Here is a 57671-nt window from a genome sequence, read left to right on the forward strand (position 1 = left end):
CTCCTTTTAAAACCATTTTAATTGCTTTAACTTTAAATTCATTTGAGTATTTAGTCATAAAAAAACTGCACCTCCAAAAGTTGTTTTTTGTCCAACTTTTGGGGTGCAGTTCATTTAAGTAGTAAGTCTTTTTATTTTTATAAATCGAGATTTCTAACTAGATTTGCATGTTCTTCGATAAAACGACGACGAGGTTCTACTTTATCACCCATTAAGATAGTAAATATAGAATCTGCTTCTTCTGCTTCACGAAGATGTACTTGCAATACTGTACGTTTTTCAGGGTCCATAGTTGTTTCCCACAACTGTTCTGGGTTCATTTCCCCTAAACCTTTATAACGTTGTACAGTGATACCATCTCTGCCGATTTCATCTAATTTTTGCGCTAATTCTTCATCGCTATAAGTGTACCAATGACTCTTACCTTTTCTTATCTGATAAAGTGGTGGCTGCGCAATATATACATGACCATTTTCAATTAATGGTCTCATATAACGATAGAAGAAAGTCAACAACAATGTACGAATATGGGCACCATCGACATCAGCATCTGTCATGATGATAATTTTTCCATAACGACGTTTTGTAATATCAAATTCAGAACCAATACCACTGCCAAATGCAGTAATCATAGTACGAATTTCTTCATTGTTAAGGATTTTATCTAAACGTGCTTTTTCTACATTTAAAATTTTCCCACGAAGTGGTAATATAGCTTGGAAACGACGGTCACGACCTTGTTTTGCACTACCGCCCGCACTATCACCTTCGACAAGATAAATTTCTGCTTGTTCTGGGTCTTTTACAGAGCAATCAGCTAATTTACCAGGAAGAGAGCTAACTTCTAAGGCATTTTTACGTCTAGTTAATTCACGAGCTTTACGCGCAGCTTCTCTAGCACGAGATGCCATGATGGATTTTTCAATGATTTTTTTAGAAATGACAGGATTTTCTTCAAAGTATTCAGATAAGCCTTCACTAACAATAGAATCTACAATTCCACGAACTTCAGAATTACCTAATTTTGTTTTTGTCTGTCCTTCAAACTGTGGTTCACGAAGTTTAATGCTAATTACACAAGTTAAACCTTCGCGAATATCTTCACCCACTAAGTTATCTTCGTTATTTTTGATAATACCTTGTCTGCGTGCAAAATCATTAGCAGCACGAGTCAACGCACTTTTAAAACCAGCTAAATGAGTACCGCCTTCTTCAGTATTGATATTGTTAACAAAGCTATAAATATTTTCACTATAGCTTGTATTATACTGAAGTGCGATTTCTACAACAGTAGTATCTTTTGTACCATTGAAATATACAGGCTCTGGATTGATTACTTCTTTATTACGATTTAAATGTTCTACAAAGGAACTAATACCGCCTTCAAAATAGAAAGTTTCTTGACGAACTTCTTCAGGACGTTCATCAGTCAAAATAATAGTAATACCTCTATTTAAGAAGGATAATTCACGTAAACGATGTCTTAAAGTATCATAATCATAAACAGTTTCATCAAAAATTTCTGCATCTGGTACAAAATGAACTAATGTACCTGTTTCATCAGTTTGACCTACTACTTTTAATGGTTCTTTAGTTACACCTTTTTCAAAAGTAATTTCGTGAATTTTGCCATCACGTTTTACTTTTACTTCCATATTTGTGCTAAGTGCATTAACTACAGATACACCTACACCATGTAAACCACCGGATACTTTATATCCAGAACCACCAAATTTACCACCAGCATGAAGTACAGTAAGAACTACTTCTACAGCTGGTTTTCCACTTTCGTGCATATCTACAGGAATACCACGACCGTTATCTGTTACTGTAATGCTATTATCTTTATGAATTGTTACTTCTATATGAGTACAATATCCTGCTAAAGCTTCATCAATACTGTTATCTACAACTTCATATACTAAATGATGTAATCCACGAGCTGATGTACTACCAATATACATACCTGGGCGTTTACGTACTGCTTCTAAACCTTCCAAAATTTGGATTTGATTTGCACCATAATCGCCTTCTACAGCAGTTACTTCTGCACTTTCTTCATCTAAATGAATTTTTACCGTTTCTTCTGTATTTGTATCTATTTCATTTTGCATTTTTTCATTAAAATCAGCCATTTTCGTCCTCCTTTTCATTATTATATTTTATCATTTATACATGTAGTAAGCAAATATCTCGTCTTGATATTCCTGCCTTCGCAATGTTTTTATCAAATTAAAAACTCCTTGCAGAACAAAAAACAGTCGTTACGGATAAAAATAATTTTTTCTTCTCACATTTATCATTTCAGAAAAAAACTTTATTTTTATGTGTTTTTATAGATGACAAATGTATTTTTATATGATATTATATATCACTATATTGCACTTGTATTTTTATTTTAGTTTAGGAGGACTTATTCAATGGACTTTTATTCTCTAATTCAAACAATCGATACTTTTATCTGGGGACCGCCCCTAATTATACTGCTGGTCGGTACCGGTATCTTCTTAACATGTCGATTGCGTCTCATTCAAGTATTCAAATTACCGCTTGCTATGAAGTTAATATTAACGGCTAAAAATAAAGGTTCGGGAGATATCAGCAGTTTCAAGGCATTATGTCTTGCCATGTCGGCAACTATCGGTACAGGTAATATCGTCGGTGTTGCTACGGCTATAGCAGTCGGCGGCCCCGGTGCAATATTCTGGATGTGGGTTTCAGCCTTTTTCGGTATGGCTACCAAATATGCCGAAGGCTTGCTTGCCATAAAGTTCCGTTCCAAAGATGAAATCGGTCAAGTTGCTGGCGGTCCTATGTACTACATCGAACTCGGTCTTGGTAAAAAATTCCGTCCGCTTGCTATTTTATTTGCTGTTTTTACTATCCTCGTTGCCTTTTTCGGTATTGGTACATTCGCTCAGGTAAATGCTATTGTTGACAGTATGAAAATTTCCTTCGGTGTACCTATATACATAACCGACATTATCCTTACTCTTTTGGTAGGTATCATTATCTTCGGCGGACTGAAAAGTATTGCCCGCGCTGCTACGGCAATCGTTCCATTCATGGCTGTATTGTATTTTGTCACCTGCTTCAGTATCCTCATTCTCCACATTACGGAAATTCCTGCTGCCATCATGCTGATTATCGACAGCGCCTTCAACGGTCATGCCGCACTTGGAGGTTTTGCCGGTTCTACGATGATGATGGCTATGCAAAACGGTATCGCCCGCGGCGTATTCTGCAATGAATCCGGCCTCGGTTCAGCTCCAATTGCCGCTGCCGCCGCAAAAACAAACTGGCCGGCGGAACAGGGTCTTATTTCCATGACTGGTACATTTATTGACACACTATTCATCTGCACCATGACAGGTACGACTCTCATCCTTACAGGCGAGTGGGCAGGAACTCATGCCGGTGCAGCTATGACGAATGCCGCTTTCAGCTATGACTACGGCTCTATCGGCGGTATCATTTTGACTGTTTCCCTTATTTTATTCGCCTTTACTACAATTCTTGGCTGGAATTATTACGGTGAACGCGCCTGCCAGTATCTGTTCGGCATTAAAGGCATTGTACCGTATCGTATTATTTTCACCATTCTTGTTGCTTCCGGTGCTTATCTGGAACTTCAGTCCATCTGGGTTCTTGCCGACATCGTAAACGGCCTGATGGCTATTCCAAACTTAATTGCTATCATCGCTCTTTCCGGTGTGATTTCCCTTGAAACTAAAAAATACTTTGAACATCTAAAAGAAAATAAATAGATTTTTTCATAAAAAAAGCAGTGATATAAACTAGGTAATACTAGTTACATCACTGCTTTTATTTTATTTAAATTTAGATACAAAAAAACGTCGCTATAATAGCGACGTAAACTTTCAAATGGCAGGGGTAGCTGGACTCGAACCAACGCATGCGGGATTCAGAAACCCGTGCCTTACCAACTTGGCGATACCCCTATATCTTATTGACTTATAATATTATAAAAGCCAATAAGCCTTTTGTCAACCATAAATAATATTTTTATGATAAAAATTAACAAATACGTGGAATTTGTTCACCTTGTGGCATATCTACAATACGTATACCACCTATAGCTGTGCGAAGTCCAACCTCGCCAATAGCTTTATCAATGACTTTGCCAATCACTTTAGCATTTTTACCATATTCAAATTTATGCATTGTAGCTAATACATTTTCTGTATCTTCTTGGTCTACAAAAGCTACTAATTTACCTTCATTTGCCAAATAAAGTGGGTCAAATCCTAAAATATCGCAAAAACCTTGTACTTCTTCACGCACTGGAATACTATCTTCTTCTAATAAAATTCCCACTTGAGCTTGCTGTGCTATTTCATTTAAAACAGCTGCTACACCACCACGAGTTGGATCACGAAGTACAGCGATATTTGGCGCTACTGTGAGCATTTCTTTCACCATATGATTAAGCGGTGCACAATCTGTTTTTATCACGTTTGGCAATTCTAAATTATGACGAGATGCCATAATTGTTGCTGAATGGTCTCCTAAATAACCACTGACAATGATATTTTGACCTGCTTTTGCTTTCAATGGAGATATTTCCACACCTTCTATGCGTTCTCCCACACCAGCAGTATTGATAAAAATACCATCAGCACAGCCTTTATTCACTACTTTAGTATCACCTGTAACGATATAAACGCCAGCTTCATCAGCAGCTTTACGCATAGTATTTACTATTTCTTGTAAATCTTTTAACGGAAAACCTTCCTCAATTATCATGCCAACAGAAATATATTTAGCAATAGCTCCTGTCATAGCTAAATCATTTACAGTACCACAAACAGCCAATTTACCAATATTACCGCCAGCAAAAAACAAAGGTTTCACTACATATGAGTCTGTAGTAAATGCTATTTTATTTGTACTTAAATCTAATTTAGCACCATCGTGCATTTCCCTTAATATAGGATTATCAAATGCTGGCAATAAAATTTTTTCCATAAGCTCATGACCTGCTTGACCACCACTGCCATGTGCCATAGTAATTACGTCATTTGCACCAAAATTACCTACCAATATTATCACCACCAAAATTTTTAAACTTATTCAAAATGAAATACTCTCGAACCATATTTATACCAAGCAGCACAAGTTCCTTCAACAGAAACCATACATGAACCTACTGCATGATTTGGTGTACATACCTTGCCAAAAAGAGGACAATCTGTAGGTTTTACTAAACCACGAAGCACTTCACCACAACGACAACCAGCAGGTTCTTTGGATATTTCCTTATTCACTGGTATCATCTTCAAAGCATCAAATTCACTGAAAGCATCTGTTAAATCCAATCCTGAATTTTCGATTACACCCAAGCCACGCCAATTAGCAGGTGCTTTTTTATATACTAAATCCATGATTTTTTGCGCTTGCATATTACCTAATGTTTTTACCACACGCTTATATTGATTTTCGATTTTAAAATCTTTTGCATGAATTTGTTTTGCAATCATATAAATAGCCTGCAAAATATCAAGTGGCTCAAAACCTGCTACAACTGCTGGCAAATGATATTTTTGAGCAATAAATGTAAAAGGCTCTTCACCTGTGATTACACAAACATGACCTGGAAGTAAAAAGCCATCTATTTTTATTTTTTCATCACAAAGCAACGCTTCAATTGCTGGCGGAGTCAATTTATGTGCTGTTAATACAAAAAAGTTTTTTATATTTTGCTGTTTTGCTGCAAGTATTGTAGCTGCTGCTGTAGGAGAAGTTGTTTCAAAACCAACAGCAAGAAAAATAACTTTTTTATCAGGATTATCTTTTGCTATTTGCAAACTATCCATAGGAGAGTAAATAATTCTTATATCTCTACCTTCTGCTTTTACCTGATTTAAACTAGATGATGTACCTGGCACCTTTAACATATCGCCAAAAGTAGTGATAATAACATCTTCTTGACGAGCATATGCAATCGCTGTATCTAAATAATCATTTGGTGTAACGCATACAGGGCAACCTGGACCACTTACTAGCTCTACTTTTTCTGGCAATAATTGGCGAATTCCTGCACGGAAAATAGATACTGTATGTGTACCACATACTTCCATAATACGCACTGGTCTATCTATTAATCTATCTATTTCTTTAAGCAAGAATGCTGCTATCTGTTTCGTTTCGTTCACTTGCTGGCTCATTAGTTCCAAGCACCTCTTTCAATAATTCAGTAGTGATTTTCGCTTCTTCTTCATCAATTACTTGAATGGCAAAACCAGCATGCATCAAAATATAATCTCCTTCATTAGCCTCTGGTAATAACATCAAGCTAATATCACGGCGAATACCTTCTACTTCTACAGTCGCCACCATGTCTTTTTTTTCAATAACTTTTGCAGGTACCGCTAAACACATAAAAACCCTTCCTATCTATTTCACTATTTCAATATCATTTTCTTGTAAATAACGAGTCAAAGCCACTGCCATTTGACCTAAAGCTATACCGCCATCATTAGACGGTACTTTTTCATTGATGTAAATATCATATCTATTTTGTAATTCTTTGTAGATTAAATCCAATAAGGTGATATTTTGACATACACCTCCACTTAATACTACTTTATTTAAATTACTTTCCTTGCCCAATAAATCTATCATTTCACAAATAGCTTTTGCCATAGTCAAATGGAAAGATTTCGCTATATATGCTACAGAATATTTCTGTTTTAAATCATATAAAAGCTGATACATAGGCATAAAATCTATGATATATTGACCTAATTCTTTATTTATCGTAAATGGCAAAACTTCGCCATCGCTATCATAAGCTATTTTTTCCAATTCAATAGCTGCTTGTCCTTCATAATTTATCTGATAACAAATACCTAGCAAACTAGCTACAGTATCAAAAATTCTGCCAGCACTAGAAGTAAGTGGAGCATTAAATCCTTTTTGTGTAGCTTTTATCAATAATTGCCAATTCACCTTTAATAATTCAGGATATTTGCCCTTGATATCTTCACCATACAGATTATACGCTATCCATAAACCCAATCGCCATGGCTCTTTTACCGCTTTAGCTCCAGATGGCAATGGCATATATTGAAAATGTCCTCTGCGTTCATATCTAGATAAATTGGCTATAAAAAATTCTCCGCCCCAAATACAACCATCATCGCCAAAACCTGTACCATCTAGGCTAACACCAATTACATCACCTTTCAAATCATGCTCTGCCATGACTGAGGCAATATGTGCATGATGATGTTGTACCTGTATTAATGGTAAATCATTATCTTGAGCATAGCTTTTAGCAAATTTTGTCGAAAAATACTCTGGATGCATATCACAAGCAATAAGCTTTGGTTTGATAGTAAATAGACGCTTAAATAAATCAATACTATTTTTATAAGCGTTATTGACTGCCATATTTTCTAAATCACCTATATGCTGACTCAAAAAAGCCTTTTGCCCTTTCGTCATACAAAAAGTATTTTTTAATTCTGGGCCACAGGCTAACACAGGAATATCACTTATCAAATCGCCTTTTAATAATACTGGAGAAGGAGCATATCCTCTACTTCTGCGTATTAACATCTGTTTATCATTAAACACTCGCACTACAGAATCATCTACACGCGTTTGAATAATTCTATTATGTGAAAGTATATAATCCGCTATTGTTGATAAATGTGATTTAGCTTCTTCATCTTGATAAACAATCGGCTCATCACTTAAATTAGCACTTGTCATTACAAATACATCATCATCATTTAATAATAAATAATGAATTGGTGCATATGCTATCATCACACCTAAATAAGCATTATGAGGTGCTACCTTTGAAGCTAAGTTATAAGCTTTTGCTTTATGCAATAAAACAATCGGTGCTTGCATAGAAGTCAATAATTCTTCTTCTTTATCATTAACTTCACAGATTTTTTTTACTATATCAAGATTAGTAGCCATCACTGCAAAAGGTTTATCCTCGCGAATTTTTCGCTGTCGCAAATTAGCTACAGCTTCTTCATTAAAAGCATCACAGACTAAATGATATCCGCCTATTCCCTTTACTGCGACAATAGCACCTTTTTTGATTAATTCATGTGCTTTTTTTATACTTTCATTAGCTATATATACTTTATCAGCTACTAATTTATACTGTGGTCCGCAAATATCACAAGCATTTGGTTGAGCATGAAATCGTCTATCTAATGGATTAGTATATTCATCTTCGCAATTTTTACACATAGGAAATACTTTCATCGTAGTATTTTGGCGGTCATAAGGAATGTCTTGCACTATGGAAAAACGTGGCCCACAATTTGTGCAATTCGTAAAAGCATATTGATATCTTCTATTGTTTTTATCTTTTATTTCTCGTTTACAATCTTCGCAAATAGCTAAATCTGGAGAAATCAAAGTTTCCTTTGTCAAACCTTGTGGGCTTTTTTGAATTATAAACTCTTTATCATCACAAATTACATCAATCTCATGATAGCTGATGTTTGTTATATATGATGCTTTAGGCGCTTTTGTCTTTATACATTGACAAAAATTTTCTATATCTATATCTCGTCCCTGAATTTCTAGCAAAACGCCTTCTACATCATTTAATACATAACCGCTATAACAAGACTGTATAGCTAAGCCATATATAAACGGTCTAAAACCTACACCTTGTACAATACCTTCTACACGTATCTGATATCTTTTTATTTCTGATACTCTGCTACCCATTTATCAACTAGCTCCTTAGCCTTTTGAGCTACTTCTGGTACTTTTTCAGCTATTTTTTCTGTCATATCCAATCCCATAGAAACAACCTCTGGTTTTACACCCATTACAACAACTTCTTCAATAGGATTATCAGTTAATTTCAAAACAGCTAACATATCATTAACGCCTAAATCATGTACAGATATTTTATCTTTAAAATATGCATTTAATTCATCACCTGTAAAACTATGAAAACTACCTATAGGCGCATCAATGTTCATCGCATCAATCAATAATAATTTCTTAGTACCTGCAATATATGGCATTAAATCCATACCTAAAGTACCACCATCAATAATTTGTACAAAATCAGGATAGTCAGTGATTTTCTGCAAATATTCTGCACATCTAACACCAAAACCTTCATCTTGCATGATGATATTGCCAATACCTACAACTGAAATATCTGCCATAATTATTCTCCTAATTTTAACTGTTCTTGTTTTTTCTTAAATTCACTGCGGATAAAATCACACCATTTATCTACACCTACATCTTTAGAAGCAGCAGTTTCCATGATTTCAAGCTGTGGATGAATACATTTTAAATCATGTTTAGCAGCTTCCATATCAAAATTAGTAAATGGTAAAATATCAACTTTATTTAAAATAGCAACTTTAGACTCTTTGAAAATAATCGGATATTTTAATGGTTTATCATCGCCTTCAGTAATACTTAAAACGGTAACCTTCATATCTTCACCAACGACAAATTCTGCTGGACAAACGAGATTACCCACATTTTCAATGATTACAACATCCAATTTATCAAGGTCTAAATCACCAAGTACTTCTTCTACCATTGGCGCATCTAAATGACAACCACCATTTGTATTAATCTGGATTACTGGCACATTATGCTGTGCTATTCTATCTGCATCTTTATCGGTAAATAAATCACCTTCAATTACAGCTAAACGTAAATCATCTTTTAAGTGAGCGATAGTTCGTTCTAATAAAGTTGTTTTACCTGAACCAGGAGAACCCAATAAATTAATAGCTAAAATACCATGTTTATCAAATAAAGATTTATTCTTGCCAGCAATTTCATCATTTCTGCCAAGAATATCTTGCATTACAGGAATATCCATTCAATCCGCCTCCAATGATTCTACTCGAAGCTCTCGTCCCGATATAGTTTCCATGCGCAAAGAACCACAATGAGGACAAGTAAAGTTATATCTTTCTATTTTAGTTTCCTTACCACATTCTAAACATCTTGCTACAAGTGGTATTCTCTTTAAAATCAATTTTGCTCCCTCAGCTTTCGTGTCTTTAGCTATAGAAGTAAAACAAAATTCTAAAGACTCATCTACAACACCTGTCATTTCACCAACTAAAACAGAAATTTCTGTTACTTTTTTCGCTTCATTTTTATCTGCATAAGAAAGCACAATATCTAAAATGCCTTCTGCTAATGCCATTTCATGCATAATCTAAAATAATAAAACAGTCGGGTAAAAACCCGACTGTTTGTATCTCCTTATAACAGAGCAGTTAACCCACGCTGAGTAAACTCAGCAGTCAACTGTGTTAGCGGTGTTTTAGCAGGATTATAATTAATCGTTGTTTCACCGTTATGCGCATGAATATGAACGTTATATACTCCAGGTAATCCTAATAAACTTTCTTTAAGTTCTTTAGCATTTTCCTTTGTATATCCTTCAACTTTAAATCTTAATTTATTACCTTTTCCACCAAAAAGGCAACCACAAGTAAGACACATGAAAATTACATCTCCTTAATCTTCTGCAATATGTCCTTTTTTATCTTTGAGGTCATCAATATCAGATGGAATATGTGCTAAAGTTTTTGTACCAGAGAACATACTAGCAGCTTCGCCTTCACGTTCCATTAAGTCTGCTCTGAATACCATATATACATGACCCATAGCAAAGAACATAATGAACCAAGCAAAATAATGATGAACCCAATGGAAAATCATTTCACCATACATACCGATTGACCAACCAAAAATAGAAGCTGGTACACCTGTGGAGTTAGGCATATAGTACATAGCAAAACCTGTTACGATTTCTACTAAAACCATAACATATAATGCTAAATATGAGCCACGAGCCAAAGGATTACGTAAATATGGTTTATGAGAATATTTTAATAGGCTGTAGTGAAGTGCTACTTCTACAGTTTCTTCCATGTATTTAGTAGTCCAGAATTTAGGTAACAAACGGTCACCACGATTGATAATCCAGCCATAAATACGCAAAGTAAATGAAGCTGTAAAAATAAAGCCTAATAAGAAGTGAATATTACGGATTAAATCTACAGATAAACGCCAATCTGCAAAAGTTGGTTCATGACCTGGGCCACCAGAAATAGGGTCCATAATCAACAATCCTGTAATAAATAATCCAGCAATACACCAAACCATAATCCAATGAAATATTCTTAAAAATGGACTAAAAATATAATATTTCTTTAATTGTCCCTTTGGATGAACTAACTTAGCCATTTAAACCACCCCTAATATAAGGGTCAGTATTAACTGTACTTATTGTTCTTCCCTTCGCATCATATAAGTGAGTAGCACAAGCTATACATGGGTCAAAAGAACGTATAGCTTTGACAATTTCTAATGGTTTTTCTGGAATTTTAACAGCAGTATCCATCATAGCGCGTTCAAAAGCACCTTGACCTGCCACTTCATCACGAGGGCAAGCATTCCATGTAGTTGGTACTACTGCTTGATAGTTGCTACATTTTTTATCTTTAATTGCAACCCAATGGCTAAGTGCACCACGAGGAGCTTCATAAAGACCCACACCTTTTACTTCTTCAGTTGGCCATGTAGATGGATCCCATTTAGTAGTATTAGCTGTATCTGTATCACCATTAGCAATATTTTTAATGAGTTTTCCGAAGAAATATTTATTCATGCAAGCATTAAGCTGTGCATCTAAACCACGAGTAATTGTACGTCCAAGTGTAGATGGTAACCATACTTCTGGTGCTACATTTAATAATTTAGAAATAGCATCTACTTGATCTACCATCATCTTTTCTGCCCAATTTGGTTGGAGAAGATTTTGTTTAACTTTTGTATAAATAATAATATAACGAGCAAGAGGTCCAACTTCTGCCATTTTGCCACGCCATAATGGTGTTTTAATCCAGGAATATTTGCCTTTTTCATTAAGCTGTTCCCAATGACTCTTATTACCGTTTTTATCACCAGTGTATTCAGCTTCAGATTTACCATCCCATGGATGAAGAGCATCGCCATCTTTATACCATGCATGAGTTGTAGTTTCTGTTAATACTTCTGGATCTTTTAAGTCATCAGCTGTAACTTCAGTAACTTTTGCATTCATAACGCCAGCACCAAAGTTTTCAACTACAGCATTGCAGTGAATCATGATTTGATTGAACCAATCTCCACCATTAGCTGTACCTGCAAATGGTTCTTCTGGGAAGGAGCCAAATCCTAATACACGTTCTTTAGCAAGACCAGCACCGCCAGTGATTAAACCTTTCTGAGCATAAATATGACCAATAGCTAATAAGTCAGGTAAATAGAAATTATTTACTAAATCCATGCTTAAATTGATGGAAGTATCTACAGCAGCTAAACGTTGGCTATTAACAGGAGCATTCATTTCGTCCATGGAAATAGCGCATGGCATACCACCAACAACATAATGAGGATGTGGATTTTTACCACCAAAAATAACATGAGGAATAACTACTTCACGTTGTTTATCGAGCATATTTAAATAATGAGCGATAGCCATTAAATGTACTTCTGGAGGAAGAATTTGATAATCTGGATGATCCCACCAGTTTGCAGCAAAAATACCAAGCTGTCCACCGCTAACTAAAGCTTGAACTTTATCTTTAATTGCTTGGAAATATGCTGGTGTTGCTTTTGGGAAATCTTTTGGATATGCAGAAAAATCATATTCCATTGGACCATTAAATGGTAATTTATAATTTGCAAGCACTGCATTTTGTAAATTAGCAGTTGCTGTTGGGTCTGCTTTTAATGCTTCAAGTGGGCTAACCCAATCTAATGCATGTAAATGATAAAAATGTACTAAATGGTCATGAACAGTAAGTGTTGCTGCCATTATATTACGAATATAGTTTGCATTTTTAGGAATTTTAATGCCGAGTGCATCTTCTACTGCACGAACACAGCCCAAAGAATGAGAACTAGTACATACGCCACAAATACGTTGAATATATGCCCATAAATCGCGAGGGTCACGATTTTTAGCAATTACTTCAAGACCTCTCCAAGCTGTTCCGCTAGAAATAGCATCTGTTACTTTATTGCCTTCCACTTCAATTTCTACACGTAAATGTCCTTCAATACGTGTTATTGGGTCTACTACTATATGTGCCATTATTTATCAACCGTCCTTTCTTTCAGAGCTTTTTTTAGCTTCAGCTACATCTCTTTTCTTTTTCTGAATAGCAGATGTAGCTGCATGTCCTGCGATACCGACAGCCATAGCACCAAGTGCAATACCACCAACTGTATCAATATTACCAAGACCTAGGCTACTAATACCTGGAACATCTGGTATACGTTCATATAATGGATCTTCATCCCAGAAGTTTTTGTTTGTACAACCGATACAACTTGCCCCAGATTGTACAGGATAAGATAAACCATTCCACCAACGAAGATTACCACAAGAGCTATAAGTTTCAGGTCCACGGCAACCTAATTTATATAAGCACCAACCTGCTTTAGCACCTTTATCATTGAAATCTTCAGCAAAAAGACCAGCATCAAAGAATGGACGACGATAGCAAGTATCATGCAAACGATTGCCAAAGAACTGTTTTGGACGTCCTTCATTATCTACAGGTGGTAATTTACCAAACATAGCATAATGAGCGATAACACCAGTCATTACTTCTGGAATTGGTGGGCAACCTGGTACATTGATAATAGGTTTATCACCAATAATATTAGGTACGCCAGTAGATTGTGTAGGATTTGGTCTAGCAGCTTGAATACCGCCCCATGCAGAGCAAGAACCATAGTTAATAATTGCAGCACAATGAGCTGCTGCTTCTTTTAACTGATTAATGAAAGCATGACCACCTACCATACAATAGCCAGAATCTGCAAGAACAGGTACTGCTCCTTCTACAGCCAAAATATATTGACCATCATATGCTTTAATAATTTCTTGAAGATGTTCTTCAAATGGTTGTCCGCTGGCAGCTGCTAAAGTATCGTCATACTCTAAAGCAATCATATTTAACACTACGTCAGATGCCATTGGTGCTCCAGAACGAATGAAGGCTTCACTACAGCCTGTACATTCATGACCATGAAGCCATACCACAACTGGTAATCTTTTTTCTGCTGCTTCTACAACTTCAGATAACATACTTGGAGCTATGCCAAGCATAGCAGCCATTGCTGTACAAGCTTTGATGAAGGAACGACGACTCATTCCTTTTTTTTGGTACATGTCCCAAATAGAATTATACTTTTCCACAGTACCCCTCCTAAATAAATTAAATACTAGACCCACTCATTTTTCCTGACTAAGGTATGAATGAAAAATATCATATTAGACCCAATATTTATATAAAATAATAAGAATATTATTTATTCCCTAATTAGATTTTTATAATATATGTAAATGCAAAAAACACATAATTTGTAGCTATATTTTTATATATTATTTTTATTATTTTATTAAATTATATAAAGTTTTCTTATACCTTGTATTATAGTTCTCTAGTTATTATATCGTCAAGCATTTTAAAAAGTTACAAATTATTTATGTAATTATACATTTAATATATTATTTAATGATTTTTCTTTACTCTCAATCTTCCACCTACAATATCACTAACAGGATTAATAGTTACAAATGCACCTTCATCTATATCTAAAACCATATTTTTTAATTTATCTATCTCTAATCTAGTTACTACACAATATAAAATTTTTCGTTTTTCTTTTGTATAACCACCTTCTCCATGAAGCACAGTTACACCTTTATCCATTTCCAACATCAAACGATTTAAAATATCCGTATGTTGTGAAGTAACTATCATTACAGAATAAGTTTCCTCTAAACCTTTTAAAACTACATCAATCATTTTAGCGATAACAAAATAAGCTACTAATGAATACATAGCTTTATCCCAGCCAAAAACTAAACTTGCACTACTTAAAATAAATAGATTTATAAACATGACAATTTCGCCAACAGAAAAAACTGTTTTCTTATCTGTCAAAATCGCCACAATTTCCGTTCCATCTAAAGAGCCACCATTGCGAATTATAAGACCCACACCTGTTCCTGTAATAATACCGCCAAAAACTGCTGCCAAAAAATAATCATTAGTTACAGGCAATACAGGTAAAAATACACTAGACCAAAATGACAATGATATTACAGCAAAAGTAGTCGCTATAGCAAAAGCTTTACCTATATGTTTATATCCTAAATATAAAAAAGGTAAGTTTATCAAAATTAAAAATGCACCGAAAGGAAGTCCTGTTATAGCACTGAGCATAATAGAAATACCTACTACGCCACCATCAATTATATTATTAGGAATTAAAAATATTTCTAACCCTATTGCTGTGATTATCGAACCAATAAAAATATAAATATATTTCTTCACGTACTGGCTCAATTTACTTTTTTTAGTATTCAATATGTAACCTCCTTTTTTATTTTAATCATATCATATTTATATATATATTCTCTATGAAAAAATACTTATGACAGAGATAATTATAATTTAATTGACCGATTTTGATTTATTTTAGCAGATTTCACCCATTTTATGATTGACTTTGAATGAGTTTGAGTGATATAATAATCTTGAAATGAGGTGAGCTTATGTTAACACAAGATCGTCATTGTGCTATTTTAAATTTACTAAAAACTAAATCTAGCGTTACTTTATTAGAATTAACTACTTTATTAAATACATCTGAATCTACTATTCGTCGTGATTTGACAGCACTTGATAAAGCTGGAAAGCTCCGTAAAGTCTATGGCGGAGCAACTAGCATTGATTTTTATACTGCTGATGAAAAAGACATTCACACTAAACATGATTTACAAATTACAGAAAAGAACTTAATCGCCAAAAAAGCTGCTAGTTTAGTAAAACCTCATGATTTAATTTATATTGATGCTGGTACTACTACAGAATTAATCATCGACCATTTAACTGAAAAAAAAGCAACCTATATAACAAATGGCATTATTCATGCTCAAAAATTAACTGATAAAGGTTTTAATGCTTTCATCATTGGTGGTCAATTAAAAAAATCTACTGGAGCTATTATCGGCACAACATCTATCGAAAATCTTCAACCTTATAATTTTACTAAAGGCTTCTTTGGCACAAATGGTATTAGCCTTCAGGCAGGGTTTTCTACTCCTGATAGTGTTGAAGCTTGTGTGAAAAAAACTGCTTTAAAACACTGTCAAGAAGCTTATGTCTTGGCTGACTCCACTAAATTTGACCAAATAACACCTATAACTTTTGCTAACTTAGAAGATGCCATCATCATCACTGACATCTTAAAAGATAAAAAATATCTTGATTATACAAATATCATGGAGGTGTTGTAAATGATTTATACTGTAACATTTAATCCTGCTATCGATTACATTGTTCGCATGCCAGAATTTATTGCTGGAGCTACTAACCGTGTAAATTATGAACAAGTTTTAGGTGGCGGAAAAGGTATAAACGTTTCTATCGTATTGAAAAATCTTGGTATTGATAGTACAGCTTTAGGCTTTATTTCCGGTTTCACTGGAAAAGAAATCATTCGCCAGCTTCATAGCTTTGGTTGTAAAAGTGATTTCATTGAATTACCAAATGGCTTTTCTCGTATAAATGTAAAAATTAAAACAAATGACGAAGAAACTGAAGTCAATGGTCAAGGCCCTGATATTCCAGCAAATGCTATTGAAGAATTATTTGCTAAATTAGATAAATTAACTGCTGGTGATACTTTAGTTTTAGCTGGTAGTATTCCTAAAACTTTGCCAGATGATATCTATGAAAAAATCATGGCTCGTTTAGAAAATCGCAACATCAATATCGTTGTTGATGCTACTAAAAATCTCTTACTTAATGTTTTAAAATATCGTCCATTCTTAATTAAACCTAACAACCATGAATTAGCTGAAATGTTTAATGTTACTTTAACTTGCAATGATGACATCATCACTTATGCTAAAAAACTCCAAGATATGGGAGCTAAAAATGTATTAGTTTCTATGGGTAAAGATGGTGCTATCTTAGTAGCTGAAGATGGTTCCATAACATATAGCCCTGTTCCTAAAGGAAAATTAGTAAACTCCATCGGTGCTGGAGATTCCATGGTTGCTGGTTTCTTAACAGGCTATATTGAAACAAATAGCTATGAAAAAGCTTTCTATATGGGAGTTGCTACTGGTTCTGCTTCTGCTTTCTCTGAAAATTTAGCAACTCGCAGTGAAGTTGAAGCTTTATTAAAAACTTTAAATAACTAACTTCATAAAAGTTAATAATATTAAGGAGATATATTAAATGAAAATTACCGACTTATTAAAACCAGTTAGTATTCAATTAAATGTTGCTCCGCCAAAATCCAAAACTGAAGCTATTGAAATCTTAGCTGATTTAATGGAAAAAAGCGGTAACCTCAATAACAAAGAAGAATACTTAAAAGCCGTAATAGCTCGTGAAGAATCTGGTTCCACTGGATTAGGCGATGGTATCGCTACACCACATGCAAAAAGCGCTGCTGTAAAAGAAGCTGGTCTTGCTGCTATGGTTATTCCTGATGGTATGGACTTTGAAGCTTTAGATGGCAATCCATCTCGCTTATTCTTCATGATTGCAGCTCCAGATACTGCAAGTGATTTACATGTAGAATTATTAAGTAAACTCGCTATGATGGTAATGGATCCTGATTTTAAAGAATCCTTAATCGCTGCAAAATCTGTAGATGAATTCTTAAAATTAATCAATGATAAAGAAAATCCACCAACTGAAGAAGAAACTAAAGCAGAAACTGCACCTGCCAAAGAAGAAACTTCTACTGGTTATGATGTATTAGCTGTTACAGCTTGCCCTACTGGTATCGCTCATACTTATATGGCAGCTGAATCCTTAGAACAACATGCTAAACGCAAAAATATTTCCATCAAAGTTGAAACAAATGGCGCTGGCGGTAGAAAAAATGTATTAACTGATGAAGATATCGCTAATGCAAAATGTATTATCGTTGCTGCTGATAAAAATGTACCAATGGCTCGTTTCAATGGTAAACACGTTATCATTACTAAAGTAGCTAATGGTATCAATAAAGCTGATGAACTTTTAGATAAAGCAATGGTTCAAGATGCTCCTATATATAAAGGTTCTGGCGATGATGACAGTGCTTCCACTGCTTCTAGTGAAAATGAAAGTATCGGCCGTCAACTTTATAAACACTTAATGAATGGTGTTTCTCATATGCTTCCATTCGTTGTTGGCGGTGGTATCTTAATCGCTATTGCATTCTTAGTCGATGTTTATGATCCAGCTAATCCTTCTAATTTCGGTTCTAATACTCCACTTGCTGCCTTCTTCAAAAATGTCGGCGGTGTTTCTTTCGGATTTATGCTTCCTGTACTTGCTGGATTTATCGGTATGAGTATTGCTGACCGCCCAGGTCTTGTTGCTGGTTTCGTTGGTGGTGCTATGGCAAACACTGGTGGTTCTGGTTTCTTGGGTGCTTTAATCGCAGGTTTTGCTGCTGGTTATATCATTTTAGGTCTTAGAAAAGTTTGCAAAGTATTACCTGAATCTCTCGAAGGTATCAAAACTATCTTAATCTATCCTTTATTTGGTGTATTATTGATGGGTATTGCTATTACCTTCATTATCAACCCTCCTGTAAGTGCTATTAATACATGGCTTGTTGAAACATTAAAAGGTATGGATCCTAGTAGCCGTATTTTAATCGGTATTATCGTTGGCGGTATGATGTCCATCGATATGGGTGGCCCATTCAACAAAGCAGCATATGTAACAGGTACTGCTCTTTTAGCTGATGGTGAATTTGGTATTATGGCTTCTGTTATGGCAGGTGGTATGGTTCCTCCAATTGCTATTGCTCTTTGTACTACATTCTTTGGCAATCGCTTCACTGAAGCTGAAAGAAAATCTGGTATCACAAACTATGTAATGGGATTATCTTTCATCACTGAAGGTGCAATTCCATTTGCTGCTGCTGACCCTGCTCGTGTAATTCCATCTTGTGTTATCGGGTCTGCTGTGGCTGGTGCTTTGTCTATGGCTTTTGAATGTACTCTTCGTGCTCCTCACGGTGGTATTTTCGTTGTTCCAACAATCGGAAATCCTCTCATGTACTTATTAGCTATAGCTATAGGTGCTGTCGTTTCTATGATTCTCTTAGCTATTTTAAAAAAACCATTAAATAAATAATAATAATAAAATCAATGCAGATTAATTTCTGCATTGATTTTTTATTGACCAAAGCTAACAAATAAGGCTCTAATACTTGCAAAACAGTGTAAACTTTTATAAAATAATATTAGGAAATATACCATAATATAATTTACTTTTAGTCATTTTATTCAGATATATAAATCCCTATTTCTAGCTATAATTAAATTTAAAACTATATTAAATTTTATATTAGTAGGCAGATATCGTTATATTCCAATTTACAATATATTGCTTATTTAGCTAATATATATATACATTAGTAGTATTATTTATATTTTTATATAGCTAAAATTTATTATAATATTATTTTTATTTATAGTCATTAGGAGGTATTTACTATATTGGAAACTCGCACTAATCAAAAGGAAAAACTTCACATTATAGCAATAAAGGGTAAATTAGATATATCTACTGCACAACAAGCAAAAATTGAAATTTTAGATAAAATGACTTCTGGTGACAATATTATAATTGATATGTCTGATTGTAATTACATTTCTAATTATGGTCTATATTTACTTTCTAATATTGCCAACAAAGCTAAATTATTAAATATAAAAGCAATCTTTGTTTCCATAATTGATAAAATATCAGAAATATTTGATTTAACAGGTTTAACAGATACAATTGAACTCGCTCCTTCAATTGATGATGCTATAAAAAAATATGCTCTGATACATTAATGAGGTGTTATCATGCAATTAGATATTCTGCCTACTGATACGTTCAAACAATTTAAAATTAGACGCGGATTTTTCCGCTTAAACGGCTCCTCTATTGTTCCTGGAGGAGTTAATTTTTGCATATATTCAGCTGGTGCTACAAGTTGTGAATTAGTATTATTCAAAGACAGAGCACCTAAACCTTTTGCGATAATTCCATATCCTGAAAATTATCGTGTTGGCAATGTTTTTGCCATGATTGTACTTGATTTAGATTATGAAAATATAGAATATGGTTTTCGCATTGATGGAAAATATGATAAAACCACTGGCGATATTTACGACCGTCATAAAATCATCTTAGACCCTTATGCTAAAATGATTTCAGGACGTAATGAATGGGGTGTATTACCTGACAAAAATAATATATTTCAATATCGCTCTAAAGTAGTAATTAGTGATTTTGAACTTGATTCTGATTTACCACAAAAAGCAGACCATAGTGATTTAATCATTTATGAAGCACATTTGCGAGGTTTTACTCGTCATAAATCTTCAAAAGTAAAACATCCTGGAACTTATGCTGGATTTATCGAAAAAATCCCTTATCTCAAAGAATTGGGTATCAATGCTGTTGAATTTTTACCAATCTTTGAATTTGATGAAAACGAAGATGTCATTAACGATACTATTCGTTATGATAGTAAAGGTAATCGCCTTTTAAATTACTGGGGATATAATCCAATATCTTTTTTTGCGCCTAAAGCAGGCTATGCTGCTAGTGGAAAATACTCCATGCAAAATTATGAATTTAAAAATCTAATTAAAGAATTACATAAAAATAATATAAAAGTTATTCTTGATGTTGTTTTTAATCATACAGCAGAAGGCGATGAACGTGGCCCATATATATCCTTTAAGGGTATTGATAATAAAGCCTATTATATTCTAGGGCCAAATGGTGAATATTATAATTTCAGTGGTTGTGGTAATACTTTAAATTGTAACAATCCAATTGTTCGCCAAATGATTTTAAACTGTCTACGCCATTGGACAGCTGAATATCATATTGATGGCTTCCGTTTTGACTTAGCTTCCATCTTAGGACGCAATCAAGATGGTTCTCCTATGAGTAACCCTCCACTTTTAGAATTATTGACCTTCGACCCATTGCTCAATAATACTATTTTAATTGCTGAAGCATGGGACGCTGGTGGATTATATCAAGTAGGTACATTCCCTGCTTATGGTAAATGGTCTGAATGGAATGGTCATTATCGTGATGATGTTCGCCATTTCCTCAAAGGTGATTTAGGTTTTGCTCAAGCTATAGTAAATCGTATCACTGGTTCTGAAGATATTTACAATCCTTCTAATCGAGGTAATTATGCTTCCATCAACTTCATTACTTGTCATGATGGCTTCACATTGTGGGATTTATTCTCTTACAATGAAAAACACAATGAAGAAAATGGTTGGAATAATACAGATGGTGCTAATGATAATATCAGTTGGAACTGTGGTGTTGAAGGCGAAACAACAAACCCTGAAATTTTGACTTTGCGTAGAAAAATGGTGCGCAATGCTGCAACAATCTTATTCTGTAGCATTGGTATTCCTATGCTTTTAGCTGGTGATGAGTTCTGTAATTCTCAATTTGGCAATAATAATGCTTACTGCCAAGATAATGAAACTTCATGGTTGAATTGGAACCAATTACAAGAAAATCATGACATGTTCTTATTCTTCAAACAGCTAATTGCGTTTAGAAAAGAACATCCTCTTTTCCGCCGTGCTTCTGAGGGTACACCTAAAAATTATCCTGCTGTAAGCTTACATGGTATTAATCCATGGCAGTTTGACTCTTCTCATGGCAATCGTGTTGTCTGTATTATGTTGACAGGCAAAACAGAAGATGGTCGTGATGATTTTATCTATATCGCTATCAATGCTCACTGGGAAAATCATCGCATTAATTTACCATCACTTCCACATGATACGCCTTGGCAGTTAATTATCAATACAGAATTTGATGATAAAGCATTTATCAAACCACAAAATAGACCTAAAATTTACCAACAAAATACATTAAATGCTAGGTCTGTATCTGTATATAATGCTATAATATAGTTATTATATATTTGAGGAGGGATTTTTATGTCTCAAAAATTTTATATTTGTTCACACTGCGGTAATATCATTGCTTTTGTAAAAGATAAAGGCGTGCCTGTTATCTGCTGTGGTGAAAAAATGAAAGAAATTATTCCTGGTACTACTGATGCTGCTGTAGAAAAACACGTTCCTGTGATTTCTCAAGAAGGAAATATTGTTACTGTTTCTGTAGGCTCTGTTGAACATCCTATGATTCCTGAACATTATATTGAATGGATATCACTTGAAACAAATAAAGGCAATCAACGTAAGGTACTACAACCTAATACTCCTCCAACAGCTCAATTTGCTCTTTTAGATGGTGAAGAAGTAATTACAGCTTATGCTTATTGCAATCTTCACAGCCTTTGGAAAGCTTAATATAAAAAACAAAGCCACTCATTATTTATCACTATAATGAGTGGCTATTTTTATTTTTTATATCCAGTTTCAAAATCGACAATATTTTTTAATTCTTTGCCATCTATCAAAGCTTGCAAATTACCTTTAGCGATATTCACTATATTATCTAAGGTCTTTGCCAAATGATATTGACCTGCTGTATGTGGTGTAATATGCAGATTTTTTGTCTGCCATAAAGCACTTGTTTGTGGTAATGGCTCTATATGCGTTACATCAATAGCAGCACCTGCTAAATGATTTGAATTTAAAGCTTCTATTAAATCATCTTCAACTACAGCACTTCCACGACCTGCATTAATAAAGAAGGCACCTTTTTTCATCAAAGCGAATTTTTCTTTATCAAAAATCTGATAAGTCGCTTTCGTTCCTGGCAATACAGTAGCTACTATATCAACTTTAGGTAAATACTCATTTAATTTATCTAGACTAACTAATTCATCCACATAGTCTGGTTTTTCACCAAGGCGACGCTTAATACCGATTACTTTTGCACCTAGGGCTTTTACTCGTTTAGCAAAACAACTTCCTATATCACCTAAACCCACAACTAAGATAGTAGACTCAAAAATAGAAGTTACTTCGCCTTCATCTTTCCATAGAGATTGTTTTTGATTATCGTGATAACTATATAATTTTTTCTGCATAGCCATCAATACAGCAAGCATATATTCAGATAAAGCTAAACCATATGCCCCTGTAGCATTAGTCAATATAGTCTGCATTGGCAAAATATCTTTTTCACAGTATCCATCAGTACCTGCGCTATTTAATTGCAACCATCTTAAATTTTTAGCATCTTTCAATAGACTCGGCTTAACATTGCCAATAATTGCCTCCACATTTTCCACTAGTTCTTTGCCTGGATTGCGTTCATAAATAAATTCTACTTGAGGAAAATTTTGAGCCATTAATACTTTATGCTTATCTTTAAATGGCATCACTACTAAAACTTTCATCTATATCACCTCTATATTTTAATAAAAACCTTCAAAAAATACTCTAACTAATTTTTCTAAAGATTTTTGGTCATCTTTCCCCATAGTTTCTCGTGCTGAATGCATAGCTAAAATAGGAATACCTACATCTAATGTTCTCATAGTCAATAAAGCGGAAGCCATCGAGCCTATAGTTGACCCACCTGGAATATCTGAATTATTTACATACATCTGATAATTTATTTTATATTTTTCACATAAAGCTCTTACGATAGCAATAGCTTCAGCATCTCCTGCATACGATTGACTAGCTGCCATTTTTATAGCCAAACCTTTATTTAATATTGGTTTATTAGTCAAATCATTTTTTTCTACATAATTAGGGTGCATAGCATGAGCTACATCTATAGATAACATAAAGCTCTTTGCTAAATCTGCCAAAAATGCCTGTCTAGTATAGCCAAATGCCATATAAATGCGTTCAATTACATTTGCCAAAACATTAGAAGCTCCGCCTTGTTTTGTTCTACTGCCCACTTCTTCATTATCAAATAAAACGGCTATATCTAAACCTACCTTACGCTTGTCAGCGATAATTCCTTCGATACAAGCTTTAACAGAAGTTATATTATCTAGTCTAGGTGCTGTTACTAATTCACTTGCAAAACCTAAATAATATGGAGTTTCTACTTGATATACAGTTAAATCATAGCTCAAAATCTCCTCTTGAGCGCAAGATAATTCTTCCGCTAACAATTTAATTAATTTACTATTATCATTTGCTAATTCATCTTCACTATTATTTTCAGTTTGCATAAAAGCTAAAGGCAACATTTCTTTTTGTTTACTTATACTTTTACCTGAATTAATACTTCTATCCATGTGAATAGCAAGATTAGGAATAATCATCAATGGTCGTTTAAAATCTACAAATCTCGCATCTGGCTGATAACAATCTTGACCTTTCAAAACGACTTTTCCCGCTATGGATAATGGTCTATCAAACCATGTATTTAAAATCATACCACCATAAATTTCTACATTTAATTTGCCATAATCATTTTGCATAATATCAGCACTAGGTTTTATCTTTAAACAAGGAAAATCTGTATGGCTGACAGCAATTTTCATACCTTCACGCAAATTTTGATGTGGAATAAATGCAATCAATGTTGAATCATATATCTTCGTAAAATATTTTTTATCTGCTTTTAACTGCCAATCTTCACTAAAATCGACTTCTTCAAAGCCATTTTTTATCAAATATGATTGTGCATTTAAAACTGTATGAAATGATGATGTTGAATTGTTAATAAAATTAAATAATGAACCTGTGTAACTCATAAAATCAATCCTCAAAAAATTTAATAAAAATTCTATCAAATTTATTATACTAATATAAATTTATAACATTCAATAACTATTTATAAAAATAAAAAAGAGTATGGCTTACACCATACTCTTTTAATAATCCTATCTATATCAAATTATTTACCGAAGTAACGTTTTAAGAGGCCATTGAAGCCACAACCATGACGAGCTTCGTCTTTAGCCATTTCATGAACTGTATCATGAACTGCATCTAAGCCAAGTTCTTTAGCTAAAGTAGCAAGTTCTTTTTTACCAGCGCATGCACCATGTTCAGCAGCAACACGGAGTTCAAGATTTTTCTTAGTGCTGTCAGTTACAACTTCACCGAGAAGTTCAGCAAATTTTGCAGCATGTTCTGCTTCTTCAAAAGCATAACGTTTGTAAGCATCAGCGATTTCAGGATAACCTTCACGTTCAGCAACACGGCTCATAGCGAGGTACATACCAACTTCTGTGCATTCGCCAGTGAAGTTCTGCTGTAAACCTTCGATAATGCGAGGGTCAGCACCTTTTGCTACGCCTACACGATGTTCGTCAGCGAATACTAATTCACCGGATTGTTCTACAAATTTATCTGCTGGTGCTTTACAAATTGGGCACTGTTCTGGTGCGCTTTCACCTTCATATACATAACCACAAATACTGCAAACCCATTTTTTCATTATAAATTCCTCCAATACTTAGATATATACACATTAAATAAATTGATAATTTCTAATTCCTTATCAATATTGTTTGTTCCTTATGTGTATATTATATGATTATACTAACAATAAATCAAACGCTAAAAATTCCATATTATCTCCTTTTTTCTCCTATTTTCTTTTATATTCTTCATTATTCTATGTTTTACTAAATAAAATTAATTTTTTATAGCTTTTTTTTACTTTTTAATAATTATTATCATTTAGTTATATACTTAAAAAAATACATTAAATAAACTGTAGATATACTTATTTTATGATACAATTAATATACAAAGAATTTAAAATATGAGGATATTCACTCCAGGGAGGTTTTTTTGTTGATAGGTATTATAGTTACAGGACATGGTAACTTTGCATCTGGCCTTGCTTCATCTATTGAAGTTATTGCTGGCAAACAAGATAAATTTGAAGCGATTGATTTTCCTATCGGTTCTACAAATACAGAATTAGCTAAACAATTACAAGAAGCTGTTGAACGTTTAAATTGTTCTGATATTATTTTCTGCACAGATATAGCAGGCGGTACACCTTTTAATCAAAGTGTTATTTTATCTACACATTTACCAAATAGTAAGGTTATCAGTGGAACTAATGTTCCTGTTTTATTAGAAGCACTCTTTAGCAGAGCTAATCAAACAGCTTTAAGTTTATCTGAAATTTTAGTTGATAGTCATCAGTCCAGAATTCAAGTATTCCAATCTCGTTCTCAGAATAAAAAAAATCGAGGAAGTGTTCTTAATGACTAAAATTGCTATTAAGGCTCAAAAAATTTTCACTGCTGATTTTATTGAAAGCAACAAATATCTAGTCATTGAAGATAATAAATTTGCTGGATTTTTCTCTAAAGAAAACGTTGAAAAAGAAAATATTCCTGTAAAAGAATATAATGATGCATTCATTATTCCAGGTCTTATTGATACTCATATCCATGGTGCTGTAGGTCATGACACTATGGACTCCACTCCAGAGGCTTTAAAAAGCATTGGGGATTATCTTTTAACTCAAGGTACTACTACATGGATGCCAACTACAGTAACAGCTCCACTTGAAGATATCAATAAAGCTATTGCCAATGTAGCTGAATGTAAAGATACATTAAATAGTGCTCGTATTCTTGGTATGTTCATTGAAGGACCTTATATCACAAGCAAACACAAAGGAGCTCACCCTGAAGAACATATTCGCCCATTAAATAAAGAAGAAATCGAAAAAATGGCTGAATATAACACTGTAAAATCCATTATCATTGCACCTGAAAAAGAAGATGCACCAAAATTCACTAAATGGATAACACAAGATTTAAAAATCAAAGTTTCCTTAGGTCATAGCAGTGCAAATTACGAAGAAGCTTGTGCTTGTTTTGATATGGGTGCTGATGCTGGTGTTCATACTTACTGTGCTATGGAACAACTCCATCATCGCAATCCTAATTTATTAGGTGCTATCATGACTCGCAATGATGTATATGCCGAACTCATTGCTGATGGTATTCATGTTTCTTTACCAGCTATGAAAATTCTCTTACAGAATAAACCAAAAGATAAAGCTTTACTCGTAAGTGATGCAATTCAAGGCACTGGCTTAAAAGATGGTCGCTATATGCTTGGCACTTTACCATTTAATGTAAAAGATGGAATTGCTCGCATTGATAGTGGTAATCTCGCTGGCAGTACAACAACTCTTTTAAAAGAAGTTCGTCGCCTCATCTTAGAATTACATGAAAATCCTATTCATGCTGTTAATATGGCATCATTAAATCCAGCAAAACGCTTCGGTGTTGATGATGAACTTGGCAGCATTGCCGTTGGTAAAAAAGCCGACTTCCTTATCATAACTCCTGATTATGAACTCAAAGAAACTTGGCTCGATGGAAAATGTGTATTTAAAGCTTAATAATTGATAAAAAACACTTTCTAATTTTTATTTAGAAAGTGTTTTTAGTTTTTGCAGTAATATAGTTTTTATATTATAATTAAGAATTAAGGTTTATCAATTATTAAACTATCTCTTAATGAAAGGATTTTTTTATGAAAAATACTAAGCTACGACCCTTAACTGAAAGTAGCCTATTGACTGCTATAACAGTAATCATTGCTATGGCAGGAATTTATATACCTTTTATTATTTTATTTTGGACTTTACCTATTACAATTATTACAGCCAAACATAATCTTAAATATGGTATATTTAGTGCTTTAATTGCTAGTATTTTATTATGTGTATTTTTAACACCTGTTACTGCCATACCACTTGTCCTAGGTTCAGTGCCTCTAGCTTTAACTTTAGGTTTTGGCTATAATCATTGTTGGTCTGCTGTAAAGATTTTTGCTACATCTTTTGTAGCTTCAATCATTGGTGTATGTCTATTTTTAATATGTACCTTCTATCTCACAGGTATAAATTTATTTGTAGACCAATTAGATGCTTTTAAAACAGCTATGCTTGATACAAATGAAATGTTTAATTCTATGGGCATAACTTCCGAAGCTATGATTGATGCACAAAGACAAACTCAGCATTTAATAGAAACTCTTGCGCTTGTCTTACCTATGATTTTTATTTTAAATGCTGTAATAAAATTAGTGATTAATTATATTGCTAGTTCTTTTTTATTAAAACGCTTGGGAACTACAAATATTAATTCTTTGCCACCATTTAGATTATGGCGTTTCCCTAAAGTTTTCATATATATATATGCCTTTTCTTTAATCGGCATGTATTGGGGCGATACTCGCAGTATTACTCTACTTTATCAAATTGCTCTAAACACTTATTTATGTGCTAATGTCTTAGGTTTAGTACAAGGTTTATCTGTCATAAGATTTTTTTATAAATTAAAAAATTGGCCAACTGCTGTTTGGATTTTCATTATCATTATGTTATGTCTAAACATGATAATTGCTCAAATCATTGCTCTTGCTGGCTTCTTTGATATGATTTTTGATTATCGAAAGAAATTCAAAAATAGCAATGATGTTTAGGAGGTAATTTTATGCCTAATAAATTATCCACTTGGATTGATATATGTGTTACTTTAATAGTTTCTTTGATATTATTAGTCATATTATTTCAATACAATTGGTATATATTTAGTGGCGGTATTGTTTTATGGATATGTTTATTCTTTTATCTAAAAGAACGCAGTATTGAACGACGCAAAAATCTAAAAGCTTACTATGAAAATGTCATTAAAAATGTAAATGAATTATCTAATTATGCTTTGGAACAATTACCTCAAGTAATCATGGTTATCAATAAAGATTTACGTTTAGAATGGTATAATCATGAATTAGAACGCTGGCTCAAGCAACCACCTGAAATAGGTTCTTTTATAACTGATATTTGGCCAAACATTCCTATCGATAATATTTGGAACCGCAATGGTCAATATATCTTTTCTCAAGATAATAAATTCTACATGGTAATCTATCGACCAGTAAATACTGATGACGATAGCCATTTAATGACTTTATATATCTATGATATTTCAGAATATGAACGTTTTAAATTAGATACAGCTATGCGTACTATGGTATTTGGCTATATCCAAATAGATAATTATGATGACGTTATGCAAGGGTTAAGTGAAGCTCAACGTACATCTATCTTATTTGAAGTCAATAGTCTTTTAGATAAATGGTCTCATTCTCTAGGTGGATTACTTCGTCGTATCTCTGATGATATGTATGTAATCATCTTAGAACGCCATGCTCTTGATTTAGCTGTCAGTGAAAAATTCGATATCTTAGACAAAGTTCGCAATCTTCATGGCGATAACAAATTCCCTGTTACTTTGAGTATCGGTTTAATCCAAAGCAGACCAAAAACTTCTATGGAAGAATTAGGTGCTCTTGCTCAATCTCACCTTGACTTAGTATTAGGTAGAGGTGGAGACCAGGTAGCTGTTGACTTAGATGGTAAAGTTCAATTCTTTGGTGGAAAATCCAAAGCTGTAGAAAAACATACCCGTGTAAAAGCTCGCGTTGTCGCTCATGCTGTTTTTGAACGCATGGAAGCTGCTGATGTTGTGTTTGTTATGGGACATCACAATGAAGATTTTGATAGTTTAGGCTCTGCCATAGGTGTATCGCGTATGGCTCGTCAAATGGGAAAACCTGTTTATATCATTTTAAGTGATATGAATGAAGGCATAGATAAATTAATCAGTCTTTGCAAAACTGATAAAGACTTTGAAAATCTCTTTATCACGCAAAAAGAAGCGCTAGCAATGACTGCTTTAAATCCTGTATTATTCGTAGTCGATACACATATACCTCATCTTGTGGCTAGTCCTGATTTATTGCAATCAATAAATCATGTCATTGTAATCGACCATCATCGTCGTTCTGAAAATGTAATCAAAAATGCATTATTAATCTATATTGAGCCATATTCTTCTTCTACAAGTGAATTGGTAACTGAATTATTGATGTATTTCAATGAAAATATCAAGTTATCACGTTTAGAAGCTACTGCTCTTTATTCTGGTATAGTTGTCGATACGAAAAACTTCCGTGTCAATACTGGTGTTCGTACATTTGATGCTGTATCGCATTTACGTCGTTGTGGTGCTGACCCTGAAGTAGTTCATTATTTATTCCGCACAGATTATGAAACTAATCTTGCTGAATGTACTGCTATTGCTAATTCTATTTTCTATCCAGAAGGTTTAGTTGTAGCAGTTTGCCCTGATAATGCCAATAGTATTCAAGCTATATCAGGAAAAATCGCTGATGATTTATTGGGAATTGAAAATGTACGCGTGAGTATTGTATTTTTCCGCTTAAAAGATAATGTCATTGGTGTAAGCGCTCGTTCCACTGGTGAAATCAATGTCCAAGTCATCATGGAACAATTTGGTGGTGGCGGTCATCAAAATGTGGCTGGCTCTCAAGTAAAAAATAGACCTTTAAAAGAATTAAAACAAGATGTAGTAAATACTACATTGTCATATATGAAAGAGGCTGATAAGAATGAAAGTAATAATGTTGCAAGATCTTAAAAAAGTTGGTAAAAAAGGCGATATCGTAGAAGTTGCTGAAGGATATGGTAGAAATTTCCTCATCGCTAAAAAATATGCAGTAGAAGCAACTAAACAAAATATAAATGTAGCTCAAGCTCAGAAAAAATCTGCTGAACGCAAAAAACAACAAGCTAGTGATGAAGCTCGTTTAATGGCTTCGCAATTATCCCAAGTAGAAATCACTATTCCTGTTCGCGTTGGCGAAGGCAGTCGTTTATTCGGCTCTGTTACAAGTAAAGATGTTGCTTTAACACTTAAAGAAAAACACAATATTGATATTGATAAACGCAAAATCGATATAAAAAATATAACTTGTCTCGGTGATTACACTGCAACAATCAAAGTTCACCCTGAAATAACAAGTACAATCACTGTACACGTTGTAGAAAAATAAGAGGCAATTATGAGTATATTTTCTCGTTTTTTCAAATCTAAAAAAAAATCTCGAACAACTAAGGCTGCTGTAAAATTACAGCAGCCTAATATTTCTACTACAAAAGTTGAAAATTCTCCTAAAGAAATCGTAGTTGAACCTATAGACCATGATATTGATGCTCTTTATGATATCTTAGTCGATATCGAAGGTGCTGACCGTCTTGTATTAAAAGCGAGTAAATTAGAAGCTTTAACGCTAATTCGCTCGAATAACCGCAATCAACGTATCTTAGGTCTACAAAAAATAGTTTATGAAAATCCTACTTTAGATAAATTGCCTAAAGATAATGAAATTCCTACACTTTTAAAAGAAATGATGGATTATCTAGCCAATATTATGGCACGTCGTTCTTTTGAAGATGAATTAGAAAAACGCATATCTGCGAAGATGGAAGAAAATCATCAAGATTATATTTTCGATATAAAAAAACAAATCCTTAAAGAAGAAAGTTCTCTTAAAGAGTCTTCTCAATCATTAGCAAAACTAAAACAGCTAGAAGATAAAAATAAAATTCATCTAACAAAATCCATCATGGAATTGTTACGACCAGAAAATTTATCTGAAATTATAGGACAAGAAAGAGCTATTAAAGCTTTAAAAGCAAAATTAAGCTCACCTTATCCTCAACATCTAATACTTTATGGCCCTCCTGGCGTAGGGAAAACAACTGCTGCAAGGCTTGTACTTCAAGAAGCATGTACTCAGCCACATACACCATTTAATGCTGATGCACCTTTTGTGGAAACAGACGGCACTACACTTCGCTATGACCCTAGAGGTATAGCCAACCCTCTACTCGGTTCTGTTCATGACCCTATTTATCAAGGAGCTCGTAGAGATTTAGCCGACAGCGGTATTCCTGAACCAAAACCAGGGCTTGTTACAGATGCTCACGGTGGTATTTTATTCATTGATGAAATCGGGGAACTTGATGATACTTTACAAAATGAATTATTAAAAGTCCTTGAAGATAAGCGCGCTTATTTTGACTCTGCTTATTTTGAGCCAAACGACCCTAATGTACCAGAATATATCAAAAAATTATTCACTGAAGGTGCGCCTGCTGATTTCGTTTTAATTGGAGCTACCACTCGCGATAGCTATTATTTAAATCCAGCTCTTCGTTCTCGTTGTGCTGAAATCTATTTTGAACCGCTGACTCCAAAGCATATTGAAACTATAGTTTTAAATGCTGCTCATAAACTAAATGCTAAATTAGATGATGAAGTAGCCCAGATTATCAGTGAATATACAATTGAAGGACGTAAAGCTATCAATATCTTAGCTGATGCTTACAGTAATGCTCTCGTTCGCCAAGAAAATGATATGAATAATATATTAATCACTAAAGAAGATATCTATACTGTAGCTCAAGTAAGTCGCTTAACACCATTTATCACTAAAAAAGCTTCTGACACTAGTGAGATTGGTAAAATTTTTGGCTTAGGCGTTGCTGGTTTCATTGGTTCTGTTATCGAAATTGAAGCTATCGCTTTTAAAGCTCATGAAAAAGGTAAAGGTATCTTGCGTTTTAATCAAACAGCTGGCTCTATGGCTCAAGACTCTGTCTTCAATGCTGCTGCTGTTGTGCGCAAACTCACAAATGAAGATATCCATGATTATGATATTCACATCAATATAATCGGTGGCGGTAATATTGATGGGCCATCTGCTGGAACAGCGATTTTAATAGCTTTGATTTCTGCTATTACCCAAAAACCAATTCGTCAGGATATCGCCATTACTGGTGAAATCTCTATTCAAGGATTAGTTCGTCCTGTAGGTGGTGTCTTTGAAAAAGCTTATGGTGCTAGCCAAGCTGGCATCAAGACCTTGATTATTCCTGAAGAAAATGCTAAAGATATCCCTCCTGATTTACATGGCTTAAAAGTACATCCTGTTAAAACAGCACAAGAAGCTTTAGCATTCGCTTTTGATAAAATTTAAGAGGTGATTATTTTTGATAGATAGAGTACCTCCCCAAAATATAGAAGCTGAGCAAGCTGTTTTAGGTGCTATGCTCATTTCTAAAGAAGCTATTGCTGAATCTGCTCAAATTTTAAATCCACAGGATTTTTATCGCGAGGCTCATCGCATTGTTTTTGAAGCAATGCTTGATTTATCCAATCGCAATCAGGCAGTCGATAATTTAACTGTCATTGAACAATTAAATAAAACAAATCAATTAGAAAAAGTTGGCGGTATTGCCTTTGTTACTGCACTTGCCAATACTGTACCTACAGCTGCAAATGTAGTTTTTTATGCTAAGATAGTCAAAGAAAAGGCTCTCATGCGTCATCTCATCAATACAGCTACAGCCATTGCTGCTATGGGTTATGAAGGTGCTGATGATGCTGATAGCATCATGGATAAAGCCGAAAAAATGATTTTAGAAATCGCTTCCAATCGCAAAACTGGCGATTTCACACCTATTAATCAAATTGTCATTGATACTTTTAGCAAAATTGAAAATCTATATGAATCAAAAGGTGGTCTAACAGGTTTATCCACTGGCTTTAAAGACTTAGATAAACTCACCGCAGGGCTTCAACCTTCTGATTTAATCTTAGTAGCTGCCAGACCTAGTATGGGGAAAACAGCCTTTACTTTAAATATAGCTTCTCATGTTGCTTTAAAAGAAAATAAACCTGTAGCCTTTTTCTCTCTTGAAATGTCCAAAGAACAATTAATGCAACGTATGCTCTGTGCAGAAGGGCTTGTCGAGTCTCAACGATTACGCGTTGGTGATTTAGATGAACAAGATTGGCAAAAATTAATTGCCGCTGCTGATAAATTTTCTAAAGCACCACTTTATATTGATGATACTCCTGGTATCAGCATCATGGAACTTCGCTCCAAAGCTCGCCGACTTCAACAAGAAAAAGGTTTAAGCTTAGTATTAATCGACTATTTGCAATTAATGCAAGGTAGAGCAAATAAAAATGGCGATAATCGACAACAAGAAATCTCTGAGATATCTCGTTCTTTAAAATCTCTAGCTCGTGAACTCAATGTTCCTGTAATTGCACTTTCTCAGCTTTCTCGTAGCGTAGAGTCAAGACAGATAAAAAAACCAATGCTCAGTGACCTTCGTGAATCTGGTTCACTAGAACAAGATGCCGATATCGTTATGTTTTTATACCGTGAAGATTATTACAATGCTGAAACAGAAAATAAAAATATAACTGATGTCATTGTCGCAAAACATCGTAATGGTCCTGTTGATACTGTTCAATTATTCTTCCATAAGGAATTTACAAAATTTGCAGATTTACTTCGTACTCAAGATAATATTTAACAAAACAAGCTATATTAATCGTAAAATTAATATAGCTTTTTATTATGCACATATGTATCGTAAACTTATAATCCCCATTTTCATTGACACTAAAGTACATAAAATGCTATTATATGAAGGTAAAAGCTACATATAGATTTTACAAATAAAACTCAAATCCTTGACATAGTGTCTATTTGAGTTCTTTTTGCTGTTATCAGTAGAAAATTTATGCTGGTTTTAAATATGAGGAGGAAATTTTTAAATGATTGAACGCTATACCAATCCTGAAATGGGAAGAATTTGGACTCTCCAACACGAATTTGAAGTAATGCTAGAAGTTGAAATTACAGCTTGTGAAGCTATGGCAGAACTTGGTCAAATTCCTGTAGAAGCTGCTAAAAATATTCGTGAAAAAGCACAGTTTAACTTAGAACGCGTTAAAGAAATTGAAAAAGTTACTAATCATGATATTATCGCATTTTTAACTAACGTTGCTGAATACGTTGGTGAAGATTCTAAATATATCCATAAAGGATTAACTTCCAGCGACGTAAAAGATACAGCACTCGGCATTATGATGAAAAAATCCGCTGAGCTTATTTTAGAAGACCTCAAAAATTTACGTGATGTTTTAAAACGTCAAGCTAAAAAATATAAACACACTGTTTGTATTGGTCGTACTCATGGTATCCATGCAGAACCAATGACTCTCGGTTTAAAATTTGCTTTATGGTATGATGAAGTTTGCCGTGATATCGAACGTGTTGAACACGCTAAAAAAATCGTTGCTGTTGGTAAACTTTCTGGTGCTGTAGGTACTTATTCCAATATTGACCCTCGTATTGAAGAAATCACTTGCAAAAAACTTGGCATTGAACCTGTAAAACTTGCAACACAAGTTATTCAGCGTGATCGCCATGCAGAATATATGACTACTCTTGCTATTGTAGCTAGCACATTTGAAAAAATCGCTACAGAATTACGTAACCTTCAACGTACAGATATCCGTGAAGTTGAAGAATATTTCCAACCAGGTCAAAAAGGTTCTTCTGCTATGCCTCATAAACGTAATCCAATCACTGGTGAACGTATCTCCGGTATGGCTCGCCTTGTTCGTGGTAACGCTATTGCAGCTATGGAAGATATCACTCTTTGGCATGAACGCGATATTTCCCATTCTTCCGTTGAACGCGTAATTTTACCAGACAGCACTATCAACGTTGATTACTGCTGCCGTAAATTAACAAACCTTTTAGATAAACTTCTCGTTTATCCAGAAGCTATGATGGAAAATCTTAACAAAACCGGCGGTCTTATCTTCAGCCAACGCATCATGCTCGCTGTTGTAAGCAAAGGCGTACTTCGTGAAGATGCTTACAAATGGGTTCAAAGAAATGCTATGGCTAGATGGCTCAAAGGCGAAGATTTCCGCACAAATGTAGAAAAAGACCCAGATATCACAAAATATCTCACTAAAGAAGAAATCGACAACTGCTTCGATTATCAATGGTTCTTACGCAATGTAGACATGATTATGGCTCGTTTCGGTATTGAATAAGCAGTTAATATTAAACTTGAGTAATAGAGAGGAAGTTTTCTTATGTCAACAGTTGTTGTAACTGGTACCCAATGGGGTGATGAAGGTAAAGGTAAAATCGTAGACTATTTAGCAGAAAAAGCTGATATAGTTGTACGTTATCAAGGTGGTAGTAATGCAGGTCATACTGTTACAGTAGACGGCAAAGAATTTAAACAAAGACTCATGCCATCTGGTATGCTCTATGATAATAAAATTTGTGTGATTGCAAATGGTGTAGCTTTTGACCCTGAAGTAATCCTTCAAGAAATGGAAGCTCTAAAAAAAGATGGTTACTCTGTTGACGGATTACGTATCTCTAATCGTGCTCACGTTGTAATGCCTTACCATCGTCTTATGGACGGTCTTGAAGAAGAAAACAAAGGCGAATTAAAAATCGGTACTACTAAACGTGGTATTGGCCCATGCTATATGGACCGCGATAACCGTATTGGTATCCGCGTTTGTGATTTAATTGATGAAGAAACATTCAGCGAAAAATTAAAAACAGCTCTTGAAACTAAAAATCGTGAGCTTGTAAAACTCTATGGTAAAGAACCATTAAACTATGAAGATATTCGCACTGAATATCTCGGTTACGCTGAAAAACTCAGAAAACATGTAATTGATACTTCCGCATTCTTAAATAGAGAAATCAATGCTGGTAAAAAAGTAATGTTTGAAGGCGCTCAAGCTACTATGCTTGATATCGACCATGGTACTTATCCATATGTTACTGCTTCTCATCCAACAGCTGGTGGCGTAAGCTCCGGTGCTGGTGTAGGCCCTAACAAAATCGATAAAGTAGTAGGTATCGTAAAAGCATATTGCACTCGCGTTGGTGAAGGTCCTTTCCCAACTGAACAGCTCAACGAAATCGGCGATAAAATCCGTGATTGCGGTCATGAATATGGTACAGTTACAGGTCGTCCTCGTCGTACTGGTTGGCTTGATGCTTGCGTAGTTCGCTATGCAGGTTACCTCAGTGGTATTGATTATATGGCAGTTACTCGCCTTGATATCCTCGATACTTTCGATGAAATCAAAATGTGTGTAGCTTATAAATACAATGGTGAAATCTTAGATGAAATGCCTGCAAGCTTAAAAGTTCTTGCAAATGTAGAACCAGTTTATGAAACATTCGCTGGTTGGAAAACAGACATTTCTGGCATCAGAAAATATGAAGATTTACCAGAAAATGCACGTAAATATTTAGAAAGAATGGCGCAGGTTACAGGTATTGGTCTTGGATTTGTTTCCGTAGGTCCAAACCGTGATCAGACAATCATTCTTCATGATGTATTTTAATTAATGATACAACAAAAGCCTAGAGATTAAGTTCTCTAGGCTTTTTTATATTATTAATTAAAATTTTATAGATTACCTTTTAAGCCAATAGCTTCTGCTTCAGTCTTCATGCCTTCAATAGTTTCCTTGATGACTTCATCTAAGCTCATACCTAACATTTCACAGCCATCTTTTACAATCTGACGATTTACACAGAGGCAAATGATTTATCTTTAAATTTCTTTTTAACTGATTTTACTTCTAAATCTAATACACTTTTTGAAGGTCGCATCAAGCAAAGCGCATTGATAAGTCCAGTTAATTCATCTATAGTAAATAACACTTTTTCCATGATATGTTCCGGTTTCACATCAGAACATATGCCATAACCATGACTACATACTGCATGAATATAAAAATCATCAATTCCTTCTTCTTGCATGATTTCTACAACTTTATGACAATGTTCTTCCGGAAATTGTTCATAATCTAAATCGTGAAGTAAACCCACTACTCCCCATTTTTCTACATCTTCATTATTTAGTTTTGCAAAATACTTCATTACAGCTTCTACTGCCAATGCATGTTTTTGTAAGCTAGGAGTTTTTGTATATCTTGTCAATAATTCCCAAGCTTCTTGTCTTGTCAACATTTTACCCATAATCAAAATCAGCCCTTCTCTTTATTATGTATAAAATTAATAAGAATTTTAATTTTAGTTTACCACTATTTTCTAAAAAAATAAAAAAGTTTATCTAAATGATTATACTTTATTTCCTTTTGATTTTAACTTTTCCATTTTATATTGCTGTCTTAATTGCCCAAATCTCTTCACTCTAAATTTCAAAAGCATATTCATAAAGAATTTTACTAATAACCCTGTAGCAAAAGCTGAAACAAGTGTTCCTTCTCGTATTCCTTCAATAGTGCCAAAATAATATAATGATAATCCACCAGCTATAGCAACGAGTGACCAATCAAAAATAACCTTTATCTTGCCAAAGTCTAATTTCCAATGAGTAGCAATCGCATTTACTAAACCTTCACCAGGAAGCATAACCACACGTCCTAATAATTGGCATGTAACACCTATTCCCATACAAATACAACCGATTAACAATACTAAAATATGTTGATAATAAGCTTGAAGATGGAGCCAACTAAATATATACATAAATAAATCAATAAACGCACAGAAAATAAAAGTCATTGGCACTTGTAAAATCTGTACCCATTCAAATTTATTGCGTAAAATAATAGGTTGTAAAATAAACATCAATGAACTAACTGCAAAATTAAATTGACCAACTGTAAATGGCAATGCCAAGCTCAATACATATGGTACACTAGAAATTGGAGAAGTCCCTAACGCTGATTTGATGATTAAAACAATTCCTAAAGACATAAATGTAAGTCCAATTAAAAAAATACCATATCTTTTTATCATGTAAATTTTCCTTTCTTGTATTATATTATTACTTAACTATTTAATTATTTTAAAACTAAACAAAAAATTTTTCAATAGTTTATAGTAATTAAAATCTATATATTTATAGTTTAAATTTATTAACTATATTATTATTTAATCATATAAGTTTAATAATAATTTTCTTATTAAATTGAAGATAGATAAAAAAATATAAAAAAACAGCACTATTAAAATTTAGTGCTGCTTTCTTATTTCTAACTTAAATTTTAACTAATTCATATTCACAAGTGCCAAGTCCAATTTTTTCAGCATGTTCAAGACATACATGCCAATTTGTATTTGGATGAGTATTATGGAAATGGTCATGTCTTGCTGCTTCAATACTATCTTTTAAGATATTATCAGCTAGTTCAGAGCCAGCGATTACTGGTGCTTCATTTACAATATCTGCACTAGCTTGGTCAACTGCTACTGGGTCAAAAGAAGCTACCATACCAAGATTTGGTACAATTGGCATATCATTTTCACCATGGCAATCACAGTTTGGAGAAACATCTGTAATGATATTGATATGGAAATGTGGTCTACCATTTAAAATAGCATAAGCATATTCTGCCATACGTCTATTTAATAAATCTTCAGCATTCCAATTTGTAGGTTTAATAGCATCAAAATGACAAGCACCGATACAACGACCGCAACCTAAACATTTATCTGGGTCAATATAACATTTTCTATCTGTGATAATTGGTGCACCATGAGCACAAATTCTACTACAAGCGCCACAGCCTACACATTTATCTGTATCTACGCTTGGTTTTCCATCACAATGCATTTCCATTTTACCAGCACGAGAGCCACCGCCCATGCCAATATTTTTAATTGCTCCACCAAAACCAGTCATTTCGTGACCTTTAAAATGAGATAAATCAATAATGATATCTGCATCCATTAAAGCTTGACCGACTTTAGCTTCTTTTACATATTCACCATTTGGTACTGGAACATAAGCTTCATCTGTACCTTTTAAACCATCTGCAATAATTACCTGACAACCTGTAGTGAATGGATTATATCCGTTTTCATAAGCTGCGTCCATATGTTCTATAGCGTTTTTTCTACGACCTACATATAAAGTATTGCAATCTGTTAAAAACGGTTTACCACCGCGAGCTTTTACTACATCAGCTACAACTTTAGCATAATTTGGACGAAGATATGCTAGATTTCCTGGTTCACCAAAATGAATTTTAATGGCTACAAATTTATTTTTAAAATCAATTTTATCAATACCAGCTTTAACCATTAAACGTTCAAGTTTTTGTAATAGATTTTCTTTACCTGGATATGCGCGCATATCAGTAAAATAAACTTTAGCTTTTTCCATGACTACCTCTCCTATGTATATTATTTATACCATATAATACCATAATATAAATATAGTTTTCTACATACATAGTCATTTTACAACTTAAAGTACACTTCAAGTCAATAAAAAATCCCTAGCTTTCGCTAAGGATTAATTAAAACATATTTATTTACTTACAGCAAAACGTTTGCCAAAATCTTCACAAGTATTTAAGCCATCTTCATCTGGTGTTTCATTGATGATTAAGCCATTTTCAAATAAATCAGCACCAACTTCTTTAACTTGTTCTTCCCAAGTTGTCATCCATTCGCCACTGCCCCAACCATAAGAGCCAAATAAAGCTACGGATTTACCATTTAAAGAATTTATCATCTCATCAAAAACTGGCTGAAATTCACATTCTTCCAAAACTTCTGCACCCATAGCAGGACAGCCTAGAATAAGCCCATCATAATCATTTATTGAAGCTACATCAAAATCACTTACAAAATATAAATCGCAAGATACTCCTGCACCATCTACACCTGTTTTAATTGCATTTGCCATTGCTTCTGTATTACCAGAACCACTCCAATAAATAATCGCTATTTTATTCATCAAAAAACCTCCTAAAGTTCAACTTAAACAGCTTTTACTAAATCTTCTATTGATTGCCCTTGTGATAAACAAGCACAAAAACGGTCTGAGCATTCTGCGTATTTTGCAAATAATCTTTCAGCTCGTTTTGTATCTGAATATACTTTCCATTGACCACAGATTTTGAAATGACGTCCGCTATTTTCAATAAAACCTTTTACATCTTCTAGCGGATAGCCTAAAAATATGCCAATCTCATGAGGAAAGCCTTTTTGCAAGCTCATGCGAGTCTTTAAATAATTTAAGCATTGATTTAGATTTTTAAAATTCACATAGCCATAAAAACTTAAAAACTCTTGAACTTTATCTTCTTGAATTACCTGATTTAAAGCATTTTGGCGATAAATGAAGAGTAACAACCAATTATCTGTTTCTGATATTATAAAAAATCTTATGCCTTTACATTCCATGCATTTCTTATATCGCTTTAATATCAAATGACAATTTTTTATACGTTGTTTATTAAATGAAATCAAACTACCTGGCTTTATACCTTCTAATGTTGGAGCGCCATGAAAAGCCAACATAGTTTCTACATTATCACATACTCTCATTTTTTCACCTCTTTAAATTGATAATCATTATCATAAATGTATTATATAATAATTGATAATAGTTTTCAATAATAATTTTAATCAAAATAACTACTTTTTCAAATAAAAATAGATATAATAAAAATAAATAGTTCTTCGCTTAAATTTAATATGCTAAGAACAAATAACACTACGGATGTGATTTTATGTATACGAAACTATTTATCAATAAAAGCTTACAAAACAATGAATTCAAGCAAATAATTTCCCTTTTAAAACAGAAAAGTATCTCGATATCATTTGTAGAAACTAAAACAGATTTTACAGATAAAGATAATGCTTTATTCATTGGTATCAATGCCCAAGATAGCGATTTAGCCCAAGAATTAAATATAGATTTTGCCCTTGCTACATGGTCTTGCCATGATTTTAAACATATTCAAGCAAAATATTATTTCCGTCAACCCTATGATATTTTAAATACATTAACTATGATTGAAAAACCATATATCAATCATAAATGGCTTACAACTGCTATGGAAATGCAATTTATCGCTCAAGCTGGTCTTGCTTATACTAAAGATGATTTTGATTATGAACGCTTCACTAGACTTAGCGAAATGGCTGCTGAAATCATGAGCGAATATGTAGATCTACCTGTAGAAAAAGTAAAAACTCTATTTTGCAATGAGACTGGTTATCAAACACCAAAATTAGATACACGTTCTGTTATCTTCAAAGATGATAAAATACTGCTCGTCAAAGAACGTGATGGTCGTTGGTCTCTCCCTGGTGGCTGGGTAGATGTCAACCAATCCATCTGCGATAATCTCATCAAAGAAGCTAAAGAAGAAGCTGGTCTTGATGTCATTCCTACTAGATTAATCGCAATACATGATAGAAATCGCCACAATGTGCCATTATACGCTTATGGCATAACTAAAATCTTCATGCTCTGTGAAGTCATCTCCGGCAAATTCAATCAAAATATAGAAACAAGTGATAGTGCTTATTTCACGCTAGATAATCTTCCTAATCTATCTCTAGGTAAAAATACAAAAGAACAAATTGAGCTTTGTTTTGCTGCTTATAAAGATAAAAATTGGGTACCAGTCATTGATTAATAAAATGATTAAAATTCACATGATTATTTTTTGATTATTTTTTTGTTAAATTGATTATGTTTATATACAAAATAAATATATTTTTATTTGCATTTTTATTTTATCTAAATGATATTAAAGTTTTAAGTTTTCTGACAAAAGCAAGATTTTATAGTTTTTAAATTCATTTTTTTATATAACAATCGCATATATATTAATAATTAAGTATCTATAATATATTGCTAATATTATAAAAAACAATATATTATAGATATTTTTTTATAAAAACAGTTAAAATTATATACATAAGATACACATAAATAACTCAAAAGTTAAACATAAATTATTCAAAGGTGGTTTTTTTAATGATTAATATTGGTATTATTGGTGCTGGACGTATCGGTCGTGTTCATGGTGAAAGTATTTCTAAATTTGTTCCTAACGCAAAAGTAAAAGCAATAGCTGACCCATTCTTAAATGATAACACTATAGCATGGGCAAACGCTCTTGGCATTACTGAAACTTATACAGATTATAAAAAAATATTGGCTGATAAAGATATTCAAGCTGTTCTCATTTGTGCTTCTACTGATATGCATTCTCCTCTTTCTATAGAAGCTATTCAAGCTGGTAAACATGTTTTCTGTGAAAAACCTATTGACCATGATGTTAATAAAATCAAAGAAGTTCTTGATGTTGTTAATGCATCTGGTCTTAAATATCAAGTTGGTTTCAATCGTCGTTTTGACCATAATTTCCGTGCAATTAAAGAAGCTGTAGCTTCTGGCAAAATTGGTAAACAACAAATTATAAAAGTAACATCTCGTGACCCAGAAGCTCCACCTATTGAATACGTTAAAGTTTCTGGTGGTATTTTCCTCGATATGACTATTCATGATTTTGATATGGTTCGTTATCTTTCCGGAAGTGAAGTTACTGAAGTATTTGCTGTAGGTTCTGTTACAGTTGATCCTGCAATTGGCGAAGCTGGTGATATTGATACTGCTGTTATCACTTTAAAACTAGCAAATGGTGCTACTGCTGTTATTGATAATTGTCGTAAAGCAGTTTATGGTTATGACCAACGTGCTGAAGTTTTTGGAACTAAAGGTGCTATTGCAATCTCCAACGACTCTAATTCTAATGCAGTATTTAGTGGCGAAGAAGGTGTTGTAGCTGAAAAACCTATGTATTTCTTCTTAGAACGTTATATGATGGCATATGCTCATGAAGTTAAATCTTTTGTTGATGCTATTGAAAATGACACTGAAACAGAAGTTAATGCTAATGATGGCTTACAACCAGTTTTAATTGGTCTTGCTGCTAAAAAATCTGTACAAGAAGGTCGTCCTGTAACTATTAAAGAAATTGCTGATGAATATAATCTATAAGTCTTTAATATAAAATAATTAGCAAGGATAAATTTATCCTTGCTAATTATATATGCTTATAGTAAACATTATTATATAGAATTTATTTTATATTTTAATTTTTAGCAATTTTCTTATTTTATTGAGAGGAGTATATTTATGAATAATGCACAGGCTTCTAGTGGAAAATTATCTTGGACAACCCGTGTAGCATATGGTTTAGGTGATACAGCTCAAAACGTCGTTTGGGGTGCAATGAGTATCCTCACTTTTTTCTATACTGACTATGCTGGTATTGATGCTAGCGTTGTTGGATTAGTAATGCTTCTATCCAGATGTTTTGATGGTGTATCTGATGTTATCATGGGTTTTTTAGTAGAAAAAACTAATTCCAAATGGGGTAAATCTAGACCTTGGATTTTATGGACTAGCTTACCATTTGCAATCTCCATTGTATTAATTTATACAGTACCTCAAACTACATCTGCACTTCAATTTGCATATATTTTTGTAACATATAATTTATGTACTACAGTTTGTTATACAGCTTTAAATTTACCTTATGGTAGTTTATCTGCAATGATGACTCGTATCTCTAAAGAACGTGATATGCTCAGTATCTTTAGAATGGCTTTATCTCCTCTTGGTAAAATTTTAGCAGTATCTGCTACTTTACCACTTATTAAAGTATTCGGTGATAACCAGCTTGCTTGGGTAAAAGTTATGTCTATCTGGGCTGTTTTAGCTCTTTTATTGTTACTTATTTGCTTCTATAAATGTAAAGAAACTGTTGTTCTTGAAAAAACACAAAAAACTGAAAAAATTCCAGCTAGACAAGCATTACGCTTCTTAGCTCTAAATAAATATTTCTGGATTGCAATGACTATTTGGACAATGCAAAATGTTATTGCTTGTATCACTGGTATCATTTTACCTTATTATTGTAAATATATCTTTTTTGATGATTCCTTATATGGCTTACTTTATTTAGTAGAAACTATTGTTATGATCGCTGTCATTCTCTTAGTTTGTCCTACATTACTAAGAAAATATGGCAAACGCAATATGTCTTTAGTTGGTATCATTTTAGCCTTAATTGGTCATTTAATATATCTAATCAATCCAATGGATTTCAACTGGGTAGTAGCTAGTTGTGTCATTCGTGGTATTTTCTTTGCTCCACTTTGCTCCGTTATTTTTGGTTTCTTTGGTGATTGTATTGAATATAGTCAATGGAAATTCCATGTTCGCCAAGAAGGTCTTATTTTCTCTGGTGGCTCTGTAGGTACAAAAATCGGTTCTGGTGTTACTAGTGCAGCTTTAACTGGCTTATTATCTTATGCTGGATATGTTTCTTCTGCTAGTGGCCTCATCACTCAACCTCAAAGTGCTATTGATATGATTGTTAGTCTTTATATGTATGGACCAATCTTAGTATGGATTGTTCTTATAATTGTTTTATTAGCTTACAACTTAGATAAAATATATCCTCAAATTATGAAAGATTTAGCTAAACGCGAAGCTGAAGGCAAATTATAATCATTCATTTGAAAGGATTGATTTTACAATGCTAAAAGATAATATGTATATTACAATAACTAGACAATATGGTAGTGGTGGCAAAGAAGTAGCTAATATTGTAGCTAAAAAATTAGGTATTAACTGTTATGATCGTAAAATCGTACATTTAGCTGCTGAAAGATTCCATAATTCCACAGAACCTATATCAAATGAAGTTATGGAAGACTTAATTACTACTTCCTATTCAATGCCTGGTTCTTTAGGAGATTATTCTTTTGAAAGTATTCCCTTTTACAACAAAATGTTTAAAGAGCAATCTATCGCCATTTTAAAATTAGCACAAAAAGGAAGTGCTGTATTCTTAGGTAGATGTTCTGATTATATTTTAAAAGATTATCCAAATACTTTTTCCTTCTTTATCTATGCTGATGATGATTTTAGACAAAATAGAGCTAAAGATCATTATGGAAATAATACACTAGAACAATTAGATAAAGAAGACAAAAATCGTAAAAGATATTATGCTTACTATACTGGTCAAACTTGGGGAGAAGCACAAAACTATGATTTAATGATAAATGTTAGTAACATTCCTTTAGAAAAAGCTGCTGACTTAATCATTGAATACATTAAACTTCAACAAAAATAATATAAGATTTAAGAGATAAAGTTTTTACTTTATCTCTTTTTTAATTAAATGTATTATTGATATCCCAAAATATAAATATTATAATGAATTATCATTAAGATATTTTAAAGGATGAATGTAAATGGCTATTACTCTACAACAAATTGCAGATTTGGCTGGTGTTTCACGTGGAACAGTAGATAGAGCTCTTAATAATCGTGGTCGTATAAAACCCGAAGTAGAACAACGTATTAAAAAAATAGCTAAAGATGTAGGTTATAAACCTAGTAGAGCTGGTAGAGCTCTTGCTATGGCTAAAAAAAATATTAAAATTGGAGTTATTTTACAATTAGCTCAAACTCCATTTATGAAAGATGTTTTAATAGGTTTAAAAGCTGCAAAATTAGAAGCTGAAAGTTTTGGAGCTAGTGTAAAAATCCATAAAATTAATGGAGTAAATCCAACAGAGGTCATTCAAATAATGGAAAAAATGAAATCTGAAAAATTTAATGGTATCGCTCTTTCTCCATCTCAAGATAATTTGTTAATAAAGCTAATAGATAAATTTTCACAAGAATATAATATCCCTATTATTACTTTTAATTCTGATTTAGAAAATACAGCTCGTCTTTGTTTTATTGGACAAAACGCTGTAAAAAGTGGTCAAACAGCTGCTGGTTTGATGGGAGAAATCACCAACGGACAAGGTCAAATTATTATTATCTCTGGGCATGAAGAAAATCCCTCTCTACAACAGCGTGCCGATGGCTTTAACAGAGAAATTTCTATTTCTTATCCTCAAATCAATAATCTTGGCATTCGCTATGCTTATGATGATGATTGGGTTGCAGAAAAAATTACTGATGAAATCTTAAATAAATATCCTAATTTAAAAGGCATATATATTACAGGTTCTGGTGTTATAGGTGTTTGTAAATCGCTACAAAAAGCAAATAAAATCAAAGATATTAAAATTATTGCTAATGATTTTATTAATGATAATATTCAATTACTGTCAAATGGTACAATCAACTTTTTAATTGGACAAGATGCTTATACTCAAGGATATCAATCTATTATGTTATTATTTCATAAATTATTTGATAATAAAAATCCTGACAGTAAATTTGCTTATACTGATATTGTGATTAAAAATCGCTTCAACATCTAACAGAAAGGGAATGTATCTTTATTATTATTATCAAGATATTTCCCTTCTATTTTTATTTAATCATCAGAAAATTTATAATAAAAAAAAGTTTATTTTATTTGCAAAAATATATTGCGTTCACGTGAACATTATTGTATAATAAACTCAACGAAAGAAATTATAAACAACTAACAAATAATCATAAATTTATAATTGGAGGAATATATAATGTTAAATGTAGGTGTTATCGGCTGTGGCGGAATGGGTAGAGACCATATCTCCAGATTGACAAATAAAATTCAAGGTGCTCAAGTTGTTGCTGTTTGTGATGTATTTGAAGAAAGTGCAAAAAAAGCTGCTAGTATTTGTAACGCTAAAGTTTATACTGATGAAAAACTTTTAATTAATGATCCAGATGTTGATGCTGTATTCATTGTAAGTCCTGGTTTTGCTCATGTTGAAGCTCTTTTAGAAGCTATCCAAGCTGGCAAACGTATTTTCTGCGAAAAACCACTTTGCACAACAGCTGAAGATTGCCTAAAAGTTGTACAAGCTGAAGTTGCTTCTGGTAAACATTTAATTCAATTAGGCTTTATGCGTCGTTATGATGTTGGTTATGCTAAAGTAAAAGAAGCTCTCTTATCTGGTGAATATGGTGAACCATTAATGCTTCACTGCACACATAGAAACCCAGAAGTAGGTACTAATTATAATACTCCAATGGCTGTTCATGATACTGCAATTCATGAAATTGACGTATTACATTGGCTTGTTGATGATGAATATGAATCCGCACAAGTAATCATGCCAAGAGTTACTAAATATTCTCATAGCGAATTAAAAGATCCTCAAATCATGTTACTCCGTACAAAAAAAGGTGTCTGCATTGATGTAGAAGTATTTGTTAACTGCAAATTTGGTTACGATATCAATTGCGAAGTAGTTTGTGAAGATGGTGCTATCAAAATGCCTATGGCTACTGTTTATCCAACAATTCGTAAAAATGCTAGTGTATCCACAACAATTGATACTGATTGCTTCGTTCGTTTTAAAGACGCTTATGATGCTGAAGTTCAAGCTTGGGTTGATGATGCTGCTAAAGGCGAAATCAATGGTCCAAATGCTTGGGATGGCTATCTTGCTGCTATCACTGCTGACGCTCTTGTAAAAGCTCAACAAACTGGTGCTATTGAAAAAATTAACGCAGCTGTAGAAAAACCTGATTTCTACAATAAATAATTTTGCCCATTGCGTTCACGTGTACAAATTGGAGGAATATAAACATGAAAATCGGATTTAATGAAGCTACAGCTTTAGAATGTAAAGGTCAGTCTTTAATGGCAGACCTCGAAATGTGTGAAAAATACGGTTTCGATTATATTGAAATTCGTTTTGACTGCGTAAAAGACTATTTAAAAGAACATACTTTAGATGAACTCGCTACTTGGTTTAAAAATCATCATTTAAAACCTTGGGCTTACAATACTTTAATTTTCTTCAACCAAAGAGATGAAGCTGGAGAAAAAGAAATCGATGATGAAGTAGATTTCATTTTAAAAGTTTCTAAAGCCATCGGTATGAAAATGCTTATTACTGTACCATCTTTTGATGTAAAAGATAAAACTATCTCTGAAATTAAAGAAGAAGCTGTTGCTCGTCTACGTTATTTATCTGATAAAGTTGGAGAAGATATGAAAATCTCTCTTGAATTCTGTGGTGCTCCAAATTGCTCCATCAATCAATTTGGTACAGCTTATGATGTTGTAAAAGCTGTTGATCGTCCAAATGTTGGCATCACTGTAGATACATTCCATTTCCATGAAATGTGTTCTAAACTTGAAGACCTCAAAAAAGCAGATGGTAATAAAATTTTTGCTTATCATTTAAATGATTGCGAAGATTTACCACTTGGCTCTTGCGGTGATGATAAACGTTTATGGCCTGAAGAAGGTGTTGTAGATCATGAAGGTATTGCTACAGCATTAAAAGAAATTGGCTTTGATGGCGTTTGTACTATCGAAGAATTCCGTCCAGAATATTATGCTATGAGTCATGAAGAAAATATAAAAAAAGCAGCCGAAGTAACTAAAGCATTTGTAAATAAATATTTTGGTTAAAATATAACAAAAGACGGCTGTCTATAGATAAGCCGTCTTTTATACATACTAAAATTTTAGTTATTAAATTACTTAAAATATACTATATCTTTTACTTATAAATTCATGGAGGTTTTATTATGAAAATAGCATTTGATGTTGATGTGCTCGCTAAACAAATGGATATTAATACTATGGTTCACCAAGTAGCTGATTGGGGTTATAAATATATTGAACAATCCCCACATCCTCGCATTAATCCATTTTATAAACATCCACTTTTCTCTGAAGATTGTGAACGCGAATATCGAAAAGCTCTTAAAGAAACTGGTGTAGAAATTTCTTCATTTATTGTTGTATATCGTTGGTCTGGTCCTACTGAAGAAGAACGTCAATTCGCTGTACGTAATTGGAAACGCATGATTGAAATAGCTGTAGATATGGGTGTTCCTGTTATCAATACTGAATTTTCTGGAGATCCAAATCAACAAGAAATTTGCAACGGTATGTGGTTTAAATCTATGGAAGAATTGCTTCCAATTATCGAACGTGAAGGTTTACGTGTAGAAATACAGTCCCATCCTTATGATTTTTGTGAATTAAATAATGAAACTTGTGATTTAGTAAAATCATTCCGTTCTAAAAACTTAGGTGTAGTATATTCAGCAGCTCATACATTCTTCTATGACCAAGGAAAAGGTGACGTTCGTTCTATGTTAAAATACGCAGGAGACGAATTAACACATGTATTATTTGCTGATACATTTAATCAAACATTAGATTGTAGATATATAGCAAATCCACCATCTTTAAATGCAAGAGGTAGAGCAGATGTAACTATCCATCAACATTTAGCAATGGGAGAAGGCGATGTTGATTTCGATGGAATATTTGAAACACTACGCGGAATGGATTTTGCAAATAAACAATTAAAGAAAGATGCTCCAAAAGTAGGTGGAGATAATATTGCTTGCGTATCTTATTTTGGCTTCCCTGAAAAAATGAATATCCAAGCACCAGAAGCTCGTGAACGTATTGAACGTGAATTATTAGGTAAATAAACAAATAAATATAGTAGCTAGAAATAACCTAGCTACTATATTTACTAAAATTATTTTTCATTTTATTTTAAATTTTAAAATTATTTTTAATTTTTATTAAAAAAGTGGAGGAATTATATGTCTAGTGAACAAATAAATACAAAAGCCTCAAGAACTGTAATGATTATGGCTATTACTGCTACATTTGCTTCTTTAGCTTTTGGTTATGATACAGGAGTTATAAATGGAGCACTTCCATATATGGCTGAACCTGACCAACTAAATTTAACACCTGCATTAGAAGGTCTTGTAGTAAGTGCCATTTGCATTGGCGCTGCTTTTGGTTCTGCTCTTGGAGGTCGTATTTCTGATATTTTGGGTCGTAAACCAGCACTTACTTATTTGTCAATACTATTTTTTATATCTACTCTTGGTTGTGCTCTATCCATTAATGCAACTATGATTATAATATTTAGATTTACATTAGGATTAGCTGTTGGTAGTGCTTCTACTATTGTTCCTGCATATTTAGCAGAAATTGCCACTGGTAATTTACGTGGTAGTTTAGTTGTTCTAATGGAACTAGTTATTGTATCTGGTCAATTATTAGCATATATAGTAAATGCTATTATTGCTATTACGCTTGGACACGATCCTCATGTTTGGCGTTATATTTTAGCAATAGCAGCTATTCCTGCTATTCTATTATTTTTTGGTATGTTAATAAACAAAGAATCTCCTCGTTGGCTTGTTGCTAAAGGAAAAACTTCTGAAGCTTTAGATGTTCTGAGATTAACCCATGAAAGTGAAGCTAAAGCTATTGCTGAATTAAATGATATCCAAGATTTATTAGCAGAGCAGTCTATTCAACAAAATTTATCTTTTAAAGATTTTACTGAACCATGGATGAAGAAAGTTCTATTAATTGGTATTGGAGTAGCTATTTTACAGCAAACAACAGGTGTTAATACTATTATGTTCTATGGCTCTCAAATACTTACAAAATCTGGATTTTCTACTGATGCTGCACTAATTGGTAATATTGGTAATGGTATTATCTCAGTTATTGGTACCTTGTTTGGTTTTACATTAGTGAGACGATTAACTCGCCGCAAAATGCTTACTATTGGGCTTATAGGTATTCTATTTGCTAATACTTGTATTGGCACTATTTCTAATATTATGGCTGGCTCTCCAAATTTACCATATTTTGTATTATCTCTTACAATAACATTTCTCTTTTTTCAACAAACATTTGTATCTCCTGTAACTTGGGTATATATGTCTGAAATATTTCCACTTAGAATGCGTGGTACAGCTCTTGGTATTGCCGTTTTCTTTCTATGGGGATCCAACTTTTGTATTCAATTACTATTTCCAATACTTATGAATACATTTGGCTTATCTAATACTTTTTATATTTTTAGTTCTATTGGTATTTTATCTCTACTCTTTACTAAATTTATTATGCCAGAAACTAAAGGTTTATCTATAGAAGATATTGAACGTAAATTCCGTCATGATTATAAATAATAAAAATTTTTGAAAGGTGTTGTTAACATGAATACAGAAAAAATTGCATTTGATATTATCTCCTTGGCCGGAGATGCTAAAGCTGAATTACAAGCTGCATTAAAATTAGCTCATCAAGGAAAGTTTACTGAAGCACAAGCTCAAATTGATAAAGCTACACCACAATTACAAAAAGCTCATGAATTACAAACACAAGAATTACTTACACGTGAAGCCAATGGTGAAAAACTTTCTTTTAATGTTTTAATATCACATGCTCAAGATTATCTAATGACCACCTATATACTTAAAGATATGGTAATTGAAATCATTCAATTATATAGTATCATTAAAAAGTAATTCTAAAATAAGCTAAGACACAAAATATGTCTTAGCTTATTTTATTTATACCTGCCAACGCTTACGATATGAACCTGGAGTGTATCCAACTATTTTTTTAAAAACATTTTGAAAATAATTTGAATTATTATATCCTACATTTGCTGCTATTTCTGTAATACTAAGTTGTGTATTAATCAGCAAATTTTGTGCTTCTCCAATTCTTCTTCGAGTAACATATTGCATTGGAGAAAATCCTGTTTCTTCTTTAAAAATATGTGATAAATAATACTGATTGGCATTTACAGCTTCTGCAGTACTTTTTAAAGATATATTTTCATTATAATTTTTATCAATATATATTTTTACTTTTGTTGCTAATGATGGCTCTTTTATTTGTTTTACATCTCCATTTTTTTCAATAATTATACGAAACTTAACCACTAATGCTTGTACTAAAAAATTACTGAATTCTGCTACATGTATTCCATCAACATCTATACTTTTTCTTATTATATCAAACATACTCAAAATATCATCAAAATACTCATTACAATTTATTATTGGACAATAATTATCTTCAATAATTTTATTATCTCCTAATTTAAGTATTTTTAAATTAGATATACCTAAACAATATGTTCCTAAATTACTTCCATTACCACCAAATTCATCATGTACTACTCCAGAATTATAAAAAATCAAATCACCTTTCTTAGCTATATATTTATTATTATCAATTGTATAAATACCGCTACCTTCATAAACTAATAAAACTTCAACTAAGTTTTCATGTACATGCATAGCTCTAGGCATAACAGATGAAACTTCATCTACTTTACAAAAATATTCTAATTTAGGCGTACAATCTCTATTCAAAATATGTTTATATTTATGTGGCATAAAATACTGTAACATATAAATACTCCCTTCAAAATTATTAAAATTAAACTTACTAAAAATAATAAAAATTTCCATAAAAACTATAGACAAAATCACCAAAAAGATGTACTATATACTTACATAAGTTACTCATAATATATTCATAATATATTCATAATATAGATAAATATTTTTAATTATTTAACTAATATGCTCTTTATATAATCATAAATTAACTTCTTAAAACTGTCAATTTATGATATAAAATTGCCCCCTTTTTTATTATGCTATATATTTTCTAAGAGGAGAAAATTTCTCCTCTTACACTAATTCAGCATAAATTTATATATTATCACTATATAAATAAGTCTTCCTTTTATTTCTTATTTTGATAAGTATGTTTAGTAAACATACTTATCTATTTTGCAAACAAGGTTATTTAAACCATAAATATAAATTATAATTTGGAGGAATTTCTCATGACAAATATTAAATTAGGTATCTGCCCAATTGGTTGGACAAACGATGATATGCCAGACCTCGGCAAGGAAAACACATTTCAACAATGTGTAAGTGAAATGGCTTTAGCAGGTTTCACTGGCTGTGAAATGGGTGGTAAATTTCCAAAAGATGTAGATGTATTAAAAAAAGCTCTTGCTCTACGTGGTCTTTCTGTTGCTAGTGCATGGTTTAGTTCTTTTTTAACAACAAAACCTTATGAAGAAACTGCTGAAGCATTTAAAGCTCACCGTGATTTTTTACATGCTATGGGAGCAAAAGTAGTTGTAGTATCCGAACAAGGTAATAGTATTCAAGGTCAACTTTCTACACCTTTATTCGCTAATAAACCTCATAATACTGATGAAGAATGGAAACTAGTTGCTGAAGGACTTAACAAATTAGGGGCTTTAGCTGCTGAAAAAGATATGAAACTTGTTTATCATCACCACATGGGAACTGGTGTACAAACTGAAGCAGAAATTGATAAACTCATGGAAATGACAGATCCTAATCTTGTATTCCTTTTATATGATACTGGTCATCTCGTATGTTCTGGTGAAGATTATATCGGTATTCTCAAAAAATATGTTAATCGTATTAAACATGTTCATTTAAAAGATGTTCGTAAAGAACTTGTTGAAAAAGTAAAAAACGAAAATATGAGTTTCTTAGATGGTGTAAGAATGGGCATGTTCACTGTTCCTGGTGATGGTTGCATTGATTTCAAACCTGTTTATGATATTTTAAAAGAAAATAATTACGAAGGTTGGACAATGGTTGAAGCAGAACAAGACCCTGCAATTGCTAACCCTCTTGAATATGCTCAAAAAGCTAGAAAATATATCCACGAAGTTTCTGGTTTATAATTTAAAGCATCATAAAAGCCTTCCTTATTCAGGAAGGCTTTTATTTATACTTGGAGGTATTATTTATGGATTTAGCTATTATTTTTATTAGTTTATTATTATTAATGTTTTTTGCCTATCGAGGTTTTTCATTAATCTTTATTGCTCCAATATTTGCTGTTTTAGCAGCTATTACTAGTGACTATACTTCCATGCCTGTATATAGTGAATTGTATATGACTAAAGCTGCTGAATATATTAAAAGTTATTATCCTGTATTTTTACTTGGTGCTGTCTTTGCCAAAATCATGGAAGAAGGCGGTCTAGCTGCTTCAGTAGCTGCTAAAATTGTATCTGTTCTAGGAAAAGAACGTGCTATCCTTGCTGTATTACTTGGTTGCGGTGTTCTCACTTATGGTGGATTAAGTGTGTTTGTAGTAGCTTTTGTTATGTATCCATTTGCTGCTATACTTTTTAAACAAGCTGATATTCCTAAACGTCTTTTACCAGCAATTCTGTGGATGGGCATTTTTACTTATAGTATGGTATCTTTACCAGGTACACCTCAAATACAAAATATTATCCCATCTGCTGTATTTGGTACGACTACTTGGGCAGGCATAGGTCAAGGGCTACTCGCTTCTATTCTATTTTTTATCATAGCTTATGTTTGGATTTCTTACCGTAGTAAATCGCTTAAATCTAAAGGCGAAGGTTATGGAAAACATACTTTAAACGAACCTGAAAACAATAATGATGAACTACCTGATTGGCGATTATCCTCTATTCCTCTTTTAATGGTTATTATTATTAATCTATATGTTAGCAATCCATTTAACTGGTCTTGGGCTTTTCATTGGGATCAAAATAGTTTATTAGCATTTGCACCTTTAAAGCTCTCTTTGATTGCTTCAAGTGTTGCTAAAGTTCAAGCTATATGGTCTATCAATGTTGCTTTATTAATTAGTAGTATTGTAGCTGCTTATATTGGTCGTAAAAAATTACGCCGTTTAGGAGGCGTTATTCATCCAATAAATACAGGTGCTATTGGCTCTACCTCTGCTGTTTTAAATGTAGCTTCTGGTTATGCTTTTGGTTGTGTTATCGCTGCACTTCCTGCTTTTGCTATGATAAAATCTGCCCTTTTAGGACTTTCTTTTGGTGATGGTCCTTTGTTCTCCTCTATTATTACTACTAATATCATGGTTGGTATTACAGGTTCCTCTTCTGCTGGTTTAATGATTACAGTAGGAACATTTGGTCAAGAATGGCTAACTTGGGCACAGCAAATTGGTATGTCCCCAGAAGTTTTACATCGTATTATCTGCATTGCTTCTGAGGGATTTGATACTGTACCTCATGCTGGGGCACTTGTAACTCTAATGGCAGTTTGTGGTCTCACTCATAAAGAATCTTATTATGATATTTTTGTACTTACATTATTAAAATTCTCAGTAGCTTTCATATGTTTAATCGCTTATATGTTATTTGGTTTAGTATGATTAAGTACTAAGGTATATATTCCATGTTAAAACAAACATATTTATTATTATCGCTTGCCACTATCTTTTGGGGCATCCAACCATTATGTATTAAAATTCTTATACAAAATTGGACGCCCCCTGCTTTAACTACTTTTAGATATTTATTAATAAGTACGATTTTATTCATAATTATCTATTTAAAAAAAGAACAAAAATTTATTCCACCTAAACATTGTATCGTTCCTCTAATCCTCATGGGACTGACAGGTATAGGCATCAATAATGTAGCTCAGTTTACAGGGCTTCACTATTCTAGTATCACTAATTGTACATTAATCGCCGCTACAGGTCCTGCTATTACAGCATTAATTGCCACGATATTCATTCATGAACGATTAAATTTCATCCAATGGATTGGTATTTTTATTTCTTTTATTGGTGTTATTTTCTTAATTACAAAAGGCTCTATAGATGTATTATTAAATTTTAATTTTAATCCTGGCGATACATTATTTTTTATTTGTCAAATCGTTTGGGCATTATATTCCATTTTAGGCCTAAAAATCATGAATTATTTATCCGCTATTGCTGTAACAGCTTGGTCGGGATTAATCGGTGCTATTGAAGTAGCAATCTATGCTTATTTCTCTGGACAGTTATATTACACACCACTAGATAGTTTAGGATATATGTCCTTTGCTTTTGTTGTAATATGTGGCGGTGTTGGCTCGATGTTATTTTGGAACATCGGTGTAAAAAATGCTGGTCCTAGTATAGCAGCTATTTTTTCTAACTTAACTCCTATTTTTGGCATGATTTGTGGTGCTATTTTTCTTAAAGAAGAGATTGGTTATATTCAATTATCTGGCGCCTTATTTATTTTTTTAGGAGTATATATAACAACTCATAGTCAAAAAATCATCAAATGTTTCACGTGAAACAATAAAAGCCTTAAGAAAAAAATTCTTAAGGCTTTTTCATTATCTATTTATTTTTTGCGGATTGGATTTATTTTGTCATCTTCTGTAATTTTTCTAATCACTCGACAAGGATTACCTACAGCTACTACATCATCTGGTATATCTTTTGTTACCACTGAACCAGCACCAATCACTGAATGTTTGCCAATGCTTACACCTGGCACTACTGTTACTTTACCACCAAGCCAAGCACCATCATCGATGTTAATTGTCTTTGCCTTTTCAATGCCTTCATTTCTAGCTTCTACATCAAAAGGATGTATAGCTCCATAAAGCCCAGATTTTGGTCCAATTAAAGCATGTTTGCCAATATTGATTTCATTTGTATCCAAAAATACACCACTATGATTGATAACTGTATTATCTCCTACTTTGACATTACAACCATAATCACAAGTAAATGGTGGTATGATATTAGCATTTTCACCAAATTCTTTAACAATAGCCTTTGCCATTCTATCTTTATAAGATAAAGTATTTATAGTTATTCTGCTATATGCTTCTGTTTTTTTATTATTTTCTTGACGCAATTTCAACATAGAATAATCCATTGCATTATACCATTGACCAGCTATCATCTTATCAAATTCACTTTTATTTACATCTTTTTGCTTTGCTAATTCTTCTTGATATTTCTTACTATCTTCTGCTGTGATTTTACGCAAAACTCTAGCAGGATTGCCCACTACTATTGTATTTGGCTCAACGTCTTTTGTTACTACTGCACCAGCACCTACAATAGCGTTTTTACCAATAGTTACACCACCTAAAATAGTAGCTGAACCACCAATCCATACATTATCTTCAACAGTTATTGGCTTAGCATATACAAGCCATTGTTCACGTTGTTTAGCGTCAATTGGATGCATAGCTGTATAGAAACTTACTTTTGGCCCAACTAATACATTATCACCCAATTTTACCATTGCATTATTAAGCATAATACAGTCATAATTGATAAAGCTATTTACACCCATTTCTAAATGATTGGCAAATTCCATATAAAATGGACTATTAATCATAGCACCTTCATCTAATTTTGCCACAAAAGTTCTTAAGAAATCTCTACGACGCTGAATTTCACTATTAGATAATTTGTTTAAAATCTCTACATAATGAACTGTATCTTTCACTATATTAAAAATAGCTTCATCTTTTGCACTATAAACA

The 57671-nt window shown here is 33.1% G+C and carries 52 protein-coding genes, 1 tRNA gene and 1 pseudogene; 29 read left to right on the forward strand and 25 right to left on the reverse strand.

Translation table 11 applies throughout. The annotated features are described in order from the left end of the window. Window positions 1–137 precede the first annotated feature (137 nt). On the reverse strand, window positions 138–2114 hold the full coding sequence (gene gyrB / locus F553_RS0105060; protein WP_370755008.1) for a DNA topoisomerase (ATP-hydrolyzing) subunit B: 1977 nt from the start codon (window positions 2112–2114) through the stop codon (window positions 138–140). 306 nt (window positions 2115–2420) lie between these two features. On the opposite strand from gyrB, the gene F553_RS0105065 reads away from it, so the two are divergent. Next, window positions 2421–3767 carry an alanine/glycine:cation symporter family protein gene (locus F553_RS0105065; RefSeq protein ID WP_018999254.1) on the forward strand — a complete coding sequence of 449 codons (1347 nt, stop codon included), beginning with the start codon at window positions 2421–2423 and terminating at the stop codon, window positions 3765–3767. 119 nt (window positions 3768–3886) lie between these two features. Here the strand turns inward: F553_RS0105065 and F553_RS0105070 are convergent. From F553_RS0105070 to F553_RS0105130, 13 genes are all read right to left on the reverse strand, one after another. Further along, window positions 3887–3962: transfer RNA gene (locus F553_RS0105070), tRNA-Gln, on the reverse strand. 76 nt (window positions 3963–4038) lie between these two features. Next, window positions 4039–5028 (reverse strand): hydrogenase expression/formation protein HypE, encoded by a 990-nt coding sequence (gene hypE / locus F553_RS0105075; RefSeq protein ID WP_033405554.1) that lies wholly within the window; start codon window positions 5026–5028, stop codon window positions 4039–4041. A 62-nt stretch (window positions 5029–5090) separates the two neighbouring features. Further along, window positions 5091–6188, reverse strand: a complete 1098-nt coding sequence (gene hypD, locus F553_RS0105080; RefSeq protein WP_026296934.1) for a hydrogenase formation protein HypD — start codon at window positions 6186–6188, stop codon at window positions 5091–5093. Further along, complete coding sequence (locus F553_RS0105085; protein WP_008539121.1) at window positions 6139–6402, reverse strand: HypC/HybG/HupF family hydrogenase formation chaperone; 264 nt, start codon at window positions 6400–6402, stop codon at window positions 6139–6141. The genes hypD and F553_RS0105085 overlap by 50 nt, the downstream gene beginning before the upstream one ends. A 15-nt stretch (window positions 6403–6417) precedes the next feature. Next, the gene (hypF, locus tag F553_RS0105090) at window positions 6418–8727 is read right to left on the reverse strand and encodes a carbamoyltransferase HypF (RefSeq protein ID WP_018999257.1); all 2310 of its coding nucleotides are present in this window, start codon (window positions 8725–8727) and stop codon (window positions 6418–6420) included. Beyond that, on the reverse strand, window positions 8703–9179 hold the full coding sequence (locus tag F553_RS0105095) for a hydrogenase maturation protease (protein ID WP_018999258.1): 477 nt from the start codon (window positions 9177–9179) through the stop codon (window positions 8703–8705). The genes hypF and F553_RS0105095 overlap by 25 nt, the downstream gene beginning before the upstream one ends. A gap of 2 nt (window positions 9180–9181) precedes the next feature. Next, window positions 9182–9856, reverse strand: coding sequence for a hydrogenase nickel incorporation protein HypB (gene hypB / locus F553_RS0105100; RefSeq protein WP_018999259.1), 675 nt, complete (start codon window positions 9854–9856; stop codon window positions 9182–9184). Next, window positions 9857–10198, reverse strand: coding sequence for a hydrogenase maturation nickel metallochaperone HypA (gene hypA, locus F553_RS0105105; protein WP_008539125.1), 342 nt, complete (start codon window positions 10196–10198; stop codon window positions 9857–9859). A 50-nt stretch (window positions 10199–10248) separates the two neighbouring features. After that, the gene (locus F553_RS0105110) at window positions 10249–10491 is read right to left on the reverse strand and encodes a cation transporter (protein WP_008539128.1); all 243 of its coding nucleotides are present in this window, start codon (window positions 10489–10491) and stop codon (window positions 10249–10251) included. 15 nt (window positions 10492–10506) lie between these two features. Continuing rightward, on the reverse strand, window positions 10507–11238 hold the full coding sequence (gene cybH, locus F553_RS0105115) for a Ni/Fe-hydrogenase, b-type cytochrome subunit (protein ID WP_018999260.1): 732 nt from the start codon (window positions 11236–11238) through the stop codon (window positions 10507–10509). Continuing rightward, a complete protein-coding gene (locus F553_RS0105120; protein ID WP_008539131.1) occupies window positions 11231–13132 on the reverse strand; it encodes a nickel-dependent hydrogenase large subunit in 1902 nt (633 codons plus the stop codon). The genes cybH and F553_RS0105120 overlap by 8 nt, the downstream gene beginning before the upstream one ends. Before the next feature lie 6 nt (window positions 13133–13138). After that, window positions 13139–14245: a hydrogenase small subunit gene (locus F553_RS0105125; protein ID WP_018999261.1), complete on the reverse strand. Its 1107-nt coding sequence runs from the start codon at window positions 14243–14245 to the stop codon at window positions 13139–13141. A 316-nt stretch (window positions 14246–14561) separates the two neighbouring features. Then, complete coding sequence (locus tag F553_RS0105130; RefSeq protein WP_018999262.1) at window positions 14562–15422, reverse strand: YitT family protein; 861 nt, start codon at window positions 15420–15422, stop codon at window positions 14562–14564. A gap of 188 nt (window positions 15423–15610) precedes the next feature. On the opposite strand from F553_RS0105130, the gene F553_RS0105135 reads away from it, so the two are divergent. From F553_RS0105135 to F553_RS0105160, 6 genes are all read left to right on the forward strand, one after another. Next, entirely contained in the window at window positions 15611–16354 is a 744-nt protein-coding gene (locus tag F553_RS0105135) for a DeoR/GlpR family DNA-binding transcription regulator (RefSeq protein ID WP_008539134.1), read from the forward strand. Continuing rightward, window positions 16355–17266, forward strand: coding sequence for a 1-phosphofructokinase (gene pfkB, locus F553_RS0105140; protein WP_008539135.1), 912 nt, complete (start codon window positions 16355–16357; stop codon window positions 17264–17266). It begins immediately after the preceding gene. Between the two features lie 37 nt (window positions 17267–17303). Then, a complete protein-coding gene (locus tag F553_RS0105145; protein ID WP_018999263.1) occupies window positions 17304–19208 on the forward strand; it encodes a PTS fructose transporter subunit IIABC in 1905 nt (634 codons plus the stop codon). A 365-nt stretch (window positions 19209–19573) separates the two neighbouring features. Beyond that, on the forward strand, window positions 19574–19915 hold the full coding sequence (locus tag F553_RS0105150) for an STAS domain-containing protein (protein WP_018999264.1): 342 nt from the start codon (window positions 19574–19576) through the stop codon (window positions 19913–19915). 12 nt (window positions 19916–19927) lie between these two features. Then, complete coding sequence (locus F553_RS0105155) at window positions 19928–22024, forward strand: glycogen debranching protein (RefSeq protein ID WP_018999265.1); 2097 nt, start codon at window positions 19928–19930, stop codon at window positions 22022–22024. A 27-nt stretch (window positions 22025–22051) separates the two neighbouring features. Next, the gene (locus F553_RS0105160) at window positions 22052–22426 is read left to right on the forward strand and encodes a desulfoferrodoxin family protein (RefSeq protein ID WP_008539141.1); all 375 of its coding nucleotides are present in this window, start codon (window positions 22052–22054) and stop codon (window positions 22424–22426) included. 50 nt (window positions 22427–22476) lie between these two features. Here F553_RS0105160 and F553_RS0105165 read toward each other — a convergent pair whose 3' ends face one another. From F553_RS0105165 to F553_RS0105175, 3 genes are all read right to left on the reverse strand, one after another. Further along, the gene (locus F553_RS0105165) at window positions 22477–23424 is read right to left on the reverse strand and encodes a D-2-hydroxyacid dehydrogenase (RefSeq protein WP_018999266.1); all 948 of its coding nucleotides are present in this window, start codon (window positions 23422–23424) and stop codon (window positions 22477–22479) included. 18 nt (window positions 23425–23442) lie between these two features. Then, window positions 23443–24747, reverse strand: coding sequence for a M18 family aminopeptidase (locus tag F553_RS0105170; RefSeq protein WP_018999267.1), 1305 nt, complete (start codon window positions 24745–24747; stop codon window positions 23443–23445). Between the two features lie 143 nt (window positions 24748–24890). Beyond that, the gene (locus F553_RS0105175; RefSeq protein ID WP_008539147.1) at window positions 24891–25436 is read right to left on the reverse strand and encodes an NADH peroxidase; all 546 of its coding nucleotides are present in this window, start codon (window positions 25434–25436) and stop codon (window positions 24891–24893) included. Window positions 25437–25798: 362 nt separating this feature from the next. Between F553_RS0105175 and agaF the strand changes: the two genes are divergently transcribed. The 9 genes from agaF (at window position 25799) to F553_RS0105220 (ending at window position 37104) form a co-directional block, all read left to right on the forward strand. Further along, entirely contained in the window at window positions 25799–26227 is a 429-nt protein-coding gene (gene agaF / locus F553_RS11690) for a PTS galactosamine/N-acetylgalactosamine transporter subunit IIA (RefSeq protein WP_018999268.1), read from the forward strand. Then, entirely contained in the window at window positions 26220–27374 is a 1155-nt protein-coding gene (gene nagA / locus F553_RS0105185; protein ID WP_018999269.1) for an N-acetylglucosamine-6-phosphate deacetylase, read from the forward strand. Before agaF ends, nagA begins: the two co-directional genes overlap by 8 nt. A 134-nt stretch (window positions 27375–27508) precedes the next feature. Continuing rightward, the gene (locus F553_RS0105190) at window positions 27509–28462 is read left to right on the forward strand and encodes a YybS family protein (protein WP_026296936.1); all 954 of its coding nucleotides are present in this window, start codon (window positions 27509–27511) and stop codon (window positions 28460–28462) included. 11 nt (window positions 28463–28473) lie between these two features. Beyond that, window positions 28474–30483: a DHH family phosphoesterase gene (locus tag F553_RS0105195; RefSeq protein ID WP_018999271.1), complete on the forward strand. Its 2010-nt coding sequence runs from the start codon at window positions 28474–28476 to the stop codon at window positions 30481–30483. Continuing rightward, window positions 30455–30898 carry a 50S ribosomal protein L9 gene (rplI, locus tag F553_RS0105200; protein ID WP_008539152.1) on the forward strand — a complete coding sequence of 148 codons (444 nt, stop codon included), beginning with the start codon at window positions 30455–30457 and terminating at the stop codon, window positions 30896–30898. The genes F553_RS0105195 and rplI overlap by 29 nt, the downstream gene beginning before the upstream one ends. 9 nt (window positions 30899–30907) lie before the next feature. After that, window positions 30908–32887 (forward strand): Lon family ATP-dependent protease, encoded by a 1980-nt coding sequence (gene lonC, locus F553_RS0105205; protein ID WP_018999272.1) that lies wholly within the window; start codon window positions 30908–30910, stop codon window positions 32885–32887. Between the two features lie 13 nt (window positions 32888–32900). After that, window positions 32901–34238: a replicative DNA helicase gene (gene dnaB, locus F553_RS0105210; RefSeq protein ID WP_008539154.1), complete on the forward strand. Its 1338-nt coding sequence runs from the start codon at window positions 32901–32903 to the stop codon at window positions 34236–34238. Between the two features lie 244 nt (window positions 34239–34482). Further along, entirely contained in the window at window positions 34483–35778 is a 1296-nt protein-coding gene (gene purB, locus F553_RS0105215; protein ID WP_015562021.1) for an adenylosuccinate lyase, read from the forward strand. A gap of 42 nt (window positions 35779–35820) precedes the next feature. Then, window positions 35821–37104 carry an adenylosuccinate synthase gene (locus tag F553_RS0105220; protein ID WP_018999273.1) on the forward strand — a complete coding sequence of 428 codons (1284 nt, stop codon included), beginning with the start codon at window positions 35821–35823 and terminating at the stop codon, window positions 37102–37104. A 187-nt stretch (window positions 37105–37291) separates the two neighbouring features. On the opposite strand, the gene F553_RS12090 is transcribed toward F553_RS0105220, so the two are convergent. From F553_RS12090 to F553_RS0105245, 5 genes are all read right to left on the reverse strand, one after another. Further along, entirely contained in the window at window positions 37292–37744 is a 453-nt protein-coding gene (locus tag F553_RS12090) for an HDIG domain-containing metalloprotein (protein ID WP_341871230.1), read from the reverse strand. 102 nt (window positions 37745–37846) lie between these two features. Next, entirely contained in the window at window positions 37847–38530 is a 684-nt protein-coding gene (locus tag F553_RS0105230; RefSeq protein ID WP_018999274.1) for a YczE/YyaS/YitT family protein, read from the reverse strand. A gap of 241 nt (window positions 38531–38771) precedes the next feature. Continuing rightward, entirely contained in the window at window positions 38772–39899 is a 1128-nt protein-coding gene (locus F553_RS0105235; RefSeq protein ID WP_018999275.1) for a DUF362 domain-containing protein, read from the reverse strand. 147 nt (window positions 39900–40046) lie between these two features. After that, window positions 40047–40478, reverse strand: a complete 432-nt coding sequence (locus tag F553_RS0105240; RefSeq protein WP_018999276.1) for a flavodoxin — start codon at window positions 40476–40478, stop codon at window positions 40047–40049. A gap of 23 nt (window positions 40479–40501) precedes the next feature. Beyond that, window positions 40502–41071 carry a DUF3793 family protein gene (locus tag F553_RS0105245; RefSeq protein ID WP_018999277.1) on the reverse strand — a complete coding sequence of 190 codons (570 nt, stop codon included), beginning with the start codon at window positions 41069–41071 and terminating at the stop codon, window positions 40502–40504. Window positions 41072–41256: 185 nt separating this feature from the next. On the opposite strand from F553_RS0105245, the gene F553_RS11700 reads away from it, so the two are divergent. From F553_RS11700 to F553_RS0105295, 10 genes are all read left to right on the forward strand, one after another. Next, entirely contained in the window at window positions 41257–42174 is a 918-nt protein-coding gene (locus tag F553_RS11700) for an NUDIX hydrolase N-terminal domain-containing protein (protein ID WP_018999278.1), read from the forward strand. 344 nt (window positions 42175–42518) lie between these two features. After that, entirely contained in the window at window positions 42519–43544 is a 1026-nt protein-coding gene (gene iolG, locus F553_RS0105255) for an inositol 2-dehydrogenase (protein WP_008539168.1), read from the forward strand. A 138-nt stretch (window positions 43545–43682) separates the two neighbouring features. Next, complete coding sequence (locus F553_RS0105260) at window positions 43683–45062, forward strand: MFS transporter (RefSeq protein ID WP_018999279.1); 1380 nt, start codon at window positions 43683–43685, stop codon at window positions 45060–45062. A gap of 28 nt (window positions 45063–45090) precedes the next feature. Continuing rightward, complete coding sequence (locus F553_RS0105265; RefSeq protein ID WP_018999280.1) at window positions 45091–45693, forward strand: cytidylate kinase-like family protein; 603 nt, start codon at window positions 45091–45093, stop codon at window positions 45691–45693. A gap of 121 nt (window positions 45694–45814) precedes the next feature. Next, window positions 45815–46843, forward strand: a complete 1029-nt coding sequence (locus F553_RS0105270; RefSeq protein WP_018999281.1) for a LacI family DNA-binding transcriptional regulator — start codon at window positions 45815–45817, stop codon at window positions 46841–46843. 207 nt (window positions 46844–47050) lie between these two features. After that, window positions 47051–48061 (forward strand): Gfo/Idh/MocA family protein, encoded by a 1011-nt coding sequence (locus tag F553_RS0105275; protein ID WP_008539174.1) that lies wholly within the window; start codon window positions 47051–47053, stop codon window positions 48059–48061. Between the two features lie 44 nt (window positions 48062–48105). Next, window positions 48106–48939 (forward strand): sugar phosphate isomerase/epimerase family protein, encoded by an 834-nt coding sequence (locus tag F553_RS0105280; protein WP_018999282.1) that lies wholly within the window; start codon window positions 48106–48108, stop codon window positions 48937–48939. A 119-nt stretch (window positions 48940–49058) separates the two neighbouring features. After that, the gene (locus F553_RS0105285) at window positions 49059–49979 is read left to right on the forward strand and encodes a sugar phosphate isomerase/epimerase family protein (RefSeq protein WP_018999283.1); all 921 of its coding nucleotides are present in this window, start codon (window positions 49059–49061) and stop codon (window positions 49977–49979) included. Window positions 49980–50096: 117 nt separating this feature from the next. Next, a complete protein-coding gene (locus tag F553_RS0105290; RefSeq protein ID WP_018999284.1) occupies window positions 50097–51491 on the forward strand; it encodes a sugar porter family MFS transporter in 1395 nt (464 codons plus the stop codon). Between the two features lie 27 nt (window positions 51492–51518). Further along, complete coding sequence (locus tag F553_RS0105295) at window positions 51519–51830, forward strand: PTS sugar transporter subunit IIA (protein ID WP_008540263.1); 312 nt, start codon at window positions 51519–51521, stop codon at window positions 51828–51830. A 45-nt stretch (window positions 51831–51875) separates the two neighbouring features. Here F553_RS0105295 and F553_RS0105300 read toward each other — a convergent pair whose 3' ends face one another. Beyond that, window positions 51876–52727, reverse strand: coding sequence for an AraC family transcriptional regulator (locus F553_RS0105300; RefSeq protein WP_018999285.1), 852 nt, complete (start codon window positions 52725–52727; stop codon window positions 51876–51878). 443 nt (window positions 52728–53170) lie between these two features. Here F553_RS0105300 and iolE point away from each other — a divergent pair, with 443 nt between their 5' ends. From iolE to F553_RS0105315, 3 genes are all read left to right on the forward strand, one after another. Beyond that, entirely contained in the window at window positions 53171–54058 is an 888-nt protein-coding gene (gene iolE, locus F553_RS0105305; protein ID WP_018999286.1) for a myo-inosose-2 dehydratase, read from the forward strand. Between the two features lie 65 nt (window positions 54059–54123). After that, a complete protein-coding gene (locus F553_RS0105310; RefSeq protein WP_018999287.1) occupies window positions 54124–55539 on the forward strand; it encodes a GntP family permease in 1416 nt (471 codons plus the stop codon). Between the two features lie 23 nt (window positions 55540–55562). Beyond that, complete coding sequence (locus tag F553_RS0105315; protein WP_018999288.1) at window positions 55563–56459, forward strand: DMT family transporter; 897 nt, start codon at window positions 55563–55565, stop codon at window positions 56457–56459. Between the two features lie 50 nt (window positions 56460–56509). On the opposite strand, the gene F553_RS12730 is transcribed toward F553_RS0105315, so the two are convergent. Further along, entirely contained in the window at window positions 56510–57079 is a 570-nt protein-coding gene (locus F553_RS12730) for a sugar O-acetyltransferase (protein ID WP_425269980.1), read from the reverse strand. Between the two features lie 63 nt (window positions 57080–57142). After that, window positions 57143–57523: pseudogene (locus tag F553_RS12735) on the reverse strand (sugar O-acetyltransferase); the annotation flags it as partial. Window positions 57524–57671: the final 148 nt, after the last annotated feature.

This window comes from Megamonas rupellensis DSM 19944 (genome assembly GCF_000378365.1).
GTDB lineage: Bacteria > Bacillota > Negativicutes > Selenomonadales > Selenomonadaceae > Megamonas > Megamonas funiformis.

What these genes read in the sequence shown, in the direction of transcription:
- gyrB (WP_370755008.1), bottom strand. Translation starts at nt 2,114, where the DNA reads ATGCAAAATGAAATAGATACAAATACAGAAGAAACGGTAAAAATTCAT.
- F553_RS0105065 (WP_018999254.1), top strand. Translation starts at nt 2,421, where the DNA reads ATGGACTTTTATTCTCTAATTCAAACAATCGATACTTTTATCTGGGGA.
- hypE (WP_033405554.1), bottom strand. Translation starts at nt 5,028, where the DNA reads ATGGCACATGGCAGTGGTGGTCAAGCAGGTCATGAGCTTATGGAAAAA.
- hypD (WP_026296934.1), bottom strand. Translation starts at nt 6,188, where the DNA reads ATGAGCCAGCAAGTGAACGAAACGAAACAGATAGCAGCATTCTTGCTT.
- F553_RS0105085 (WP_008539121.1), bottom strand. Translation starts at nt 6,402, where the DNA reads ATGTGTTTAGCGGTACCTGCAAAAGTTATTGAAAAAAAAGACATGGTG.
- hypF (WP_018999257.1), bottom strand. Translation starts at nt 8,727, where the DNA reads ATGGGTAGCAGAGTATCAGAAATAAAAAGATATCAGATACGTGTAGAA.
- F553_RS0105095 (WP_018999258.1), bottom strand. Translation starts at nt 9,179, where the DNA reads ATGGCAGATATTTCAGTTGTAGGTATTGGCAATATCATCATGCAAGAT.
- hypB (WP_018999259.1), bottom strand. Translation starts at nt 9,856, where the DNA reads ATGGATATTCCTGTAATGCAAGATATTCTTGGCAGAAATGATGAAATT.
- hypA (WP_008539125.1), bottom strand. Translation starts at nt 10,198, where the DNA reads ATGCATGAAATGGCATTAGCAGAAGGCATTTTAGATATTGTGCTTTCT.
- F553_RS0105110 (WP_008539128.1), bottom strand. Translation starts at nt 10,491, where the DNA reads ATGTGTCTTACTTGTGGTTGCCTTTTTGGTGGAAAAGGTAATAAATTA.
- cybH (WP_018999260.1), bottom strand. Translation starts at nt 11,238, where the DNA reads ATGGCTAAGTTAGTTCATCCAAAGGGACAATTAAAGAAATATTATATT.
- F553_RS0105120 (WP_008539131.1), bottom strand. Translation starts at nt 13,132, where the DNA reads ATGGCACATATAGTAGTAGACCCAATAACACGTATTGAAGGACATTTA.
- F553_RS0105135 (WP_008539134.1), top strand. Translation starts at nt 15,611, where the DNA reads ATGTTAACACAAGATCGTCATTGTGCTATTTTAAATTTACTAAAAACT.
- pfkB (WP_008539135.1), top strand. Translation starts at nt 16,355, where the DNA reads ATGATTTATACTGTAACATTTAATCCTGCTATCGATTACATTGTTCGC.
- F553_RS0105145 (WP_018999263.1), top strand. Translation starts at nt 17,304, where the DNA reads ATGAAAATTACCGACTTATTAAAACCAGTTAGTATTCAATTAAATGTT.
- F553_RS0105155 (WP_018999265.1), top strand. Translation starts at nt 19,928, where the DNA reads ATGCAATTAGATATTCTGCCTACTGATACGTTCAAACAATTTAAAATT.
- F553_RS0105160 (WP_008539141.1), top strand. Translation starts at nt 22,052, where the DNA reads ATGTCTCAAAAATTTTATATTTGTTCACACTGCGGTAATATCATTGCT.
- F553_RS0105165 (WP_018999266.1), bottom strand. Translation starts at nt 23,424, where the DNA reads ATGAAAGTTTTAGTAGTGATGCCATTTAAAGATAAGCATAAAGTATTA.
- F553_RS0105170 (WP_018999267.1), bottom strand. Translation starts at nt 24,747, where the DNA reads ATGAGTTACACAGGTTCATTATTTAATTTTATTAACAATTCAACATCA.
- F553_RS0105175 (WP_008539147.1), bottom strand. Translation starts at nt 25,436, where the DNA reads ATGAAAAAATGGGTTTGCAGTATTTGTGGTTATGTATATGAAGGTGAA.
- nagA (WP_018999269.1), top strand. Translation starts at nt 26,220, where the DNA reads ATGACTAAAATTGCTATTAAGGCTCAAAAAATTTTCACTGCTGATTTT.
- F553_RS0105190 (WP_026296936.1), top strand. Translation starts at nt 27,509, where the DNA reads ATGAAAAATACTAAGCTACGACCCTTAACTGAAAGTAGCCTATTGACT.
- F553_RS0105195 (WP_018999271.1), top strand. Translation starts at nt 28,474, where the DNA reads ATGCCTAATAAATTATCCACTTGGATTGATATATGTGTTACTTTAATA.
- rplI (WP_008539152.1), top strand. Translation starts at nt 30,455, where the DNA reads ATGAAAGTAATAATGTTGCAAGATCTTAAAAAAGTTGGTAAAAAAGGC.
- lonC (WP_018999272.1), top strand. Translation starts at nt 30,908, where the DNA reads ATGAGTATATTTTCTCGTTTTTTCAAATCTAAAAAAAAATCTCGAACA.
- purB (WP_015562021.1), top strand. Translation starts at nt 34,483, where the DNA reads ATGATTGAACGCTATACCAATCCTGAAATGGGAAGAATTTGGACTCTC.
- F553_RS0105220 (WP_018999273.1), top strand. Translation starts at nt 35,821, where the DNA reads ATGTCAACAGTTGTTGTAACTGGTACCCAATGGGGTGATGAAGGTAAA.
- F553_RS12090 (WP_341871230.1), bottom strand. Translation starts at nt 37,744, where the DNA reads ATGGGTAAAATGTTGACAAGACAAGAAGCTTGGGAATTATTGACAAGA.
- F553_RS0105230 (WP_018999274.1), bottom strand. Translation starts at nt 38,530, where the DNA reads ATGATAAAAAGATATGGTATTTTTTTAATTGGACTTACATTTATGTCT.
- F553_RS0105235 (WP_018999275.1), bottom strand. Translation starts at nt 39,899, where the DNA reads ATGGAAAAAGCTAAAGTTTATTTTACTGATATGCGCGCATATCCAGGT.
- F553_RS0105240 (WP_018999276.1), bottom strand. Translation starts at nt 40,478, where the DNA reads ATGAATAAAATAGCGATTATTTATTGGAGTGGTTCTGGTAATACAGAA.
- F553_RS0105245 (WP_018999277.1), bottom strand. Translation starts at nt 41,071, where the DNA reads ATGAGAGTATGTGATAATGTAGAAACTATGTTGGCTTTTCATGGCGCT.
- F553_RS11700 (WP_018999278.1), top strand. Translation starts at nt 41,257, where the DNA reads ATGTATACGAAACTATTTATCAATAAAAGCTTACAAAACAATGAATTC.
- iolG (WP_008539168.1), top strand. Translation starts at nt 42,519, where the DNA reads ATGATTAATATTGGTATTATTGGTGCTGGACGTATCGGTCGTGTTCAT.
- F553_RS0105260 (WP_018999279.1), top strand. Translation starts at nt 43,683, where the DNA reads ATGAATAATGCACAGGCTTCTAGTGGAAAATTATCTTGGACAACCCGT.
- F553_RS0105265 (WP_018999280.1), top strand. Translation starts at nt 45,091, where the DNA reads ATGCTAAAAGATAATATGTATATTACAATAACTAGACAATATGGTAGT.
- F553_RS0105270 (WP_018999281.1), top strand. Translation starts at nt 45,815, where the DNA reads ATGGCTATTACTCTACAACAAATTGCAGATTTGGCTGGTGTTTCACGT.
- F553_RS0105275 (WP_008539174.1), top strand. Translation starts at nt 47,051, where the DNA reads ATGTTAAATGTAGGTGTTATCGGCTGTGGCGGAATGGGTAGAGACCAT.
- F553_RS0105280 (WP_018999282.1), top strand. Translation starts at nt 48,106, where the DNA reads ATGAAAATCGGATTTAATGAAGCTACAGCTTTAGAATGTAAAGGTCAG.
- F553_RS0105285 (WP_018999283.1), top strand. Translation starts at nt 49,059, where the DNA reads ATGAAAATAGCATTTGATGTTGATGTGCTCGCTAAACAAATGGATATT.
- F553_RS0105290 (WP_018999284.1), top strand. Translation starts at nt 50,097, where the DNA reads ATGTCTAGTGAACAAATAAATACAAAAGCCTCAAGAACTGTAATGATT.
- F553_RS0105295 (WP_008540263.1), top strand. Translation starts at nt 51,519, where the DNA reads ATGAATACAGAAAAAATTGCATTTGATATTATCTCCTTGGCCGGAGAT.
- F553_RS0105300 (WP_018999285.1), bottom strand. Translation starts at nt 52,727, where the DNA reads ATGTTACAGTATTTTATGCCACATAAATATAAACATATTTTGAATAGA.
- iolE (WP_018999286.1), top strand. Translation starts at nt 53,171, where the DNA reads ATGACAAATATTAAATTAGGTATCTGCCCAATTGGTTGGACAAACGAT.
- F553_RS0105310 (WP_018999287.1), top strand. Translation starts at nt 54,124, where the DNA reads ATGGATTTAGCTATTATTTTTATTAGTTTATTATTATTAATGTTTTTT.
- F553_RS0105315 (WP_018999288.1), top strand. Translation starts at nt 55,563, where the DNA reads ATGTTAAAACAAACATATTTATTATTATCGCTTGCCACTATCTTTTGG.
- F553_RS12730 (WP_425269980.1), bottom strand. Translation starts at nt 57,079, where the DNA reads ATGATAGCTGGTCAATGGTATAATGCAATGGATTATTCTATGTTGAAA.